Genomic DNA, 57671 nt, shown 5'->3' with positions numbered 1-57671 from the left:
GTGGGCGCTCGTGGTAGCAGCTATGGCGGATACACTTCGCATGACTGGCGCCCCAAGGATGGTGATATACGCATTCGTGGCATACACGGCAGCCGTTCCCGTGGTGGGTGACTATGCCATAGCCCTAGTTAAAGATTCTCCGTTTTCGATAGCTATCGCAGCAATAACCGTTTTGCTGTTTCGTGTCTGGGTAAGTAAGGGAAGTGCAGTAGGTAGTAGAGGCTTCCAGATCGCATTGTTCTTCTCAGCGCTCGCGGTAACTGCAATGCGTAACAACGGGATTGCGCTTACCGTGATCATGGTGCCACTGTTGTTTTTCATCTGCGATAGCAATAGGAAACTTGCAATTGGGATCGTAGTTGCAGCTATAGTGGCTGGGTCCATACCGGGACAGATCTCGAAGATTTACGTGGGCCCTCATAAATATGTAGAGTCAGTCAGCATGCCCCTTCAGATGATCGGGTATGGCATCTGGGCGCAACCACAGTGCATTCCGAGGGCGCAGCGCACCTACTTCTCTAAGATCATGCCAATTGCACAGTGGGCGCAGGCATATTCGCCGCTTTCAGTAGATGCTACTAAAGATAATGGTCAGTTCGATCGAGACTACCTGCAACGAACGAAGGGTGAGTTTGCGCGGCACTTTGTGGCCTATAGTTTTTCCTGTCCTGTGTCCGCTGCGAAAGGGTATCTGCTGCACACCAGGAACTACTGGTCGCCCCAGACCCGTCCCATTGGCAGAACCAGTCAATCCATCTTTCACTCTTTAGTGTCGAATGATTCAGCTAGCAGCACTGCGTGGCGGCAGGAGCTAGGAAAGCGGGGGATAAGCAACCACTCGCTGCTGCCAGATGGGCTCACCTCCGCAGTGATGGCCTGGTTCCGGACTGGCACTGCCCATTTTCCCGGTGCTGGTACGTGGGCGTGGGCCCTATTGGTAGCGGTAGGTGGCTTTCTGTACCGGCGTAGATATGCAGGATTAGCACTGGCATTTCCCTCAGCGCTAATCTATGCCACTCTTTTGGTGGCTTCTCCTGTGTCCTATCCCTTTAGATACGTAGCATTCTTGGCTTTGGTGGCCCCTTTTTCTCTAGCCATCCTGTTAGTAGGCGAGCCGGCTAAGCAGACGATAAATGTGGGCACCACTACAAAAACACCTGTGAATAAAAGCTGGTGGTGAGTGTGTTTTTGATGGAGGAATCTTTATAATTCGGGAGGTAAGAGCAATAAGGCTGCAATCGGGTGCGGTATTGCGAAGATAATTTTGTGTTTGTTGGCCAGAAGGGCTAAATGTGAAAAAGCGTGACCATGTAGCGGTGATTATCCCTTGTTATAACGAAGAAGCCGCCATCGGCCGAGTAGTCTCGGACCTGAAGCAAACTCTTCCGCAGGCAACTATCTACGTATACGACAACAATTCCACAGATAACACTGCCAGTGAGGCAAAAGCCGCTGGGGCAGTGGTGCGCTTCGAAGGTCGTAAGGGAAAAGGCAACGTGGTTAGGCGGGCCTTTGCCGACGTTGATGCTGACGCCTATGTGATGATCGATGGCGACGATACGTACGAGGCAGCGGCAGCGTCGAAAATGGTTGCGAAGCTGTTTTCGGAAGGGTTGGATCACGTCCTCGGATGCCGGATGGATAATCCGGAATCCACCGCATACCGTCCTGGGCATGCGCAGGGCAACAGGTTGTTTAATCGGCTAGTGTCAGGCCTATTTGGAATGCCGGTGACGGATATGCTTTCCGGCTACAGGGTTTTCTCTAGAAGGTTCGTGAAATCCTTCCCCGCCCTCTCTAAAGAATTTGAAATCGAAACAGAACTCACGGTGCATACGATGCGGTTGGGAGTGCCCCAGGCCGAATATCAGGTGGGGTTCAAAGATCGCCCAGAGGGGTCGGATTCGAAGCTGCGGACATTCCGCGACGGTTTCAAGATCCTGGGCACGATCGCGCGCCTGCTAGCGCACGAGCGGCCCTTTGCAACCTTCGGGATAATTAGCCTAATTGCGGCCATCTTCTCGTTGCTCATCGGCGCACCGGTGGTGTGGGATTACATTCAAACAGGGCTGGTGCCCCGCCTTCCATCGGCAGTTCTAGCATCCGGACTTGCAGTGATCAGCGCGCTGTCTTTGACGGTAGGAATGACGCTAAGTGGGGTGTTGCGTGCTCGCCAAGAAATCGCCCGCCTGGCATACCTGCAATATGAGGCACCAGCTGATGGGGAATAAGTGGTTGAAGCCATCGCTAGTGAAGTACCTATTCGTTGGAGTGGGTACTTCATTGATGGACTTTCTTCTATTTTTGTTTTTCTCGTCTGTAATAGGCCTGCCCGAAGTGGTAGCGAATATTTTCTCCACCGCAATCACTATCGTCGCATCCTACTTCGTTAACAATTTCTTTGTGTTCGAATCGAAACGCATTTCCTGGGCATCATTTGTTTCGTTTGCTGGACTTACCCTATTCACAGGAATGGTCCTTCAGTCCGGTGTTATCTGGGCAGTGATGCATATTTCAGGATTTATTTGGCATGGTCCTATTGTTGCTGCTCGGGCGGCTTCTAAAATAGCTGCTATGGCGGTAGGGGCGACCTGCAATTATTTGGGTTATGCCGCCCTCTTCACGAAGAAGAACTAGGAATATCCTCGCGCAGCTGAAAGGTTAGGGCTTCTATGCGAGCATCTCTTAGCAAGGTTTGGGACTTCCGTTATATCGGCTTTGTCCTAGTCGGAGGATTAGCGTTCGCGGTAGTGAACATTGTGGGCCAAATAGTGGCTCACCAGCTCAACCCGGCTGTTCCTGTTGCTAGCCCGTACCGGTTCATAAAGTATTTTTTGCTTGGCGCAATTGCCAGTGCATTTTTAGCATGGGGTGGACGCACTAACTGGGCGGCGCGTAGGCGCATTTTGCCTCGCCTCCAACTGAACCTCAGTGCTTTCGCTATCTTCGTAGCTGCATGGCTAATACCGCTCGTACGTTTTTGGCCAGCAGTGGCAATGAACGATTCTTGGGCAGTTTTCGAAGGGCCATTAGAAGTCTCGAATCAGCACCCCCTCGGATTCGGAATCTATCTGACCGGGCTGACGGCTGTGGGAGAATATCTGTTCGGTAGTCAGGCAGGAGGAATTGCTTTTGCCTCTGTAGTCCAGGTGCTTCTGTGGGCCGCCGGGCTGGTGTATGTGGTAGACGCTCTGAACGTAATGCGCGTGCGCACCCCCCTTGTTGTGGGCTTTATTATTTATGCGGCGTTTTTCCCTGTGGTGAGTGACTACGCAATAGCCCTGGTAAAAGATTCCCCATTCATGCTGGGAATTGCCATGCTCAGTGTCATGCTGGTGAGGATCTTCAATAGTAGGGGGAAGCCTTTCACCCGCCCCGCGTTTGTCGCCCTCTTCGTGGTGGTACTGGTCGTAATAAGTGCCAGTCGAAACAACGGAACATTGCTTGTTCTAATTGCGCTAGTGTGTGCCGTTGGCTGGGCAAAAGGACGTAGAAAAGTTGCGGCCTTGGCGGGTATTGCTGCGTTGGTTATAGGCTCTATCCCAGCAGTCATATCCTCCCACTATGCAGGTCCCCATAAATATGCGGAATCAGTTGGGGTTCCGCTTCAGATGATTGGGTACACGATTAAGGTAAATAGAGGTTGTTTGCCGCCGGATGATCTGGCCTTCTACAGTAAAATTTTCCCGCTCGATCTGTGGGCACATGTCTATGATCCTGTGACTATCGATTCGGTAAAATACAACCCGAAGTTCCAGTGGGGCTACATACAGGAGCACAAGGAGGAATTTCCAAAGCATTTCCTCAGTTCCGCTTTATCTTGCCCGCGTAATTTTGCGCGCGCCTACATAAACCACACCTACCCATACTGGACTGCGTCAGGGAATGAAATCGGAAGTACTACCCAGTCCACTTTTACCCAGTTAGTTAGCAACGAGACCAACTACCAATATGGCTACACTGCAACTTTGCGCAAGCACGGCGTGGTCAATCAATCTCAATTGCCGCAGAAAGCGGACGAGGTGTTTAACGCGAGTTGGCTGCCTGTGCTGAAGAAGACTCGCGGCACAGGAGCATGGATGTGGGGACTAGTGCTAATTTGTGTAGCAGCGCTGCGATATGGCAGAAGGGACGTTCTAGTGTCCCTATTGCCGTCTGCAGTTATCATGGGGACGCTATTTCTTGCCTCTCCTCACTCGCTAGTGTTCAGGTACTCGGCATTCCTTACCCTCACAGTTCCACTAGCGTTGCTTCTGCTGTTCTCTGCTAAAGAGCGGCGCAAAGTCGCGACCCCCAATTAGGGGTTGGGCGTGAAAACCAGGTATTTGTACAGGAAATACCGGGTGATAGTTCCAAATGCCAGCCCCACAACATTTGCTGAAATTGTATCTGCGAAAGCCGATGTGAAGCCCAGTAGATAGTGGCTAATGCAGAGGCATATAAGAGGGGGAATCATGCCGATCACATTGGCTAGAGCGAACTCGAAGGCTTCTTTCACAAGGTTGGCACTGTTGGGCATTTTGAAAGCCCAATTCCTATTTATTGACCAGGAAAAAGCGGTAGCGACGCACACAGCAATAACCTTGCTGAGGAGCGGGAAGAGCCCTAGATAGAGCAATAAATCCAAAACCCCTGTGTCGACGATCCAGGCTAAACCTCCACACACCCCGAAACGCCAGAGCTGACCCCAGTTAGGGCTCATGATTTTTGAAATATATTGCACGTACCCACCTTATGCGAAGGTGTTTCGCCCTCCCAAAGATAGAATCCAAGTGTGAGTGCACCAATTATTGCAGTAGTCGGAGGCGGGCAGCTAGCCCGCATGATGCAAGAAGCCGCCAACGCGTTGGGAATCCATCTGCGGGTTTTAGTCGAATCGACTGAAGCCTCTACAGCGCAGGTGGTTCCAGATTCGCCCGTTGGGCAGGCAGATGATGAAAAGGCAGTCGAAGAGTTGGTAACCGGCGCCCAGGTTCTAACCTTTGAACACGAGCACGTGCCGAACGCCTTCCTTGAAACTTTGCCGGTACCAGTAAGGCCCGCACCTGCCGCGTTGGTCTATGCGCAAAATAAGTTGCGGATGAGGCAGGTAATGGACAAGATTGGGGCTCCAAATCCGCAGTGGGCCGAAGTCGCAAGCAGGGGAGAACTTGCCGACTTCGCAAGCCGGGTAGGTCTTCCTCTAATATTGAAGACTCCTACCGGAGGTTATGACGGTAAGGGAGTCTTGAAGATTCAAGATCTAGCTGAGGCACAGGACTGGCTCGATCGCTTGGAGGACGGGCAAACCCTCCTGGCGGAAGAAGCCGTTCCATTTGATAAAGAATTAGCGGTGCTCCTCGCCCGCCGTCCGTCCGGAGAAGTAAGATGCTGGCCGGTGGTCCAGACGATCCAGGAAAACGGGGTCTGCTCGGTCGTGTTAGCTCCGGCACCCGACCTGTCCGACCAAATTGACCAACAGGCACGGGAACTGGGCGAACGCATAGCTACTGAACTAGATGTAACTGGTGTTCTGGCAGTAGAAATGTTCGCAGTAGGGGACGGCGCAGACACCAAGCTGTACGTGAACGAGCTGGCTATGCGCCCGCACAATAGTGGGCATTGGACCATCGAGGGCTCGATAACTTCACAATTCGAGCAACACCTGCGCGCAGTACTGGATCTGCCCTTAGGAGACACGGCCCCAGTTAGTGATGGTGCGGCTATGGTGAACCTGCTGGGATCCGAACTTGAAGAGCCACGCGAAGCCTACCCCCGTGCGCTCGCGGAAGTTCCCGAAGCCAAGGTGCACTACTACGGCAAAGGGGTCCGCCCGGGACGTAAACTAGGTCACGTTACGGTAGTTGGCGCCGATGCGAGCGAATGCGCTCGGAAAGCTCGTAGGGTTGTCGATATTTTGCAGGGGAAGGAAAAATGAAGGTTGCAATTGTAATGGGTTCAGACTCCGACTGGCCCACCATGAAGGCTGCCGCGCAGGAGCTGACTGCGCTCGGTATCGACTATGACGCAAAAGTTGTTTCCGCTCATCGGATGCCTGCGGACATGATCGCGTTCGGAGCACAGGCAGAAGAGGCCGGTTACAGCGTGATTATTGCGGGAGCCGGCGGAGCGGCACATTTGCCGGGCATGCTTGCAGCAGTAACTCCGCTCCCAGTCATCGGTGTGCCTGTGCCGCTCAAATATCTTGACGGCATGGATTCGTTGCTTTCTATTGTGCAGATGCCCGGGGGAGTACCGGTAGCTACCGTTTCCGTAGGCGGAGCAAAGAACGCTGGTTTGCTTGCGGCCCGAATCTTGGGCGCCGGAGAAGGAGAAGGGGCTCGCAAGATTCGCGAGGCCATGAAGAAATATCAACAGTCGCTGCGCGAAGTAGCCATTGAAAAAGGCAAGCGGCTTGATGCAGAGCTAGAACAGATTAGAGGGGAATAAATGAGTATTTTAGTTGCTGGAGGCGCCGGCTACATCGGCGCGCACGTGGTTCGACTCCTGGCCGACAGGGGCGAGGACGTAGTGGTGGTCGATGACCTCTCTTATGGCAAAGCTGACCGCATCGGCGATGCGAAGCTTGTCGAACTGGACATTGCAAGCGCCCAGGCGCCGGAGAAGCTGGCGCAGACTATGCGTGAAGAGAATGTTAGCGCTGTGATCCATTTTGCTGCGCGGAAGCAGGTTGGCGAATCCGTAGAAAAACCGACGTGGTATTACCAGCAGAACATTGGTGGCCTAGCAAATATGCTTCAGGCTATGCAGGAAGCTGATGTCAAGCAGATGATCTTTAGCTCTTCGGCAGCCGTCTATGGCATGCCTCCCGTAGAGGTAGTCAACGAAGACATAGAGAAGCACCCGATCAATCCATACGGCGAAACGAAACTTATCGGCGAATGGATGATGGCCGACTGCCAGAGGGCGTGGGGACTCCGGTGGATCGGATTGCGCTACTTCAACGTCGCCGGTGCCGGTTGGGATGACTTGGAAGATCCCGCAACGCTAAACCTCGTTCCCATGCTGCTTGACCGCCTGGCAAACGGGGACAACCCGAAGATCTTCGGCACAGACTATGACACTCCTGACGGTACCTGTATTCGCGACTACATCCACATACTGGATTTGGCTGACGCGCATCTTTCCGCCCTCGACTATGTGGCTTCCGGAAAGGAAATGAACTACCACACCTTCAACGTGGGAACCGGCAAGGGCACCTCGGTGCGGCAGATTGTAGATGGGCTCCGCGAAGTCACGGGACTGAAGTTCACTGCAGACGAGCTCGACCGCCGTGCGGGGGATCCGCCGCAGCTAATTGGTAACGCGTCCCGGATTACCGAAGAGCTCGGTTGGAAGGCAAAATACGACGTCTCGGATATCTTGAAATCTGCATGGAAGGCATGGCAGGCGCACGACCGCGCCATCGATGTTGAGGCCTTCAACGCGGACAAGTAGATAGAAAAAGGTGGTTGGGAGAGTCCCCCAACCACCTTTTTTATACCCTTTATTCGTCTACAGACTGGAAATCGGCTTTAGTAAGAGTGCCCTGCTTTACCTTGGAAAAGAACTCCGGCGCCCTCTCTTCGTCTAGGAGTACGGTGGAGCCGGCGCCCTCGACATAGTAGTCGGTGGTCCCAATGGGGGGAATACCGGTAAGTCCGGCAGAAGAAGCGTTCTTATAGGCCAGTCCAAGTTTGGCCAGCGAAATAATCCCAGTGTCCGGGTCAGTAGTTAGCGACTCGGCTACCGCGCCCCCAAGTGCTACGTGCCTGAACGGATTGATAATGGAGGCGGGGGAGAGCCCCTTCTTCAGCACCTGATTTACAACCTGTCGTTGCCTGTCAGCTCTACCCAGATCACCGCGTGGATCGAACTTCCTCATCCTAGAAAAGGCAAGTGCAGTCTTCCCGTCGGCATCATGGCAACCGGCTTTCCAGTCTAATTTAGCCTCCGGATCCTGAACTGTTAGATCCATACAGAGGTTGACGCCACCTACCGCATCAACCATCTGTTCAACTCCGCCCATTCCTATTTGCACGAAATGGTCAACTCTTATTCCAGTCAGTTTTTCAACCGATGTAACTAGGAGCGGCGCGCCGCCATAAGCGTAGGCAGCGTTCAGTTTGTTATAGCCCCAGTCTGGGATATCTACCAGAGTGTCCCTGGGCAAGGAGATAGCTACCGACTGTCCATTGGCGGCCTTGTGGATGAGCATGATTGAATCGGCCCGGTGCCCCTCGGTACCGTCTGGGCCAATGCCGCTCTTCCCCTCGGAGGTATTGCGTTCGTCCGAGCCGGCCAGCAAATAGGTTTGTCCCGACTGCTCGCCTACGTTATCTAAAGCTTCGGTGTGGCCAAGCTTGGAGTTGGCCCATAGCAAGAGGCCTAGCGGCCAACAGATCAGCATCGCGACAAGCGCCAGCACGATCGGTTTAGCAGTGAAGTGGTATCGCCACCTGGGCGCCCGTTTGCGCAAATTGGACAGCCCGTTTGGATTTTTTGGTCGGGGCCGTACCTGCGGGGGAGTGCCTTGCACCGGTCGCCTTTGCGTGCCAGGTGCGAATGACTGCGGGGAACTAGTAGTCCTTCTTGCACGCGATGGCGCGTACGAGGGCGGGACCGTTGCGGAGGAGGGAGAATATCGGTCTTGGCGAGGGGCACCTTCGGTCGCGGAGTTTGGTCGATACGTATTCCGCGGAGCAGGTCTGCCGCTAGAGCCTGCAGCAGAGCTAGTGGTAGGACGCCGCCGCTTCTTCGGTTGGAAGGAAGGTGGTGTACTCACGGTTCGCATTTCTCCTGTGCGGCTTTGTTGGAGTCTTCTACAGCTGCTCCCACGGGGGAGGAAGTCTCTGTTGTCGGCGTTTCGCTCGGGGTGGACTCGGATTCAGTTGGCTCTGGCTCGGACGATGAAGGAGCCGGCTCCGGCTTGGCTGACTCTTCCTTCTTCGGAGTCTGCTTGGGCGCGGGAGGTTGAATCACGTAAGTCTTCGAATTTCCATCGCGAACCGACAAGCCGGTAGGTAGGTCAGTATCTTTAATGAGCGCTTCCCACACCTGCTGGGCCTGGTCAGAGAAAATGACTCGATCCGGATCTAGCGGGTAGGGCTCGTTGGGAGCCGTGGCAAAGCGAACATTAGCGGGATCGATCGACCTCAGAGAATTGCCGAACCCGCCCAGCGCTGCGAGCGATGAAAAGCCGGAGGAAACTGTAAGCGAAGAGAGCCCCGCCTTAGTGAACCCGTACAGCGAAGATAGGTCTGTCAAAAGATTCTTCTTTAGGGCCGTGCGGATCATAATCCCTAGGAGGCGCTGCTGGCGTTGGATCCTCGAGAGATCTGAACCATCGCCAATGTAGCGCAATCTGGCGTAACCAACCGACGCCTTGCCATTCAGGTGGTTGCAGCCCTTCTTTAGATCAATGTGGGCCTGCTCGTCGCTTATATCCTCATCAAGCCAGAGCTTTAGGCCGCCAAGTGAATCGACCATCGAGGAGAAGCCATTGAAATCGGCAAGCACATATTCGTCGATCCGAACGCCCGTGTTGGCCTCTACAGTTTTCTTGGCACATTCGATGCCCGCTACGGTATCCGAGTTGCCAGCTGCCTCACTGAATGCGCTGTTAACTTGGCCAAAGCTTTCCTCTGTTTCGCCGCCGCCCTCGGTTTTACAAGACGGCAGATCAACCATTGTGTCGCGAGGGATAGATATGACGGAAACAGATTTCCTGTCCTTGGCAATGTGGGCGATCATCATGGTGTCTGAGCGCATGCCCTCGACTCCGGTGTCTTCGCCCTCGCCGGATTTGCCGGAGCGAGTGTCCGAGCCTAAAACAAGCACGTTTACTGCCCGTCCCGCGTAGTGATCGTAGGGAAGGAAGCCCCCGCGACCGCCCGCAACGTTAAGCGAATTGTTCAAATCCTGGTAGAACAGTATGCCTGCTGTAACGAGGAATACTGCAAATGCCAAGATCGCGATCCCAATCCGCGTTGGCCAGCTGCGCCCTCTGGGTAGCTTTGATGCATGCGTTGGGTGGTCACGATACAATGCGTGCCTATTAGTCATCGCTCTATACTATTGCTCGATTCAGGTTTTTGGGCGTTCATGATAGCTAGTTCACGTGCTAGTTTTGTGATTTTGCGCTGCTGAAAGTGCGACCGTTTCGACTGGTAAGCCAGCGAGGCGAAGAACGCGATAACAAGCAGGTATAGCAACAGGTCGGCGCCACGCTGAACCCCAACCATGGCTGCCACCTTCGAGGTGATGGATGGCCACAAAATGGCAATAACTGCGAGTAGTGCGAATATCGAGATGGAAAGGCGCCGCAGGGCGAGTTTCTTGTCTGAACCTTCGCGGGAGCGGATCAGTAGTACGGCTACGGCAAGGATTCCGACGATAAGAATTACTTTAATCAGCATGGTTTCCTCAGTGAAGCAGAAGGTCAGTGACGATATTGATGGAATTCAGCAGGGACTGTCCCTTCGCCCGTGAATAGTCCGTGTAACGAATGTGAACCGGCAACTCGGACCAGGGGAGTTTGGTGGCGGCAAGTTTGCTCACAATCTCGCTTGCGTGAGCCATCCGGTTTTGGTTCAGATAAATTCGCTCCACAGCGTCGCGGCGCAAAGCGCGTAGACCATTGTGCGCGTCGGTGAGCTTCAGACCGGTCTCAATGCGAGTGACGAATGCGGCGGTCTTCAGCACTAGCTGCTTGATCTTCCCGGCCTCGATATTGCCGCCTAAGAAACGGGAGCCAAAAATTATGGCCTTGTCGTTTTCTTCGGCGTACTGGACCATCGCTAGGGCATCGGAAGTTTGATGCTGTCCGTCGGCATCAAATGTCACAACATACTTGCCGTTAGTTTTGCGAAGAAAATACGAAAACCCGGTCTGAAGGGCTGCCCCCTGCCCCATATTGATAGGGTGGGTGAGCACTGTAGCGCCAGCTCTTAATGCTTCCTGACCAGAGTCGTCTGTGGAGCCATCATCTACACAAATAATGTTGGGAAACACTTTTAGGGTGTCCCGAATGACCTGGCCAATTACTTCGGCCTCGTTATAAAGAGGCATAACCAGGTACGTATTGGTAGTGAGAGAAGACATGGTAACAGTGTTGCACAAGTTCCGTTAAAACTGCTTGACAAAGAGGGCGTGCCCCTGGTGAAAAGTGTCATGCTGACATGCCCCTTGCCAGGTGAAGGCTGATCTAATGTGGCCTCTAGGCGGTTTGTCATAGTCGTATTTAACGAAAATAAGCTAACGTGTTTGTGTAAATAGTAAGGCCCAAGGGGAGGCTCATGGTTCGGATAGTTGACACTGCAGACGTGTCTGATGAGGCAAAGATTGGCGAAGGCTCTTCGATCTGGCATCTAGCCCAGGTACGTGAACATGCAGTCCTAGGTGAAAATTGCGTCGTCGGCCGTGGGGCTTATATCGGCGAGGGCGTGCAGCTAGGAAATAACTGCAAGGTGCAAAACTACGCGCTGGTATACGAGCCCGCCAAGATTGCAGATGGCGTGTTTATCGGTCCAGCTGTCGTACTTACGAACGATCACTATCCACGGGCGGTCAATCCAGATGGCTCGCTCAAATCTGCTTCTGATTGGGAGCAGGTAGGAGTAACTATCGGACAGGGCGCTGCAATTGGGGCTCGTTCGGTATGTGTAGCTCCAGTGAAGATCGGGCCGTGGGCACTGGTTGCCGCAGGCTCAGTAGTAGTAAAAGATGTACCTGCTCACGCGTTAGTTGCGGGAGTTCCTGCCAAACAGATCGGTTGGGTAGGAAAAGCAGGGGTTAAGCTTGAAAGTGTTTCAGAAGGATACCGCTGCCCGCAGACAGGTATGCTTTACAAGGAAGAAAACGGCGAACTGACGGAGGTTTGCGAATAAATGTCTAAGGAATTCATTCCTGCAGCCAAGCCACTAATTGGCAAGGAAGAAGAAGAAGCTGTCCAGCGGGTGCTGGAATCCGGGATGGTCGCACAGGGCCCTCAGGTCGCAGCTTTTGAAGAGGAGTTCTCGGCCCAGATGGCCAAGGGAGCTTCCTCCTGTGCAGTCAACTCGGGTACCTCGGCATTGCACGTTGGTTTGCTGGCTGCCGGGATTGGTCCTGGCGACGAAGTTATTGTTCCTTCGTTTACGTTTGCGGCTACCGCTAACTCGGTAGCAATGACCGGCGCCAAGCCGGTATTTGCTGATATCGAGGCCGACTACTTCAACCTCGATCCGAAGCATGTAGAAGAGCAGATTACCGAGCACACTAAGGCCATCATGCCGGTGCACCTTTATGGACATCCGGCCAAGATGGAGCAGATTGTAAAGATTGCTCAGGAACACAACCTCTTCGTCTTTGAAGACTGTGCTCAGGCGCATGGAGCCACCTTGAATGGCAAGCAGGTTGGTACCTTCGGTGCGTTTGGTGCCTTCAGCTTCTACCCGACCAAGAACATGACGGCCGGTGAAGGCGGCATGATCACTACCTCCGATCCAGAGGTGTTGCGTCGTGCCAAGATGATCCGTAACCAGGGCATGGAAAAGCGTTACGCGAATGAACTGGTTGGCGTCAACAACCGTATGACCGACATTAACGCTGCGATCGGCCGCGAACAGCTCAAGAAGGTTGGCGCCTGGACCGAGACTCGCCAGCAGAACGCGAAGTACCTCTCTGACCACATCGAGGGCGTGATTACTCCTAAGGTCATGGAAGGGGCAACTCACGTCTACCACCAGTACACGATCCGTGTTGAGTCCGATCGCGATGGCTTCCAGCAGGCTCTGAAGGACGAGTACCAGATCGGTTCCGGTGTCTACTACCCGATTCCGAACCACAAGCTTCCTTCTTTGGCCGAGTACGCGCCGAATTTGGAGCTGCCTGTCACGCAGCAGGTGGCGGAGCAGTGCCTGTCGCTGCCGGTACACCCGTCCTTGGATCAGGAAGATCTGGAGCGGATCGTCGAGGCAGTCAATAAGCTCGCTCAGGCAGGTGCATAGTGGCTAACCTGCGTTACGGCCTGATCGGCCTTGGCTCCATGGGGCGCCACCACGCCCGCAATATCCGTGCCCTAGAGGGCGTGGACCTGGTAGCCGTGGCGGATCCGTATGGCGATAAGTTTGGAGTTGCCGGAGACCTGCCGGTGTTGCCAGACGTCGAGGCTTTGATTGAGCAGAACCTAGACGCAGCCATGGTTGCTGTGCCTACCGCTTTCCATGCCGAGACCGCATTGAAGTTGGCAGCTGCTGGCGTTCACACGATGGTAGAAAAGCCGCTTGCCTCTTCGATCGAAGATGGCGAGGCCATGGTAAAGGCATTTGAAGAGGCGAATCTGGTTGGCGCTGTAGGTTACGTTGAGCGCTGCAACCCTGCCTTGCTCGAAATGCGTAAGCGCATCACTGAGGGCCAGCTAGGGAAGGTTTACCAGATCTCCACTAGGCGGCAGTCGCCGTTCCCGGCGCGTATCTCGGATGTCGGAGTTGTGAAAGACTTGGCAACCCACGATGTCGATCTGACCGCATGGGTAGCCGATTCTGCCTACGAGACCATTTCTGCGCAGACCACCTATAGGGCAGGGCGCGAATTTGAAGACATGGTTATTGCTTCTGGCAAACTGAAGAACGGTATTCTGGTCAACCATACTGTCAATTGGTTGAGCCCCTTCAAGGATCGCACCACTGTTGTTCTAGGAGAGAAGGGTGCCCTGGTAGCCGAGACCGTCATGGGAGATCTGACCTTCTACGAGAATGGCAAGGCACCTCTTGGCTGGGATCAAATCCGGAATTTCCGCGGCGTATCCGAAGGTGAAGTTACTCGTTACGCCCTGCAGAAGCGGGAACCGCTCGCAGTCGAACACGAGCATTTCCGGGACGCCATCCTAGGTAAGGCCGAAGAACACGTCACCATGCGGGAAGCATTGACGACGATGAAGGTCATTCAGGGGATTTTGGACTCTGCCGAATCCGGCAAGGCTGTCTCCTTCTAAGCTGCCAGAAGAGGGAAATATTGCACTCTAGAGGATCTATGAAGTCGATCAAGCTAGTATCGCGCATATTCTCTCCGGAGGTTGCAGCTGCTACATTGCGCCTCGATGCAGTGGTGGAAGCACTACTGCATCGAGGCTGCGCTGTTAACGTCCTGACAACTACGTATGAGCGCACCGGCAGTGAATCGAAAGGTGCCCTTCGGATAAGTAGATGGCCAGCATTGCGTGATTCCGAGGGCTACCTGCGGGGCTACGTGCAGTACGCATCTTTCGATGTCCCGCTGCTAGCGCGGCTGCTCTTTTCTAGGTCTGCCAGTGCCGTGTTAGTAGAACCTCCTCCAACAACGGGAGTGATGGTTCGCATTGCAAGTTTTCTGAAACGTGTGCCCTACGTCTACTACGCTGCTGATATTTGGTCTCGCGCAGCGGACGGAACGGTTCCTTCAATCGTGTCGAACACGTTGAGGGCGATCGAAAAATTCGCGATTCGAGGCGCGGCAAAGGTCGTAGCGGTTAACGAAGATGTCGCTTCCATTTGTCGGCAAATGGGCGCTAGTGACGTACGAGTCGTGCCGCAGGGCGTAGATACGACAGTTTTTTCCAGTTCGGGTGAGGTTCCCACGCCGGCGCAGAAAGCAGCCATCGGACTGGGGGAGCGGCCATATCTGCTTTACGGAGGTAACGCTAGCGAGGTTCACGGAGCCGAGATCTTTTTGGGCGCCTTTGAGCAAATAGTCGACCAAGTAGATTTCGATTTGGTGTTCTTCGGTAGGGGCACTAGCTGGCAAGCGTTCGCGGAACGCTCCAATACGGGGAAGCTACGAGGACGAGTCCACGTAAATGGCCTTATCGCGCCCGGTGAACTAGCAAAGTGGTTACGAGGAGCGAAGGCTTCCTTGGCCTCTATTCACCCCGATAGTGGCTACGAACTGGCATACACTACGAAAGCACTGTCGTCCTTTTCTTGCGGGACGCCGTTGCTCTACGTAGGGCAGGGGCCAACGGCGCAAGATATCCGCGATGCCCATCTTGGGATAGTAGCCGGCTATGACGCTGGCCAAGTAGCTAAGGCGATGATTACGGTAGCCGCCGAGCAATGGCCGCGTCAGCAGATTCGCAAATGGGCCGAAGAAAATAAGTCGATCTCTAGCTCTGGCATGCAGGTAGCACAGATTCTGCTAGAGGCATCTAAAGAAGGTTAGTAATGAAGAACATCCTGGTGATCACCTTTTCGGATATTCCGAAGGACGCCCGCGTATTGCGTCAACTATCGGTTGTGCGCGAGTTCGGCCATGTCACGACACTTGCCTATGGAGAAAAGGCCGAATTTGCAGATGAGCATCTGCGGATTGATTCTTCTTTGCCGTCTCTGCCGCAGACTCCTGCGGGGGTGGCTGCCTTGGCAGCACATAGATTCCGTACAGCGGAACGGCTTATTCCTGCAGCTAAGCAGGGATTGAAGTTGGTGGGCAATCGCAAGTTTGACGCAATAATTGCTAACGATGCAAGAGCGCTTCCCCTTGGCATGGCTATTGCCGGGGACGATACGCCAGTGTGGGCTGATTTGCACGAATGGGCTCCGGAGGAACGCACCCAGCTGCTGTCCTGGAGGTTGCTCGTCGCTCCCTTGATGCGGGATATTTGTAAAACTTATCTACCATCTACCGCAGCACAGACGACTGTCGCTGGGCACATCGCCCAGCTTTACCAGAAGCACTTTGGAGTTACTCCCTCAGTGATGCGCAATGCGCCCGCTTGGCAGGATCTGGAACCGAGTCCTGTAAGTGACGACAAGATTCGCCTGGTCCACTCTGGCAGTGCGGTTCCGGGCCGGTCTATTGACAAGATGATCGAAGCGGTCAAAACGCTGGACGATCGCTTCAGCCTAGACTTCTATCTGACTACTGCCGGCGATGGCGGCAAGTATCTACAGACTTTGAAAGATGTAGCGGGCGGTGACCCGAGAATTAGGTTCAATGATCCGGTAAAGCCTGCCGAGCTTCCCGCCACATTGAATTCATACGATGTAGGCATCTTCTGGATCCCTCCCACCAATACGAATGCGCGCCTTTCGCTGCCGAATAAATTCTTCGACTTTGTACAGGCACGCTTGGCAGTTGCTGTAGGTCCGTCGATCGAGATGGCTGAACTGGTTCGAAAGCATTCACTGGGAGTTGTTTCGGAAAGATTTGAAGTCTCCAGCATTACACAGACTCTATCCAGCTTGGATTCGCAAAAAGTGAGGTCTTTCAAAGCACAAGCTCACACCCACTCCAAAGAACTTTCTTTTGACAATGAGGCTAAGGTAGCAAGAGGAATACTTAAACGTATGTTGTCGCTATGAGTTAGGAACCTAAATGCAGAAGAAGCTGCTGGTACTGCTTACCTCCGTCTTCCCCTATGACAGCGGAGAAGAGTTCTTAGAGGTTGAGCTCCCGTATCTGGCAGCTTCTTTTACTAGGGTCATAATTCTGCCCGTACATCAACTAAATCCCAAGAAACTCACCAGAAAGCTGCCGCAGAATGTTGAGGCACGCAGCCTGCGCAGCTGCGTGCCGGCATGCAAGAGCGCTGGGATTGGGCTAAAAGCTGTTAGCGGCTGGGTACGTTCGCCCCTGCTGTCGCCGATCCCAGCTGCTTTGCAAATGCGCGCGCTGACCTCGGGTAGGTATCGTTTCGAACTGGCAAAAAATGCGCTGGCAGACGTGGATTTTTCGCGCTATGACCAGGCGGTGTTCTACGGGTATTGGATGGCCAAGCCAGCAATGATTGCCTATTGGCTTTCCGAGTGGGCAAAAGATTTTACCGAAACCAAGTGTGCCTCGCGGGCGCACCGCTTCGATGTATATCAGGACCAGGCTCCGTTCGGATATCTACCTGCAAGGTCATTCTTAGGTAAACATTTGGATGCGGCCTTTCCCATTTCAAAGAATGCGAAAGATGTGCTCTCCAGGGACATGGGAGATTCGATGCGTGCCGCAATGAGCATCCAACGGCTAGGAACTCGCCCTCTGCCCGAAGTGCACCGGGAAAAGACTGGGAGGCTAAATATTGTCTCCCTCTCCTCTTTGGCGCCAGTGAAGCGGTTGGATCTAGGCGCGCGGGGTATAGCGCAAGCGCTTCGCCGTGGCGTTGACTTGCACTGGTACCACATCGGAGGCGCGAAGGCGGAACAGGTAGAAGATCTCAAAGGGCTGTTGGACGAGCTCCAGATAAGCGAATCTGTAACTCTGATCGGCCAACTGCCCCACGAAGAGGCGCTAAATTTCCTGGCGGACCCGAAGCTGACCGTGTTCATGAATACTTCCTCTTCCGAGGGCGTGCCTGTTTCGATCATGGAGGCGTTGGGATGCTCGCTCCCGACTGTCTGCACAGATGTCGGCGGAAGTGGCGAACTGGTAGAAGAGGGCGTTAACGGTTCGCTGCTAGCGGCGGATATACAACCGAATGATTTAGCAGAGATCCTTGATCGCTGGTACCGGATGGGACAGGACGAGTACGCACGTTTTAGCAAGAATGCGCGGAATACCTGGGAAGAAAAGTGCGACGCTCGTAATGTGTACCCGAAGCTGATTGCAGAAATGGAACAGATGTGAGTTCCCCCTTCGACAAGATAAAAGGGGTTTTCACCGCTAGGCCTACCCTGAAGCACGTCTCTACTCTTGTGGGCGGAACCCTGGCGGGACAGGTCCTGGCCGTTGTCACGGCCCCGATAATCTCGCGAATGTATTCGCCGGAAGAGATGGGGCAGTACACCTTATTCATCTCCGTCTTCATGACCGTTGTTGCTGTTGCGGGACTGCGTTACGACATGGCGATCGTGCTACCGAAGAGCCACGCGAATGCGCGGGTGCTGCGCAATACCGTGTCAGTGATCATCGGGATTGTCTCGCTGGCGTGCACAATAGTGTTTTTCATCTGCGGGAATGCTTTAGCTAAATCGATGGGCCAACCCGGACTCGGCCCGTGGCTAGCACTTGCGGGAATCGCCATTTTCACGCTGGCGCAAGTGAATTCCTATAACTATTGGTTCACTAGGACGCTGCAATACAAGGCAATTTCTATAAACAAAGTGCAAATGAGTGGTTCAACCGCGATTTTGCAGATTGTCTTCGCGCTTGTGTCTTTCGGAGGCATCGCCGGGCTTATTGTTGGACATCTGCTGGGGCAGGGTGGGGCAATGGCCACCCTAATGTATAAGGGCCGGGCGAAGGCGGAAAATGAAGGCGAGCCAAGCGCCAGCGCCATACAGCTGTTGCGCCGCTATAAGAAGATGCCGCTGCTCAATGCTCCGAACGGGCTGGTAGATTCGATCCGGCTGAACGGTATCAACATGCTAATTGGTGCCCTCTATTCTGCTAATACGGTTGGTCAATTCGGGCAGGCGTGGAGGTTGATGCAGGCTCCCGTAACGCTTATCACCGGGGCTATTTCGCAAGTATTTTTCCAGCGCTTTTCGGTTACAGAGCCAGGAAAGATGGAAGCGGCGGTGAAGCAGTCGGTGAAATACTCTTTACTGCTGGGAATTATTCCATTCCTTCTAATGGCTCTTCTTGCACCTTGGATTTTCCCCTGGTTTTTAGGCAGTGGCTGGGAGCAATCCGGTCTGATCGGCAGGGCGCTGGTGCCATGGTTATTTCTGAATGTTGCCACTTCGCCAATTTCGACCGTCTTCGTTGTTACTGAAAGGCAGCAGGAGATGCTTGGCTTTGCCGTGGTATACATGTCTACGGGGCTGGGGTCTGTGTGGGGCTTTGCCAAACTGGGAGCGGGAATTGTCGCAACTGTTTGGGGACTGTCGCTGTTTATGTCCCTCGCCCTGGTGGGAATGATTCTTCTAACGATCAGAGCCGCAAGGATTTACGACCGAGAGGGAACTACAAAATAGTATGGCGTGGCTAGGATGCATCCCGTTACTTGCGGGATTGCTAGGTATTGTTTTTATTCCGGGTGCATCCATTTGTTTGCTTGCTGGAATGCGTCCGCGTTACGTGGTGGCTCTTGCGCCCCTTATCTCTATGTCGCTAGTGAGTCTCCTTCCCGTATTGTTCGCTAAATTCGGGATGCGTTGGTCTATAGGTTCCTTTGCCGGAACCTTTGTGGTTTTCTGCCTTGCGGTCGCTCTGATTTGTCGAGGGCGAGCACGCTGGCCGCAACGGGTGGCTTTGCCCTCTGCCTTGTGGATAGGAGGCGTTGTCGCTTGGCTCGGTCACGTACTACCGGCGGTGATTGGGCGTTCTCCGCGCACCCCTATCCAGCAAATTGATCCCACCTACCACATGAATTTGGTGTGGTTCATGGCGAATACTGGGAATGGTTCTTCCATTAGCGCACCGACAAGAATGTTCGGGCTTGAAACCTCTGAGACTGCCGCCCCTTCCGGGTGGCATGACCTGGTTGCTCTTATGGGTACGGGTCGGGTTGTGGAAGCGACGAATACGATGGCTATAGTACTGCCGACGCTTTGGGTTGTCGGTATTAGTTTGCTTGCATATGTAGCTTTTTCTGCGAATACGAAGTTGGTGGTGTGGACCCAGCTAGCAAGTCTCGTATTCAGTGAGTTTCCCACTATCTTGCAAAGTAGCTATCCGGTGTGGCCAAATGCGTTAGCTATTGCTTTGCTTCCATTTGCTTGTGCGGCAATGTGGATGGCGATAAGAGACTGGCGGGCGCAGAAACACTCTGCTCTTGGGTATGTAGGAGTAGGGGCCGCAGCGATTTTGATTACTTGCGGAATTGCGCTCGTCCACCCGTCATTTGTCTTCAACATGGCCTCTCTCAGCGTATTTCCCCTGCTTTATCTGTTAATTCGCGGGATATGGCGTTCCCCCAGTCAGCGCAGAAGGAAGTCTCTGCTGTGGCTAGGTGGCGTAGTACTCGTAGTAGTGGGAGCGAGTCTGGCTATGTTCACTATTCCGTATGTCAGCGCTGTTGCTGCGCGTATGATGAGCTCATACGGCGGGGAACCGGCAATTGGCATCGAGGCGATACTGAAGATTGTTTCCGGAGCCACCGCGCATAAGGAAGGAACGGTAGTTCCAGTAAAGATGTCGCAGGCTCTTATGAACGTCTGTGGCATGGTCCTGTTTATAGGGGCCGTTCTAATGTGCTGGCGTAGGCGTGACAAGATCGTGTGGCTTTCGTGGCTGGGAACCGCATTCATAGCGCTAATTGTCTATTGGCGAGTACCCGGAGTCCTCGGGATGATTGGCGGATTCTGGTACATGAACGCACATAGGGTAATAGCACCGCTTGAAGTGCCGGCGACGTTATTATTTGGGTTGGGACTAGCCCAGTGGAGTTACCTGCTTTCACTTCTTTTGAAGACGGTTTTTCGCGCAAAGAACGCTGCTGGCCTGTCACGAGCGATCACACTGGGTGTTGTGTTAGTAGCAGGATTTAGCGCCGGAATTATTACTAAGAATGCCTTCTATCAGGTTGTCTACAATCCGAAATCAGATTTTGTGACGATACATATGTCGAGCCCTGAAATAGCTATGATCGAGCGGGCACAAAAGAAGATTAAGGGGCCGGTGCGAGTAATCGGCGATCCAACCAACGGCAGTGCCATGATGCAGGCTCTGGGAGGCGTGGAAGTGGTATTTCCGCAGATGTACTACAGGCCTTCGAATACTAACGAGGCCTACCTGCTATCGAATTTCGACAAGTTGGGTACGGAGCCGAAGGTTTGCGATCTAGTTCGTAAGTACAACATTAGGTACTTCTACTATGACAGTGACAAGGAAACCTTCGGCAAGACGGGGCAGGTAAAGGACGACGGAATCCAAGTGCCGCCCTCACCGAAGGAGGCCGAACTGGTAGATAGGGGAGGAACCGCCAGGCTGTACAAGATCACCGCCTGCAGGAGCTCCTGAAATTGCCTAACGTCCCCGCTAGAGACGAGAGTGAGCGCACATATTTGCTGCAGGCAACGGGTAAGTGCGCGGGGAGCCAGGACTTTATTTACAATACGTATGAGACTCAAATTTTGGAGGATATATGCAGATTGCAGTAGTGGCAATGGGAAAGATTGGTCTTCCTCTGGCAGTACAGTTTGCCGATATGGGACACCAAGTAGTTGGTGTTGACGTAAACCAGAAAACCGTTGACCTAGTAAACGCCGGTAAGGAGCCGTTCCCCGGCGAGGCTCATCTGCAGGAAAAACTGGATGAGCTCATTCCTGCTGGCAAGCTGCGCGCAACTACCGACTACGCGGAAGCTATTCCACAGGCTGATGCGGTTGTACTGGTTGTACCCCTGTTTGTAAACGATCAGACGTGGGAGCCAGTTTTCGGGTGGATGGATGCCGCCACCAAGTCCTTGGCAGCGAATCTGAAGCCGAACACTCTGATCTCTTACGAAACTACTTTGCCGGTAGGAACTACTCGGGGCCGCTGGAAGCCCATGATTGAAGAAATCTCGGGTCTGAAGGAAGGCGAAGATTTCCACCTCGTATTCTCTCCGGAGCGTGTACTCACCGGCCGTGTATTCGACGATCTGCAGAAGTACCCGAAGCTTGTCGGTGGTCTGAACGAAGAAGGCACGAAGGCCGGCATTGATTTCTACAAGCAGGTGCTCACTTTCCGCGATAGGGAAGACCTGCCTCGCCAGAATGGCGTGTGGGACATGGGGAGCGCTGAGGCAGCTGAAATGGCGAAGCTAGCCGAAACCACCTACCGCGATGTGAACATCGGACTGGCCAACCAGTTCGCAGTGTACGCAGACAAGGTTGGCATCGACGTAGAGAAGGTTATTGATGCCTGCAACTCTCAGCCATACAGTCACATTCACCGCCCTGGCATTGCGGTGGGCGGACACTGCATCCCGGTTTACCCCAGGCTCTACCTGTCGACTGACCCTGACGCAACGGTGGTCCGTACTGCCCGTAAGTACAATGCGGCAATGCCTGACTACGTGGTTAGCAGGGTAGAAGAAGTACTGGGTGACCTGAAGGGCCAAAAGGCTGTGGTGCTGGGTGCTTCCTACCGTGGTGGCGTGAAGGAAACCGCATTCTCGGGCGTGTTCCGTACTGTCGAAGCCTTGGAAGAAAAGGGCGCGGACGTGTTCGTGCACGATCCGATGTTCAGTGATGACGAATTGGCCGGATTCGGCTGGAAGGCTTACCACTTCGGCGAGTCCGCTGATGTAGCCATCGTGCAGGCCGACCACAAGGAATACCGGACTATCTCTGCTTCTGATATCCCTGGTATCAAGCTGCTCTTCGACGGGCGTCGCGTGACTGATCCGCAAACCTGGGCTGGTACGCCTCGCATGGTTATTGGCGACAAATAGTCATTAGTTACAATGGGCACGTGTCTTAGCCATCTTGGCTAAAACATGTGCCCATTTTGCATCCCCTGGAGGGTCTATGTTGTTCCCAGCTTCCACAGAGCTGAGTCATTTTTATAGTTGGGGTGGATTCTTAGTCTGCCTAGGAGTAACTACCCTGGTAGTTTTCCTCCCGGGGCTTGTTGTGGGTATTGCAGCGGGATTTAGAAGGTCCACGCTTGCAGCCTTTGCACCGGCTGCCTCAGTTGGCATCAGTGCGGTAAGCGGGATAATGGCCCGGGAGGTCGGCTGGGGCTGGAACGCGCTGATGCTACTGCCGCTAACTGCGGTCATCTCAGTGATCTTGGTTTTGTATAGGGCAGTGGCGCGCCCGTACAAGAATATTTCTAGGGCGGGAAGTAAGTCTTTCCTTGCGCCCGTCATCTGTATTCTTTTATTCGCTGCTTTTACAGTGCGTTTTGCGTTGGCAATCCAATCGCCGGGGACATTCAGCCAGACATGGGACACTGTCTTTCACCTGAACACAACCGAGCTCATCCTGTCTACAGATAGTGCCTCTTCCCTTCACGTGGATCTTACCGGGGATGGAAAAGAACACTTCTATCCGGCCGCTTGGCACGGCATCGTCGCGCTGGTTACGCAGCTTACGGGAACACTTACACCAGTTGCTACTAACGCTGCGGCTGCCGTCGTGTCATTCTTGGTGTGGCCCGTCGGCATCTACGCACTAGTCGGAAGAGTAACGTCTTCGACAGGTACCAAAACATGTGCAATGGTCCTGGCCCTGCTATTTCCCCAGTTTCCTCTGGCGTTCTTGTGGTGGGGAAACCTGTACCCGAACCTACTTGGGTATGCGCTGTTGCCTATTGGGATGACTCTCTTTGACAGGGTGCTTGAACGGTTCAGCAAAGTAACTCCTATCTACCTGGTTGCCCTGTTGGTGACTGCTGCCGGAATGGCTCTGGCGCAGCCTGTTTCGGTAATTACTTTTGCGATCATGGCGATTGCCTGGCTAATTGTGAAGTTCTGGAGCCAAACTAGGCGGAAACTTCGTACAGTCCCTGTTGCCCTGGGGGCCGCAGTGGTCTTGTATGCCGCACTGAACTTTTGCATAGATTCTGTAAACCAGCTTTCGACTATGAGGACTGGAACAACCACGTGGTATCGCCAAGGACATGCGTTGCGGGGGCTATTCCAGCTGGTCGTCTTCACAGGGGGAAAGCCCCAGGGGAACTGGGACGTTTATACGCTGCCCCAGATGATAGTTCCCGCCTTGGCGATCTTGGCGGGAGTATTGGTGGCTATAAGCATGAAGAGGGCGTGGCCGCTGCTAGGTGCGCATTTCATGGCAGCAGTACTATTCGTCTGTGCCTTTTGCCTTGACGGTGACACCCGCTTGTATTGGACGGGGCTTTGGTACTGCGACGTTCCCAGGGTGTTTGCGCCACTATGTGTCGGTGCACCGATTTTTGCCGCCTTGGCATTGCAGGCAGGGTGCCACCTTTTCAGACGGCGAGCTACTTCGGGCGTTTCTACCGCTGCTGCGCTTGTGGTGCTGCTTGCCGCAACGCTGTTCTCTCCAGCGATCACCTCTGCTTTTACTGCAATAAGCCACACCAATTCGCTGCGGGGTATTTATTCCCAGGGCGGCCTGTTGGACAGCGATGAGTTGCAGCTGTTCTCCAGACTGGACAAACACGTACCACCAGGACAGAAGATCCTGGCTAATCCATGGGAGGGAGGCTCGCTCACGTGGCCATACGGCAAGCGAATGCCTTTCTTCCCTAGGATTACTGGTGGTCTTACCGACACTTACAAGTTGCTGGTCAATGATCTAGATAAGGCAGATCAGATACCAGAGGTGTGTTCGCTGCTGAAGCGGGAGAATATCCACTACGCCTTGCAGCTGCGAGACGTGTACTTGTGGGGAGGCTCCGGTTGGAATATCGAGAAGAATTTCTCCTCGCTTGATCATCTGGAAGACATTCCAGGTGCCAAAGTGGTAGATCAGCAGGGGGAAGCGAAGCTGGTAAAGCTCCCGGACTGCACTATTCAGTGACCCCTGTTCTTCAGGCGCGATGCCAGCGCACCTACCCGCGCGATCTTCTTCAACTGGCGGTAGCTAAAACGGCCTACGCGTGCCCCCGGATCCTGTACGAGCTCGGCCTCGCGACAGTACAGGTACCCGATTCGTGCCTGTTGTGTTTCCACCTGCTCACTTAGTAGCCTCTTTTCAGCTTGAAGGGCGTGAATCTGCCTCTCGTAAGATTCCAACAGCTGCCAGGCTCTAGCAAGATATTCATGGTCGGCGGTTGCATCTTCCATGAGCTGCAACTGCCCTAAATAACGCGTGTGAAGCTTAGCGAGAATTTCGGGGGCCGCCAGCGTGGGCGAGGCCGTGGAAACGAAAGAGGAGGCGTCTGCCTTGTTGTTGGTGCACATAGCAATCACCTGCTGCCACCAGCGTTTTGTATCGGTGTGCAACTTTGGCATCCGAGACTGCAGATGCGAACTGATCTGGTTCGCCAGTGCCACGAACTGGTCTATTGCCTGGTAGCTTTCGACTGCATCCAGTGCTGCTTCCGGTAGAACCCAGTTAGGATCCAGCCCGAGGTTTGCCAGCAGATCCGCCATTCTAAGATTGGCGTACAGGTTAGGTGCAAGCAATAGAGTCGGAATAGCCGAAGTCATGGCAAAGACTGCTTGATGGAACCTGTTTGTAACAGAGAGACTAGCTCCTTCTAGAGCGGCGACTAACTGGCTTGGGTGGGCAGGGTTGAAGACCTCCACCGGCGTAGACATGCGCTGGGCTATGGCTTCGTGGAAAGCAACATCTTGGTCCTGCTTTGCTGAGTCTGCCATATGCGAGATCAGCTTCGTAGTAAGCCCGGTGGCTTTACTGAGTCGATCTAAAGTAGCAGCGATAAGCGCTGCCGACGTCGAGGTAGGGAAAGCAGCATGGGCATCGTTGAAGCAGCCCGCTATAAAATCCCCGCCGCGCAGGTTTTCTACCCCGCTGAAGCAGATGGCATCATCGTGGGCCACATAAATCTCTTTGGACGTGTACTTTTGGGCTTCCTTCTTAGAGAAAGGACCGCGTACGCCAATCAGATCGGCCGAATCAAAAAGCCGGCGTACCGCCTGTTCTTCGTGTCCTAATAGAAGGGGGCCAACCGACTGCCCAGAAATTGCCACTGGCAGACCGATGTGTTTGGCGTATTGGGCAAACAGGGAACGCTCAAGAAGGAGCCTAGAAAAGTAGGAATTTATTGACCCGCCCCCACCAATTATCAGAGCGTCCAAGTGGTGCACCTGCGCCAGTCCATCCGCTACGGGGTTACGCCTAAAATCTGAAAAATCTTGTGCGCTAAGGAAAAACTCTTCCCGTTCTAGCGGCAGCTCTGGAAATTCAATCGAGCGGAGGAAATTGGCGCCGGGAACAAGTTGTTGGCTACGAGTGGCGTCATGGGTAAACAGATATGGGGTATGGCCGGCTTCTTTTATCTGTTTAAAGGAGGAAAGCGCAATGGCGTCGTCGCCAACGTGCCAAGAGGGGTTGCCAATGTCTGTCAAGATGCCAATGTTTGCCATAGGTTCCCATTCGAGATGTAGCATGCGAAAGAACGTGGCTTAACTATATATGTTTGCTTTCCCAGTGGCGTAGCCTGCGAGGCGGCGAACTAGCGGGTTGTATGATGGGCGGATGAAAAAGGTCCACGGAGCGGCAAGGTCGATGGTATGCGAAAAGTAGCTGCGGTTGTTGTTGCTTACAATCGCGAAGTCTTGTTAGGTAAATGCCTCGCTGCACTGCAGAAGCAAACTGTTCCATTGCAGCACATAGTGGTAGTAGACAACGCCAGCACAGACAATTCGCTGCAAGTAGCTAAAGCTAGTGGGGCAGAAGTAGTTTCCTTACAAGAGAACACCGGCGGTGCCGGAGGGTTCACCGCAGGCATTGCATCGGCAATGGGCCATGATGTCGATTTTCTATGGCTCATGGATGATGACACCATCCCGTTTTCGAACGCCCTCGAAGAACTATTGCAGACAGCCGACGCCTACCCTGGTGCACCAGCATTCCTCTGCTCTAAAGCAGAGTGGTTCGACGGGCAGGTGCACCCGATGAATACTCACCGCAGGCGCCCCTTTGTGCCATCAGAACAGATTGATCACGCCAAGAAAGTAGGAGCCATTCCGGTTCGATCTGCATCTTTCGTGTCCGTTCTGATAGATACAAGGGCTGTTCGCGAAGAAGGACTTCCTATCGCGGACTACTTTATTTGGAATGACGATTTAGAATATCTGAGTCGCATAGGCAAGAATCGCGTCGGACTGTACGTGCCGTCCTCGCGCGTTCTCCATGCCACCAAGAAGCTTGCGGGAGTGAATGAAGACCCTCGCGATAGATTCTTCTACGAAGTGCGCAACAAAATCTGGTTCTTGAGGCTCAGCACCGGTCTGCATCTGATGGATCGCGTGCTCTACGGGGCATCTTGTATCAGACGGTGGGCGAAGATGTTCAGCGCCTCAGCTGATAGGCCGGCTATGGTCAAAGTAGGTTGGAGTGGCTTAAAAGCAGGAATGCGCGCCCCCCGTTCCAACCGCGAGGTATTTGCGTCCTCTGCAGAAGTGGGCCCCGCGATCGCGAAGATGGAGCATAGATGAACCAGTTGAAGGTTTTATTCGTGGGCTCGTCTGGGGGCCACCTCGCGCAGATGATTTCAATGCGCCCCTGGTATAAGAACCATCAGCGCATCTGGGTCACTTTCAACACTCCGGACGCTATCAGTGCCTTGGAAAACGAAAAGGTGTTCTGGATGAAACACTCCCCGGAACGTAAGCCCTGGGACTTACTGAAGACCCTGTGGGCAGGCATTAGGCTGGTACCTAAGCTGAAGCCGGACGTGGTTGTGTCCACCGGAGCATCGCTAGGGACTATCTTCATTGCGATTGCCCGCCTACTAGGGATTGCCACGGTCTACGTGGAGGTCTTCGATCGCATCGAATTGAAATCGATGTCCGGCAGAATCTGCTACCACATAGCTGACAAATTTGGGGTGCAGTGGGAAGAGCAACTGAAGCTATACCCGAACGCTACGGTGGTGGGGCCGCTGCTATGAACCTGCAAAACTATTCGGTAGTAGTCATGGTTGGCACCCATCACTGTCCGTTTGACCGACTAATAGACTGGGCCGACAAGCTTGCCGCAACAGGCATCGAAGTTCTGGTGCAATATGGCAACTCGAAGGCACCATCTATTGCAGACGGGATAGTCTCGCTCACCCAGCAAGAGATGCTCAGCCTGCGGCAAAGCGCGAAGATCCTGATCTGCCACGGAGGCCCATCGATAATGGTCGAGTGGCTCAGGGCCGGGTTTAGGCCTGTAGTGGTACCCCGAGACCCCGCTCTCGGAGAGCACCTAGACGAACACCAGATGCTCTTTACAGACTTTATGGCCCACCGTGGGTGGGTTGATGTAGCCGCCTCAGCTGACGACCTAATTGCGCTGGTACGAAACGGTCTCGAAGGCGTTTCCTGTCCCCAGGATCTAGCCGATCTTGACTCCGTTGCAGCTGCGCACAATGTTGGTCGCCTTGTGGCAGATGCGCTACGAGCCAGGCGGGACAGATAATCCGGAAACTGACTTTCTGGCGGGGCAAATCCTGGTCCAACACTCCTTTTACGCTAGTGTGAGTGGGTAGGCCCCGCCCGAAAACAAATAGGAGTAGGTAAATGAACGTTGACTTGGTTGTGGTTGGCTCAGGTCTTTTTGGGCTAACAGTAGCCGAACGGGCTGCTACCCAGCTGGGCCTGAAAGTAGTAGTCATTGATAAGCGCGACCATATTGGCGGCAATGCTTATTCAGAGATCGAACCTACTACGGGAATTGAGGTCCACAAGTACGGGGCCCATCTATTCCACACTTCCAATAAGCGGGTGTGGGATTACGTAAACGAGTTCACCAGCTTCACTGACTACGTGCACCACGTGTACACGACAGTTGACGGTGAAGTGTACCCAATGCCCGTCAACCTTGGCACAATCAACCAGTTCTTCCGCGCAGCCTACGGGCCAGAAGAAGCGAAGGCATTGATTGCCGAGCAGGCACAGGAAGTTGCTGGCAAAGACGTGAACGATTTCCAGTCGAAGGGCATCTCGCTGGTTGGCCGTCCTCTGTTCGAAGCATTCTTCCAGGGCTACACCGCCAAGCAATGGCAGACAGATCCTAAGAATCTGCCCGCGTCTATCATTTCGCGCCTACCTGTGCGATACACCTACAACAATCGCTACTTCAAAGATACTTGGGAGGGTCTGCCGACAGATGGTTACGCGGCATGGCTGAACCGCATGGCAGACCACCCCAATATCGAGGTGCGCCTGAACACTGACTTCTTCGACGAATCTCAGCCGTATAACAAGAAGGCCTGTGTTGGAAACGTTCCCGTGGTTTACACCGGCCCGGTGGATAAATACTTTGATTACGTCGAGGGCGACCTTTCGTGGCGCACGATTGACCTAGAACTGGAAGTGCTTAATGTGGGCGACTTTCAGGGGACATCCGTAATGAACTACGGCGACTTGGATGTGCCTTACACCCGTATTCATGAATTCAGGCATTTCCATCCCGAACGCGACTACCCGAAGGATAAGACCGTAATCGCTCGGGAATACTCGCGCTTTGCTGAACGCGGCGACGAACCGTACTATCCCATCAACACGGCCGAGGATCGAACCCGACTGTTGGCGTACAGAGAGGCCGCGAAGGGTGAAAAGCACGTTCTTTTCGGTGGACGTCTGGGCACGTATAAGTACCTCGACATGCACATGGCGATTGGATCGGCTTTATCGCGAGTTGATAATCTACTGAAGCCCTTCTTCGAGGGCGATCAGAAAGTCGAGTGGGAAAGCGGAGAATAATGACCGCTAAAACTACTGATGGGTTCACCATTCCCGGTCGGTCGAAAGGGCTCATTGAAGCTCTTCACGAACGGTATTTGCTGAACCTAATCGTTCATAAAGAACTGCGGGTACGCTACCGCGGTTCCGTACTCGGGATGCTTTGGTCTTACGCCAAACCCGCAACCCAGTTCTTGGTCTTCTTCATTGCGATAGGCCAGTTCATGGGTATGAACAGGGCCATTACTAACTACGTGGTGTACATGTTCGCCGGGGTAGTAGTAGTGAACTACTTCAGCGAGATCTTTGGCAATGCTACCCGTTCCATAGTGCAGAACACCCCGCTGGTGAAGAAGATCTATCTGCCCCGTGAGCTGTTCCCACTGTCGTCAGTGTGGGTAGCCATGGTTCACCTGTTTCCACAGGTACTGATTTTGGTAGTGGGCGCACTGATCTACGGGTGGCGCCCGGGAATCCTGAATATTGCGGCGGCTTTCGCAGGTTTTGCGATCATTACCATCTTCGCCCTCGGACTGGGACTCTTTGCCGGTGCACTGAACGTTATGTACCGCGACGCGGAAAATTTTGTAGACCTGTTGCTGATGGTTGCTACTTGGGCTTCCCCGGTGCTGTATCGGTGGGAAATGGTGGCCAAAGTCTTTGAAGGACCGCTGCACTGGGTTTGGTACCTGTACCAGATGAACCCCATAACTCCAGTAGTTGAACTATTCCACTATGCCTTTTGGCTTCCTACCGCGGGGGTTACAGATCCGATGCCACCGCAAATGGGAATCTGGACCGTCGTCTCGCTAGTCGTGTCACTATTGTTCTTAGCCTTAGGAGAGGCGACTTTTAGGCGCTTTGACGGAAGGTTTGCTCAGGAACTGTAATGAATAATCAAGACGTAGTAATTCGAGTACAGGACGTAGTCCAAGACTTTACCTTGCGGCATGCGCATACTTTAAAAGAAATCCTAGTTTGGTCGCTGACCGGTCGCAAAGGCGATGTCCGGGATAACTTCAGAGCCTTAGACCACGTGTCTTTTGATATTTACAAGGGCGAAACTGTAGGCCTTATGGGCTTCAACGGTTCTGGCAAGTCAACCATGCTGAAGCTAATCAGCGGGGTTATGCGCCAGACTTCAGGATTTGTGGGCCACAAGGGCAGGATTGCCGGACTGATCGAGGTCGGGGCTGGATTCCATCCAGATCTAACGGGGCGGGAAAACATCTACCTCAACGGTGCCATTTTGGGCATGAGCAAGAAACAGATAGATGCCGCTTTCGACGACATTGTTGCCTTTAGCGAGATTGAAAAATTTATCGACACCGAAGTGAAGTTCTATTCTTCGGGGATGTTCTTGCGTCTGGCATTTTCGGTGTGTGTTTACACTGATCCGGACATTTTCCTGATTGACGAGATCTTGGCAGTAGGCGATGAACCTTTCCAGAAGAAATGTCTTGCCCGTATCAAAGATTTACAAGCACAGGGGAAGACTCTTGTTATAGTCAGCCACGATCTGGATATGATGTCCAAGTTGTGCGACCGAGGAATTCTGCTCGATCACGGTAAAGTGAAAATAGATGGAACGGCTACACAGTGCGTCGAAAGTATGAGGGGCTAAAAATGGCTACATATGCAGGTACTATGCGCGTTGCCGCGGTGGTTGTAACCTATAACCGCGTTGAGCTGCTAAAGAAAACATTGACTGCGCTAGAAGCACAGGAGTATCCAGTTTCTAAGATCGTAGTGGTGGATAATGCGTCTACCGATGCTACGCAGCAGATGCTCAAAGAACGCAAGAATAAGCTCCCTATTGAGGTGCACAGGCTCAAGAAGAACACCGGTGGAGCCGGCGGATTCTTCTTCTCGATGGATGTTGCTTATGATGGCGGTTACGACGCCTTCTGGATGATGGATGACGACACGAAGCCTCGCCCTGAATCTCTGGGTAAGCTCGTTCGCGGCCTCGAAGAAGCCGCCGAGTTTCGAGGCGGCCAAATGCCCTCTTATGCCGCTTCTATGGTGGTTTGGAAAGATGGGCGCGCATGCGACATGAATATTCCTACCCCTAGGTGGGATTGGACTCGGCCAATTGCCGAAGGAAAGAACTGGATCGATGTCGACTGCGCCTCCTTCGTATCGTGCTTGGTAACACGCGAAGCTGTAGAGGCGTGTGGATTGCCGCATCCCGAATATTTCATCTGGTTCGACGACGCAGAATACACCTACCGGCTAGCCAAATGGCGTCCCGGTATCTTTGTGCCTGATTCGGTAGTAGACCACTTGATGCCCGCCAATTCCGCTGTGTTCTGGGGCGAAGCTACCGAGAAGAACCTCTGGAAGTTTGGTAGAGGAGCGCGAAACCAAGTCGCCGCTGCGATCTCGCTGCGCAAGGCGCGAATCTTGGCTGATCTATTCCAGAACCTGATATCGCAGCTCAAGGGGTCTTCGGTGCCGTGGAAAGTACGCGCAAAGCTTGTTCGCTTCGCCCTTGACGGATTCTTCTTGCGGCCAAAGGTTCGCTATCCCAGGGCTATGAAAAAGGACTAGCTTTTAGGGGAGCCAACCTTAGCAGGTTACTGAAAGGTTCGATTGCCACCTTGGCAATTAAAAGTATATGGGCGGGCAGCTTTGCTGCCCGCCCACTTATTAGCTACCGCTTGTTAGATTTGATCCTGTAGATAAACGCTGCCATTGCATTGCGGTCTATGTAGTTGACAGGTCGGAAAGTGCCATCGGGCCAACCGGTGGTGATACCAGAATCCGCTAGCCAGCCAATTTCTTTGTGGAAGGCCGCGACACTTAGGTTGCCCCGTCTCTTGTAACGAACGTCCCTAAAGATGTCCTTCATAGGTTGCACGTAGTTATTTGTAGCTACTGCAGGCGAGCACTTGTCGGCGTGTTTAGAGCAGAAGCGGTACAGGAAAGCAGCCATTGCGCCGCGTTCTACTGGTTGATAAGGCCGATAGGTTCTGTCGTCCCACCCTGTGGAGATACCTGTTTCGCCCATCCACGAGATTTCTTTGTAGAAGGCGTTCGACTTCTTTAGATCTTTAAACAGGGGGTATTTGGGTGGAGTATAAGCAGGTGAACCGGCCATTCGGTACAAGAAAGTAGCCATTGCGTCGCGATTAATCTTATTCCATGGTCTGAAAGTGCCGTCCGGCCAACCTGTCGTAGTTTTTGTGTCTTTCATCCACGAGATTTCGCCCGCGAAAGCAGAAGAAGGAGAAACGTCCCTAAACGGCGCCTTGCTCGGCGTGCCGGCCCTTGCCACAGTAGTCTTCTTCACGTTCCACTTGGCAAATAAGACAGTATCATCTGCCAGGGTAAAAGAATTTCCGACCGGCTTGGTGAAGCCTTGGTCAAAGTACCAGCCTTGGAATTGCGCGCGAGGATCAGACAGAGAAGGAAGGTTAGTAATTACGGAGCCAATAGGTTGGTTCTGCAAGGCCGCTGGAGCCTTTCCGTACCCTTCGGTCTGATACTTCACGTATGCCCGATTCTGGCCTTCCTGCTGTTCCTTAGTTTGATAGACGCGGAAATGGTCTATTTGGAAAGTACGAGACCAATCAGTGGTGGAGTTGGGCCGTGATGCCCAACCTCCCATGGCTAGGTTGGCAATTACGTAGAACTTCTTGTCGAATGGTTCTGGCATTGGCCCGGAATAATGGGACCCGTCTGGTCTAACCCACTGGTTTTGCCAGGTAGAACGGCGCGAGTATTCCTTCCCATCGACGTAGAAGATGAATCCGCTCGGACTCCAATCCATAGTCCAGGTGTGATAGGAGCCGGGAAGATCAACTGGGCCTATGTTCTTGGAGTCTGCGTCTGTTGCGTGATCGTCGTTGCTGCGGTGGGTATTCCAGGGAACAGTGGAGGCATGAATAGAAGTGAAGTTAGTGTTTCGTGCCCAAGAATCGCCTAGATTCTCAAACCAATCGAGCTCTCCGTCTTTTGGCCAACCGTAAGGATTTTGTTTAGGCATTAGCCAAAAAGCCGGCCAGGTTCCCCGTTGTCCTGGGGTGCGCAGCCGGACTTCAAAGCGGCCATATTTCCAAGCCGCATGATTGCGTGTTGAGATAGAACCGGAGTTGGCTAGGACCCCAATGCCTCGATCGTTCTTGCCGGTAGCCGGGTGTGCCCGAATATTTAATGCGCCTGCTTCGACGAATAGATTAGAGCTGGGGTCAGTTTTTGGGGCCTCGATATTGGTGTACTTAAATGGACCATTTTCTGGTTCTCCATGACGATTCCATTTGTTAGCCCAGTTAATTCCACTGCCACAAAACTCGTCATTCCATACGAGGTCATATGTGCGCCCTTCCGCGGTCACGGTTCGCGGGACGGCTTCGGTGGTAGTGGATCCATTAGTGTTAGCTACGCATGCTTGAGGCTCAATGTTGCCCTCATCTGCCTGGGCAATGCTTAGTGGCGTAATGGTAAGCGCAAGTGAAGATACTAAAGGTATAGCAAGTAAAATGCATTTTCGCATAAGCACTCCTGTGGTCAAGGTGTAAGTCGATTAGATGGTAGCTAATTAAATTGTGAAAATGAGAATAGTGTGATCAATTGCAGTGTGCTGACCAGGTAGGATGAGAATGTCTAATCTGCAGTTTAATGCTCTGAGGTTTGAATATGAAAAGACGTACCCTAATTCCTGTAGTCGTCGCGACTTCTGCTATGGCAACAGGGATAGTAATTCCATCTGCTATAGCAGATGATCAGGCTACCTCCGAAGTGCCACAAACTATTACTTCGCAAGGTAAAACATACAATCTGGTTTGGAATGACGAATTTAATGGTTCGCAATTAGATGCAGGATGGGGGGATATAAACAAGTCGAAGCCTTGGTCGAACGGAGCTATGGAGTATGTGAATAAGTTCGATCCGTCTGACCCTGATGGCTCCAATCTGGTTTTGAAAGATGGCATCTTGCGTTTGCAGGCCACTCGATTGCCAGGAGTGTGGGGGAAAGATGCTTCCGCAGGCATTCAGACTGCAGGAGTAAAGGCGTGGAAATTTGGTCACTTTGAGGCCCGCGTAAAGTTCTACTCGGCACCTGGGACGTGGCCAGCGCTATGGATGATGCCAGAACAGAGCCCGTACGGTTGGCCTAGGGATGGAGAGATCGACTGGATTGAATATCCGCGATCTGCCACTCCTAAGCAGAACCAGACAGTACTGCATACTTCAGGATCTACTTCTACTCGTGACGACGGCGATAGCGCCGCGATTGCTTTCTCACCTGCGCGAGGAGATTTGGCAGGTAGTTGGCATGTGTGGGCAATGGACTGGACTCCGGACGGCTTCGTCTTCTATATGGATGGCAAGGAATACGCGCGCAAGGATACGCGCTCTGCTGAGCCGCCAGTTCATGAAAAGGCAAAGGGAAATACCTATGGGAATAGGCGGTGGGACTCTTCTTGGATAAATAAGGAAAACGGCACCGTACACAAGGACTCTCCAGCGCTTGCACCATTCGACAAGAAATTCTACTTGATCTTGAACATGGGCCTGAAGGCGCCAGGCATATGGGCCGGAAGGCCTAGTGGAACTGAGCTCGACTACAAGAATGCCAAAATCGATGTTGACTACGTTCGCGTCTACCAGACCGCTGAACAACAAAGGGAACAAAGCAAGGTATTTCTAAAGTTCGACACCAAGGGCGAGGCCATCGCGCCGAAACAGCGAGACCTAACCGTAGGTCAGAAGCTAGGGGAACTGCCTGAGATAGGTAGGGAAGATGGGAAGGTTTCCATCCAATGGTGCCGCGAGCGCAATTGTGCGCCCGGTACTGAAGTGGATGCGCAAACAGTAATTGACCAGGACTGGACCCTATTTCCGAAGTGGGGAGATCCCACTGAAAAGCCGAAGCCGACACCGGCTCCCGCTGAAAAGCCGAAGCCGGCACCGGCTGCCCAACTGTCGAAGCCGGAAGGTAAGGTCTTTGTAGATGTCTGGGCGGACAGCCCATTTGCTGCAGAAATCAAGTGGCTAAGGGATCGGGGAGTAACTACCGGCTGGCCTGATGGGACGTACCGTCCGTTCAACAAGATCAACCGCGATGCTATGGCGGCTTACCTATATAGGTTGGCTGGTTCGCCCGCATATACTCCGAAAAAGAAAGTGTTCACCGATGTAACCCCCAAGAATGCATTCTACAAAGAGATTTCCTGGGCAGCTGAGCGGGGGATAACTACAGGCTGGAAGGTGCGCGGTCATAAGGAATTCCGTCCGTGGCAACCTATCGACCGCAATGCTATGGCAGCCTTCTTACGTCGCTTTGTACAGACGCCAGAGTTTAGAGCCAAATATCCGGACTCTAGAGCGCTTGCGATGATAGCTGATACAGCGGACCGGCACGGGCTGCGTGACGTGAAGAAGGGAATGGCTTTTGCAGACGACATTTTCTGGGCCTACAACAGTGGGGTAACTACTGGCTGGAAAGAAGACAAGACGTTCCGTCCCTGGGAGCGAATTGATCGTAATGCGATGGCTGCATTCGTCTACCGCATGACCGTATCCAAGTAACAAGCATGTGGGGCCACTCCAATATTGGAGTGGCCCCACAGTGTGGTTTGTCTATTTCCTGCCTCTACGGTCTTGGATGAAGTTCTTTACTTTCCACTTTGCCCATCCGAAGGCAGTCTCCTGGCTGCCCCGTAACTGATTAAACATTGCCGCTTGCCATAGCAGTGCGCCAACTCCGTTCTTCTCGGCGTATTCGCGCAAGTACTCATCCCGCACTTTCAGATCGAAATAGTGGTGCTTTTCTGCGCCTGCAAACACGGAATTACCCAATACACCAGCTTGGGATCGGCGCTGATGCCAGAAGGCCAACGGCTGCCCATCGATGAAGCCCACATCGTACTTTGCTGCTAGGCGCAGATGAAATTCCCAATCTCCGACGACCGGTAGATCGTCACGGAAACCGCCCAATTCGTCGATGACCGAGCGGGGGTACATGCACGATATTGGTACCGCAATGTTGGAACTCATTAGTCTAGACAGCGAGAACTGTTTTACATCGGGCCAGGCAATTTCGCGGCCCAACTCAGTTACAGTCTGTCCTTCGATTTTTTCCAGGACGATTTCCGTTCGAACGGCTACGCCGCCGTAGCCGGGGTGCTCGTCTAGGAAGTTGGATGCACGTTCTAGGAACAGGGGCGACCAGGTGTCGTCGTCGTCATGGATACAGATGTAGCGGCCGGTAGAGGACTCTATCGCTATGTTTGAGGCTCGTTCCATGCCTTGGGAAGTCTCATTGTGAATGACGCGTGCCCGTCCCTGCAAGAGGCTTGCATGCTTTTCGAGGAGCGCGTCTACAGGAGCTGGATCGCCGCCGTCGTTTACTACGATGAGCTCGAAATCGCGCATGGTCTGCTTGGCGCAGTCTTTGAGTGCGCGATCAAGGAGGACGGTGCGGTCCTTCGTCCTCGTAACAATAGAAACCAATGGCCTTGTCGCCATGCCCTCTCCCTCCTGTGGAAACGCCTCAATACATTCTGCAGAGGCCACTACACCCTGTAGCTTACTTGGGTAAAGCTAATTTTGGCGCCTCGCACGCGAATAGTGGTCCCATGGATTTAGCGTATTGTGCCTTTAAATGGTTCTGGTCAAGATAAACGTAGATGTTACCAATAATCATTGGGCAAGCCCCAGACGGGCAGATCCACGGCGATGGGTCTAGGTAGGACACCGGCTCTCTCTGCTTCTTTAAAAAGGCAATATAGGCTTTCGAAGGGGCAGGCGTGGGGTGTATACCTGTGGCCTTAAACGCCATCTCCTGGGCACGTTCTATGTTCACGTTCGGATCCGTCGAGAATCGGGGAGCATCTCTCAGGGCCAATACAGCACTTCCACCCTGCAAATACCTCCTTATAGCTTCCTGGACGCCGGGTTGAACTATTTCCTCATTATTGCTGTCCTTAGGTTTGAAGGAGGAAGTCAATATCACCAAATCGGGCTTCATAGTCAGGGTGAAAGCCAATGCGTCCTTACTCCATCTTGCACACTGGGCTGACTCCTGGCTCGCCGCCTTTGAGGCCCGCCCCATGGGCACACTCACCTTGATACAGTGCGGTAAGCGACCAATCATTCTTTAGTTCGGTGAGCGGGGAAGCAGGCCAAGTATTTTTTCGCAGATTGGGATGCAAAAGAACTCGGGCTCCCCGATTATTGCGCGCTGCTAGCCTGTCTGTTGCTTGAACCATTCTATCTAGGTGAATGTTCGCAACGGTGAGCGGCACTAGTGCTGCTGCTAGGGCTACTACAATGACCGCCGCTGAGCGGCGCCGTTTCTGGGTTAGCCAGTTTGAGTAGCGTATTGGCGCATCCACAAACCGTGTGAGTAGCCCAGCAATTATTACGCTCCCGAATAGAACCGCAAGTTTGCGAAGCCAACCACGCTTTCCGCCCTCGGCAGTGATAGTAAGGGTGATGAGGAGCGGCCAGTGTACAGGTAGAGGGCGTAATAAATGTCCCCCAAATGTTGGAACGGTCTTGTAGAAAGGAGCGAGGCTACCGACCAGGGAAGGTGAGCGCGTCCCTATGCAATAACTAATAGTGCGGCTACAGTGGGCCATAATGCCGTGAAACCAGGAAATCCTCCTTGCACGTCCCAGATAATCCCGCACAGCAAAATGGCTATGAATGCGACCTATACGACGGTTGCCCGCACCAGCCGATTGGGAAGTGAAGGAGTTCCCCGAAAGTTTGGTCCAAAGCCAAACTGCTGCTCCACTAAGGGCAGGGCGAGGGCGAACGGCGCGCCTATTGCGAATTCCCACAGGCGGGTGAAAGTAGAAAAAGTAAGAGTAGGTCTGATCTGCGTTAGTTATGTATATAAACCAGGTCAGGGATGCGACAAAGATTATTCCATAAACAGTCCACAGCCCGCTCCTAGCGCACACCCCGATCTTGCGGTCTATCCACACAGTCAAAGAAATAAGGGCGGGCCAGGCCAGGAATATCTGCCCCTGAATAGAAAGGGACCAAAAATGTTGAAACGGGCTAACCCGGTCTTTATTGGCGTAATAGTCGGCGGAAGACCTTCAGGCAGTACTGGACAACATTGAGCGGGCCATTTCTATCTATGCGTCGTAAGAACATCTGCATCAGCAAATAGCTGGAGATGAGTAGGAAGATGTCAATTCCGCCGCTGACTCTTCCAATTCCAAGTGTGGTACACGACCACCATCAATATTGATGCGGCTCTAAGTCCGTGTAGCTCAGAACGAAACTTTCCCGCGGAAGTAACCCTTGGATGTGTCTTTGCCTATTTCATCAACACGGACCAGACCAATATGGGCGAATGTATATGCGGTAGTGGTGGCAGATGGGCAGATAAGGCATACCCCAAGGGTTTGCGCGGGCATAATGGGACCTACGACTAGCCTAGAAAAAATGTGTGCGAGACAATAGTTAGCAGCGGCGCGCAGCGCCACCCAACTACGAGTAGGAGACAAGTCAATGGCTGACGAATTCCGCATTGAACATGACACGATGGGCGAAGTAAAGGTGCCAAAGGAGGCTCTCTATGCCGCACAGACCCAGCGTGCAGTACAAAACTTCCCGATATCTGGAAAGGGACTATCGGATCACCACATTGCCGCTCTTGGGCAAGTAAAGCGCGCGGCAGCAATTGCCAACCTAGAATTGGGCGTAATTGACGAGGCCACCTCGAAGGCGATCCAGCAGGCTGCGGAAGAAGTCATCGAAAACAAGCACGACAAGGAATTCCCGATCGATATCTTCCAGACGGGATCCGGCACTTCTTCGAATATGAACACAAACGAAGTGGTTGCCACCTTGGCAAGTCGGATCAAGGGCGACACCGTACACCCCAACGATCATGTGAACGCTTCCCAGTCCTCAAATGACGTGTTCCCGACCTCTATCCACATTGCTTCCGTGCAAGCGGTCAACGAAGTGTTGCTTCCAGGACTCAAGACCTTGGCGCAGTCACTGGAGAAGAAGTCTGAGGAATTCGCCGACGTTGTGAAGTCTGGCCGAACCCATCTAATGGACGCTACCCCGATCATGCTGGGGCAGGAGTTCTCCGGTTACGCTATGCAGATCCGCAACGGCATCAAGCGGATCGAGGGCGCACTGCCGCGGCTATGCGAGTTGCCGCTTGGTGGCACTGCGGTTGGCACCGGAATCAATACTCCTGCCGGATTCAGCCAGCGTGTTATCGAATTGATTGCCCAGAACACGGGCCTGCCTTTCACCGAGGCGCCCAACCACTTCGAGGCGCAGGCGGCCCAGGATTCTCTAGTTGAAATGTCCGGGGCTATTCGCACCGTGGCCGTCTCGCTAGTGAAGATCTGTAACGATCTGCGCTGGATGGGATCGGGCCCGCGTACCGGTATTGGCGAACTGGCACTGCCCGACTTGCAGCCGGGCTCTTCGATCATGCCAGGCAAGGTCAACCCAGTTGTTCCTGAAGCCACCGTCCAGGTCGCAGCCCAGGTGATAGGCAATGACGCGACCATCGCCTTTGCGGGAGCTCAAGGCAATTTTGACCTGCTTGTTATGCTGCCCGTCATGGCTTCCAACCTGCTCGAATCAATCAACATCGTGGGTAACGCCGCCAAGGTTCTTGCCGAGAAGACAGTTGATGGCCTAAAGGCAAACGTTGACCGCTGTAAGGAACTGGCTGAATCTTCGCCCTCGATCGTCACCCCGCTGAACCGGGTGATCGGGTATGAGGCAGCGTCTAAGATCGCCAAGCACGCGGTCAAGGAAGGTATTACAATCCGCGAATCCACCATTGACTTGGGCTTTGTGGAACGTGGCGAAATTAGCGAAGAGGATCTGGACAAGGCCCTTGACGTGGCCTCTATGACTCATCCGAAAGAAAAATAGTAGGTAATCACTTTAGCGGGGGCGGCTCTGGTGCGCCCCCGCTATTGTTTAACCATGATCTACGGAGCAATGGGGCTGGGCGGCCCATGGGACTCGCCGCGTGTTGGCGAGGCAGAAGCGTCTCAAGCGCTCGCGGCTTTGCGGGCTGCTAAAGAGGTTGGGATCGACACGATCGATACGGCAGACATCTATAAGGACGGGTATGCCGATAAGGCAATTTCTGCGGCTTTCCAGGCCGATCCTTCGCTTCGCGACCATTTCAAAATCCAGACTAAATTTGGGATCCACCTAAAGGGAGTGCCCAGGTACGAACAGACGCCGGATAGATTGAAGGAATCTTTGGAGGGGTCGCTGGACCGCCTCGGCGCCGACCACATCGACGTCCTCCTTATACATAGGCCCGATCCGTTGGCCGACAAGGCAGCCGTTGGTAAGGCACTCATGGATTTGCTGGCACAGAAGGTAATCGGGGCAGTGGGGGTCTCGAATATGCATTCGGCGCAGTTGCGAGCCTGGGCTCAGTACGTTCCACTAGCCGCAAATCAACTCCAGCTTTCGCTGGGACATCACGCCTTTGTGGACGCAGAAGTAGACTTCAACACTGCTGGCCAGCCCAGCTTTGACGAGCAAACGATCGAATGGTGTCTAAATAGGGGCGTGCAAATTCAAGCTTGGAGCCCCTTAGACGGTGGTCTTTACACCGCGGATGTGCCCGCAGCCGATCCGAACGTGGAACAGACCCGGAAACTTGTGCATCAGTTGGCCCAGAATATGTCGGTGCCGCCAGAGGCCATAGTATTGGCATGGTTAGAGAAGCATCCGGCAGCCATAGTGCCAGTCATAGGTACTACCAAGCCGGAACGGATTTGGGCTTGTGCGCGTGCCCGGGAAGTCCACCTAGAGCGGAGTCAGTGGTACGACCTCTACCAGCACGCGCGGGGAAGGAATATTCCTTAGATGTTGTTGCTCGAGGGCGCTAAGCAACCCTACGCGTGGGGCTCACGAAATGCACTGCCAGCCTTACTACGCGAGCCTGCCGACTCTACACCGGTAGCCGAAATTTGGTACGGATCCCACCCGATAGCACCAACCAAAATAGTGGGCGGGGGAACGCTGGAAGAGCATATTTGTTCTGATCCGTTGTCCGCACTCGGACAGGACACCGTCGACAGGTTTGGGCAGTCTCTGCCATTTTTGATGAAATACGTGGCGCCTGCCAGGCCCCTTTCTCTGCAGGTGCATCCCTCAAAAGAGATCGCGGTCAAGGGATACGCGCGCGAGGAAGAACAGGGGATTGATCGTTCCTCGCCCTCGCGCTCCTACAAGGATTCCAACCACAAGCCAGAGATGCTGATGGCGCTCACCGATTTTGAGGCGGTGGTCGGTTTTAGGGCGCCCCGCAAAGCCCGCGAGATCTTACGCGACTTAGCCGCACCGCTAGCTCGCTCCCTCTTCGATATTCTGGACCACCAAACTAATGCGCTCGGAATGCGCACCATTGCGACCCAACTGATGGATCCTGACACGTGCCCGGATGAGGCAGCCGTCAACGAAGTGGTGGTGGCTTGCCGAGACCGCATCGACCGGGGCACCACGCCATCGAAGCGAGCCGATACCATTGCGTGCGAGCTTGGGGAGGAATATCCCGGAGACGCAGGAGCAGTGCTTTCGCTCCTGCTAAACCCTGTCACCTTGCGCAGAGGCGAGACCCTGTTCATTCCCTGCGGGCATATCCATGCCTACATGTCGGGCTTGGGGCTAGAACTGATGGCAGCTTCCGACAACGTCTTGCGAGCCGGGTTAACCGAGAAATACGTGGATGCGCGCGAGGCACTGCGATGCACAGATTTTTCTGCAGCCCCACCGATGCGTATAGCCCCAGAGTGGGTCAACAACTGGACCGCCGTCTACTACGCCCCTGTTGACGATTTTGAACTCTCGTTAGCGCAGCTGGGAGCCGAGTGGCGTCCTCTGCCGGGGAGGGGGCCTAGGATCTTGACTTGCCTCGATGGGCAAGCAGTGATCGCTACAAAATCGAATGAGCTTTCTTTACAGCGGGGCCATGGGGCGTTTATCGACGCCTCTGACGGTACCGTGCGAGTGCGCGGGCACGGGCACCTAGCGCAGGTGGACGTCCCCTAAGGTAGCGCCCTCGACCTGCAGGATGCGCTCCAACTCTTGGTCATCCAAATCAGCTGGGATCAACACCGCGCTGCCGCCGGCCGCCCATAGCCGAACACACTGCAGGCTAACCGCGAAGAGGTCGCCACTAATAGCGAATCTTCCGGCAGGAACGGGCGCAATGGAAGTTACTTCGGCAAAAGCGGGTCCGCCCTCGTAAAGAGGAAGGTCTTCATCCGGCGAGGGAGCCCACACTAGAGAGTCGGCGTTCGCCATCATGTCAGAGGCGATGTCGACGGTTCCCTCCGGAAGCGGATGGGGGTAAGTGAGGTGATGGAAAGGTAAAGATAGTAGCCCAACCGAGTCGGCCCTATCTTCTTTTACCCAGGTCTTAGCGGTGTCTACCTGGTCTGTCACTGCAAGGACGGGGGCAGACGTGTTGAGGGGGAGTGAAGCATGCCAGGTGCCAATAGTCCAGCAAATTGAGCGCCAGTGCAGCGGCAGGTCCAGGGTCACTGCCGCCTCGGTGTCACCATCTGAAAGATCCACTAGTAAATTGGCGATCTTAGAAAACCAATTGGCAAGCACGTGGCCGGTTAGCTCTACCCGCTCGCCTCCAACATAGGAAGTAAGGGCGGGGCTTACGCGTTTATCCAGGTCTCGAACAAGTGATACAAGATTCATAACCTAATAATAGAGTCCTTTGCGAGCAAGGTTTGGCGCGAAATAGCAACAAAGACACAAGCGATGGAAATCATCGGGCGGAAAAATGGGGCTCGCTATCATGTATGCTCTTGACATAGACTAATGACACGCATGTAATTTAGATTCGCAACAACGAGGGGGAGCGCTGTGTGGAACATACTTGGCGAAGGTGACCTTGACCTAACCCAAGCCTTCGGTTCCGAGTATGCCGACATGGACGTACTTGAAGGGCCACTTGCCTGGCAAGAGCGCGCCCTCTGTGCCCAGACCGACCCGGAGGCATTTTTCCCGGAAAAAGGTGGCTCCACCCGCGAGGCAAAAAACGTTTGTGCGGCATGCGAAGTTCGCCAAGAATGCCTAGAGTACGCTCTTGAAAACGATGAGCGCTTTGGGATCTGGGGCGGCCTATCTGAACGTGAGCGGCGGCGTCTACGTCGCAAAGCGGTTTGAACCGCGAACTTTCCTCCGCCCGCGCCTTCAAGCCCGTGCGGGCCTTGGTTGTCACTCCCGGAGACAGCCAGTACCTCGACGCCACTTTAGAAGCTATTCTTTCCTCTACTGTTCTCCCCGACAGGGTTAGCGTGGTAGATACCAGTGCTGATTTTCTTTTGGCGGAAGTGAAATCTGACTGGTTGGACGTCATTTCTGTCCCAGGAGCTACCTCACTGGGGCAAGTAATAGCCCAGATTGATAGTATTGAGGAACCTCTTCTGTGGCTGCTACACGACGATTCGGCTCCCGCTCCAAACTGTTTGGAACTACTTGCTTTAGAGATGGAAAAAGGGCGGACCATCGCAGCATGCGGTCCGTCGCAACTTGATTTTGAAGGGGTAAAACTCCTGAGCGCAGGCATAGAGGCCACGCGTACAGGATGGCGGATGCCCCTAAATGACGACATCGACCAGGGCCAGTGTGACGACCGTTCGGATGTCTTAGCTCTTGGCACTGCGGGATTGCTCCTGGATTGGCAGAAAGTTCGCGCAGCCGGGGGGCTAGACCCATCAGCCGGTAGGTACGGTGAAGGACTTGAACTTGGCCGGAGACTACACCTGGCAGGGCACAGAGTCGTACTAGTAGCAAAAGCGCGGGTGAGGCACGCTCAGGAATCGTTCCGTGGAGAGCGGGCCAACCCGGCAGAACTACGCCGTTCGCGCTACTACAACGCGGCCTTGGCAGTGTACTGGTTTGCCGTGCCGTTCATCGCCCTGTGGGCGTTGGGGAGCGGGCTTACTCGGTGGCTCGGCCACACGGTCCGCGGCCAGCGAGCACAGGCGAGGGCGCAGCTTCACGCAGCCATCGCCTTTCTGACCCGTCCCGGGAAAGTAGTAGCAGGACGCAGTCGCATTCGCCGAGCCAGAATAATGGCAAGAGCAAGGCTTGCCCCGTTGGAGCTGACCAGAGCTGAAGTGCGAGCCGAACGGAAGATTGCCAAGAAGATCGAACTTGATGCGGCCCGCCCCGCGCCTTTGGAACCGGTCGCTGCTGCGGCGGTAGTAGCAAGACGAGGACGCGAGAAAGCCGCATTAGCAGCATCTTTAGTGGTGGCTGGCATTCTGAATCTTTTCCTCACCCGCGGTGTTTGGGCACACCCGTACGGCGGTGCTTGGCTGGACCTTCCCTCTAGATGGCGCGACCTGGCCGAAGCGGCCTTCTCTAATTGGATCCCGTCGGGGCTAGGGGAAGCCGGCATGGCAGACCCGATTCTAGCGATTCTCTGCATGTTTACAGGACCCTTCGCTGCAGTGGGAATATCTCCGTCTAAAGCGATGGCGTTCCTTTTCGCATTCTTGCCACTAATCTCCTTTGCCACAGCCTGGGCTGGTACGGGGGTCGTGACCCGCGCTCCGTGGGCTAGAACCGTCGGAGCTTTCGGATGGATGTGTGCTCCCTTCTTCCTAATCGGAATGCACCAGGGCCGTTTTGCGCCCTCCCTGGCCCACGCCCTCTTCCCACTTATTGTGTGGGCGGTCGCGGGCTTGGTCAGAGCCCACGCCCCGCACCTAGGCTTTGGGGTGAATGGAAAAGGAGTTGCCGGTGAACTTGGGCGTCCTCACACGCGTGCCTTTGTCGGCATCCTAGCGCTGCTGGTGGTAGGCGCCGCCTCCCCGATCCTCGGATTGAGCGGAGCCCTGGTATACCTGGTCGCTGGTATTTATCTGCTTCTAACCCACCGGCCTGGCGGACTCATCGGGGTACTGGCAGGCGTTCCCATGTTAGTTGCAATATCGCCCTCGCTTGCGGATGCCCTAGGAAAGGGACACCTACCGACCGTGCTTCTTTCAACTGCTGGCATGCCGGTGCAGACCCCGAATGTTCCTACCTGGGCGTTACTTGCAGGAGTACCCCTAGCTGGTAAAGAGCTACTGGCCCTACTGGGGGCGGCACTGGCTGTCCTGGCAGTAATCGCCCTCGCTCTTCCGGAACGCGTAGTTGCTGCCCGCATCTCCTGGCTCTGCTTGCTGGCAGGGGCGGCAATCGCGGTCCTGTCTGTCTCTGTTCAGGCAGGCATAGACGAAAACTACAACATGGTTTCTACTTGGCCCGGACCCGGGCTGACACTGGCCTGGGTAGGACTAATCGGAGCGGCAATTTCTACTCTGGACTATCTGCGCAGACCCTGGAGGAAAAAGCCGATCCTGGTGCTAGGAGTAGCTCTGTCGCTGGTGCTTCTAATTGGCGGGTTGGGCAGTGGTACTTACTTCGCAATTTCACCCACCCCAGATAGCTTCCAGGCAGCGCCAAACCGACAGGTACCCGCAACCCAACAAGGAGTGCAAGATTCCGGCACGCGCTCCAAGGTCGCTACCCTGCGTCCCACAAGCGGCGCAATAGAAGTGTCCCTGCTGCGCACAAATACCGCCTCATTGACCGGGCGGAACGTGCTCTCTAGCTTGCAGGCGCCGGGTGAGGGGGCCGCGGCGAAACTGCGTTCCGCAGTAGCAAACCTAGCCTCTAACTCGGGGACTGATGTTGCTAACGAACTAGCGGATCTGGGGGTAGGCGAAGTCATAATCCCGCGCTCTGTACTAGGAAGCGACGAGGTAGCTTCGCCCTCTACTGAACAAGCGCTCGCCCGGAATCTCGCCGAAAAAATCGACGCTGCGAAGGGAATAACCCGGATAGGCTCTAACGACCTAGGAATACTGTGGCGTGTGCGCCCTCAAAGCGCCCGCCTAAAGGTTGGCGACCAGGTAGTACCCTCCGGCTATCTGAGCGCTCGGGCAAAAATCAGCGCAAGTCCGTCCGTACGTACCCTAAAACTTGCGGAGCGGGCAGACTCCGGCTGGAAAGCCTCACTCGGTGGCAAGGCCTTAGAGGCAACCAGTGCGGCAGGATTGCAGAGCTTTGAAGTGCCAGCTAATCTGGGCGGCACCCTTCGGCTGAGTATCAATCCGATCTGGATATGGCCGTGGCGGCTAGCCTACGGAGCGCTAGTGCTAGGAGCCCTGGCAGCTGCGATCTGGCCCGAACGGAAGGAGGTCGTAACGTGGAAGCTAGGAAAATAATTGCGCCCCTCTCGGCCCTCGCGCTTATCGGTGGACTTGGCGGCATTGTTGCCTACGGGACTCATCCGCTTGGGACTAAGGCCGTTGCGTACTCTTACGTCACGCCTCAACGAGGCCCTACATTTACCGCATGCGCTCCAACAGGGGGAAAAGGAAAGGCAGCCATTGCCGGGATCACCCAACAAGGCACGCCTGCACGCGTGCTTGTTGACGGCAAGGAAATAGGGGCCGAGGCTCCTGCCGGGGCGATACTGCAGGCGCCGCCCTCAAACGGGAAAGCTGCCGTGGCTGTGGGGCTTCAGAGCAACACCCCAAAAGCCTTTTCCACCTGCGAAAGTCCGCGCACTTCAATGTGGTTACTTGGAGGAGCCACCACCACCGGGACAGATTCCACCTTGCTACTGGCTAATCCCAGCGAGGAAGATTCTACCGTTACGATCGAAGCATTCTCGAAGACTGGGCCTGTCGATTTGGTGAGCTCGCGTGTGAGTCTGCCAGCAGGCCATACGGTAACGGTTCCATTAGCAGGGCTAGCCCCTGAAGAAGAACGCGTGAGCCTACACCTGACTGCGACTGGTGCGGGAGTAAGCGCCTGGCTACAACAGTCGATGACTAAAGGCCTAAACGACCTAGGCACAGAAGTAACAGAGGCTGCCGAAGGCCCCGAAATGACCAACTTGATTCCTGGGGTAGGCTTTGCCGATGCCCAGTTGCAGATTACTAATCCCGCAAATAAGGCCATCCACGCTCAGGTGTATAAGGCCGAGGGCGATGAACGAATCCCCGTTCCCGGCGGGAAAGTTACGGTAGAACCCGGAGCCGTTGCCGAGATCTCCTTAGCTGGTCTTGGACAGGGACGCGGCACAGTGCAGGTGCTATCTGATAAGCCAGTTCTGGCTGCAGTCCGCGAACGACAGGGTAAAGACTTCACGTGGACGACTGCAAGAGCTGAGGCAAAGGACGGGATTTTGATCGTTCCCAAGGGAGCCCAGATCTATGCCAGTGCAAATGCCGATGGCGTAGTGGAATTCCGCGGCGCGGGGCAAACCCCGAAGAAGCTAAAGGTGCCCGCCCTAAAGAGTGCTTCAGTTGCGCTGCCTGAAGGCACATGGCAATGGAAGTCCGACGGGCCGGTTGCGATCACCGGAGTGGTAAGCAAGTCCGCAATCTCAACTTTTACCAGTTCAAGATCAGCCCGCGAACTCACAGCAATAGGCATTAAAATCCGTTAGGGTCATACCCCGGATCTACATCAGTGGGGGCAATTCCCAGTGCCGAGGCGATCTGGTCTACTAGCGCCAGCCGGATAATTTTTGCCAGGTCGCGGCGGTTGCTCGCCCTCACAGAAAGTGGAATACGGTAGAGCACCACCCTAGGCTTCAGTCCTGACCCAGCGCGCCCGGTAAACGTTCGTGCTAAGACCGGCGCCTGTCGTTCCCAGGGGGCAGGATCAGACGGAGGTACATCCTCGACAGCGAATTCCCAATCTGCCACACTAGGGAATCCCTTTCTAATGGATCGGGCATTAGCGATCACAAGCATGTCAAAGAACTGGGACCGAGTGAGCGAACCGGGCAAGGTGGGCGGCATTAATACGCCGCGTCTTCCTCTACCGTGTCGATCCCTGCAGATGCTCATACGTAGACTCTAGTTCCGATTTACCTAGCTAGCGAGGCATGTCCGCCGGGAGTTTTTGTCTTCAGGCTCAACCCGCCCATCAATACTGCAACTGCGAGCGCGGTTGTGGCGATTGAAAAATAACTGTAGCGGTAATCCGAGACCGGAACTATCGGAATTTGACTTACTAGCCAGAACAAAGATGCTGCAGAGAGCCAGAATGCAAATGAATGATGTTCTTCTGAGAGCTGGCCTTTTCGTCTTTGTAGGAAGCAAATAGTAGCTAGATTGATCAGAAGATAGGTAGCGGGGCAGAACAGAAATGGGGCCCACCTGGAACTTACAGAATCTGTGTAGCTTGATGTTGAGGTAAATGCGGCGGAAAACCTTGGAGAGAAATGTCCTTTGATCTTTCCTAGATTGGCAGGCCAGGTATCGAAAATAAAATGGGAGAACACTTCCATTCTGTACCCAACATATTTAAACGGGTGCTGTGGAATGACCGCGAACCAGGCCTTCATAAACTCTGGGTGGAAGCGATGGATGCTAGAAAAAACTGTGGTTCCATCTTCAATGGTAATCCGTTGGCCATCTGCGCAGGAATACCACATCAGGTTCTGTTTATGCCCTTCGGCCGAGCAGCGAGTAATGGCAGAGGACAAGAATTTCTTGAAGTCGCCAGATAGTGGCAAATCCATCACCTCCGTAGGGGAGGAAGTATTTATGAGGTCGTCCAAAAATAGCTGGTCTATCTGATGAGTCTTCGTCGGCTGCGCAGCGATCTTCACAGTGGCATTCAAGCCTGCGGTGGCAACAATCAGAGCTAGGCAGGCACAGCCGATGGCAATAACGGTTCTGCTACGAAAGAGTCTCTTGGTCTTGCCCTGACCTGACTGCAGATGTGGAAGTAAGGCGCGGATCTTCCTCCCGGCTAGCGGGAGCAAGAAAACTACTGCAAAGAAGCCGTTCGCGCGTAGCAAGATGGCCGCGGCTGCGAACATAAAGAACAAGGCTAAAGACCAGCACTGGCCGCGTTTTTTGCCGCCTATCCAAAGGCTTGCAATTGCCGTAAGAAGGCAAAATGTTAGGAACTGGTCCTTCCACAACCTTCCCGACTGGATAAGGAGAGGGGCGTAAAGGGGGAGGAGGGTAATCAGGCAGGCCCAGAGCAAATCGAGCTTTCCCCTTCGATATCCCGACAAGGCAAAAACCAGGAGTGAGCCCACAAAGAGAGTTATTTCGAAGATGAATAGACACGACGGTTTGGAAGTTAGCCACATTCCCCATTTCCATATGAGTGCCATAAGGGGCGGGTGCCAGTCGTTGAAAGGAATTTGACCGGAGGCCTGCGCAAACTGCTCTTCAAGGTCAGGTCCGTATAGGATCCCTGGGTAGAAACTGAGGAGCATGACTAAATACGAGGTGGCGGCGCTAGCGCAAATAGTTAGTAACTTGGACGGCCTCAACTGTCTCAATTTCGTTTCCCTTGGATAATAGATAAGCAATTAGTTTCTTGGAACACTAATGCATGCTAAAAGCTGTGGCAGAGGCATTTCTTTTGAAACGACAAATTAGTGTAGTTGCATATTATTCTATTTGTGTCTTTGTGGGTAGATGAATCAGCTGTTCAGTTAGATCTATGAGGAGTTGGTGTTGCCCGGCCCTGCCAACCGGGGAACGCGCCCTCCGGCGGGTAGTCTGCACATGTGAGACCTATTCGCACCTGTTTTAAGACCACTTGTTCGCGCCCGGCTGTGGCAACTTTGACTTTTGACTACGACGAATCGACCGCTGTGTTGGGCCCTCTATCCACCGAGGCGGAACCGCAGGCGTATGATCTCTGCGCGGACCACGCAAATCGATTGACTGTTCCCAATGGCTGGGAAGTAATCAGGTTGGAAACAAAATTCGAAGAGCGGGACCCAACCGATGACGATCTGATGGCTCTCGCGAATGAAGTGCGAAAGGCTAGCGAGCCCAAGTCACATCCGATAGTCAAACCGGAGCCAAAGAGTGAACTTGACGCGTCAGTTTCGCGTCATCCGGCAGCGAGGACGCAGGTAGGAAGAAAACGGGGGTATTTACGCGTAATATCGGGACAAGAAACTTCCCCCCAACAGTAAAAGGAGCTAGGTATGCGCGACTGGGTGAAGGATATTCTCGTGTCACCTTCCAGCGGCAACAAGCTTGAAGAGCAGGACGGATACTTGGTAGATGTTGCCTCCGGTGAGGCATACCCAATTCGTGACGAAGTCCCTCTTTTGCTGATAAGTGAACAGAATAACGTTGGCGGTCGCCAGTGAGTAACGAGGGTGGAACGAAGGCAATCTTTGCTGCCGCTGCGGCAAATGTTTCAATTGCGATCGCAAAGATAGCGGCGTGGCTACTGACCGGGTCTTCAGCAATGCTCGCCGAAGGAATCCACTCCTTTGCGGATACCGGTAACCAGGGCTTGCTACTGGCGGGTTCCAAGAGGGCGCAAAAGGAGCCTGATTCGCAACATAACTTTGGTTATGCTCGCGCCCGTTACCTGGCCGCATTCATCGTCTCTATTGTGCTGTTCTTGGCAGGTGCGTGTTTCGCCCTCTACGAGGCCTACCACAAGTTTGTCGATCCACAGCCTATTACCTCATGGCATTGGGTGCCCGTAGCCGTACTGCTGATTTCAATCATTGCCGAGGCCACTTCGCTTAGGACCGCCCTGAAGGAGGCGGGTAAAGCTAAAGGGAATCAGAGTATCTTTGGCTACATTCGCTCTGCTAGAGCACCTGAAATTCCAGTAGTGATGTTGGAAGACATTGCTGCACTTACCGGTCTGGTGTTCGCGTTGTGTGGGGTGGGAGCAACCTTAGCTACTGGCAATGGCAGATGGGATGCTCTAGGATCTGGTGCCATCGGTATCCTGCTGATAGTGGTAGCGGCGTTCCTTGCCTCTGAGACGGCGTCATTGCTATTAGGAGAGTAGGTTACCCCAAACGTCGCCAGGCGGCTGCGGGAAGGGTTTAGGAAAGCTGATCTCCACATCATCCACTTGCAGACTCTGCATTTAGGACCGGAGCAAGTGCTGGTGGCTGCCAAGATTGCTGTGGCGGCGAATTCTTCTGGCAAGCAGATAGCGGACCACATCAACGAGGCTGAAGCTGCCATCCGCGGCTCATTGCCGGAACTAGATCTGACAATATTCATCGAGCCCGATCTTTCGAAGTAAAACTGAAATCTTTCAAAGTAAGATTAAGAGGCGAACAACAGAGAAGGAGCCTTATGAGCGCGCGTATTTTGGTTGTAGACGACGACGAGGCATTGGCCGAGATGATCGGCATTGTAGTAGGTGCCGAGGGCTTCGAGGCGACCTTCTGCGCAGACGGTGATAAGGCCCTAGAAGCATTCGAACGCGATCAGCCTGACCTTGTACTTCTAGACGTGATGCTACCGGGGTTGAGCGGCATCGAGATCTGCAGGCGGATTCGCTCAATTTCTGGCGTACCGATCGTAATGCTCACTGCAAAAACCGACACCACTGACGTGGTGCGGGGACTAGAAGCCGGGGCTGACGACTACATTCCGAAGCCCTTCAAGCCGAAAGAATTGGTGGCGCGGGTGCGCGCTCGCCTGCGTCATGTAGATAATTCCGAGACGGAACGGGTCCGAATTGGCGATCTCGAGATCGATGTTGCTGGCCACGAAGTGACTAGGGATGGCAAGGATCTGGGACTAACCCCGCTCGAGTTTGATCTGCTGGTTACCCTCGCCCGGAAGCCGTGGAAAGTATTCACCAGGGAAGAGCTACTCGAAGAGGTATGGGGCTACCGCCATGCTTCCGATACTCGTTTGGTGAACGTGCATATCCAGCGGCTTCGGTCGAAGATCGAGGCTGATCCAGAACATCCCGTCATCGTTCTTACTGTGCGTGGGGTTGGCTACCGCGCTGGTGGCGACAAAGCGTGAGTTTTGCTGGACGCATCCTCTCTTTACGCCCAGTAAAGTGGTTTCAGGATCGATACCTAGTTAAAGCAATTCGCCAGAACCTAGGTGTGTTTATCACCGTGGTGCTGGTTGCCTCTACAGCGGTGATGATGCTGTTGCTTTCGGTTTTCGTCTCCTCGCACATTCGTGACGGCTTGTTTCAATCGAGATTGGATCAGATTATTTCTGACGCGTCCGTGCGTCGTGCTGCCGTGCAGACGGTGCTCGACCAGTCCAATGTAACGGACGGCGGTGAGCTGCAGGACGTGGCTTACCAGCTTATGCAGGATCAACGTGAAGGCGCGGCTGGTGCCGGTGCGGTTGGGGTCATGTTGCTGCGCAGTCCACAAGAAGCCTCCAGCGTAAGAATCAACGAGGTAGTAGATACCTCCCTGCAAGGAGTACTGACTCCGCAGATGCGCGCCGAGGTAGCGGCGGATTCAACTGCTCAGTGGCAATCGGTGAAGCTGAACGTGGGCGGAAAAGAAGTCCCCGGCATAGTTGTAGGCCAGTCGGTGCTGTTGCCTATGGCAGGTGCTCACGAGTTTTACATCGTCTATTCGCTTGCGCCTGAACAGGGAACCATCGACATGATCATCCAGGTGCTAGCGGTGGGAACGCTGATCATTTTGATCTTGCTTACGGTCACCATTATTGGTGTCTCATACCAGCTAATTACGCCTGTGCGAAGGGCCGCGGTGGCTGCTTCCAGATTTGGCGAGGGCGACTTGTCTGCCCGCCTGGAGGTAGAAGGCGACAACGAGCTATCGATCCTGGCTTCTAACTTCAATAAGATGGCTCATTCGCTGCAGGAACAGATTGCAAATTACGAGACGCTAGCAGATCTACAACGCCGTTTCGTCTCGGACGTTTCCCATGAGCTTCGTACGCCGCTGACCACTATCCGAATGGCAGCTGAAGTGTTGCACGATTCCAAAGAGGACATGGGACCGGTGGAATCGCGTTCGGCGGTGATTCTTTACGAACAAGTAGAGCGCTTTGAACGGATGCTCGCTGATCTACTTGAAATAAGCCGGATTGATGCCAACACTGCGCTTTCCACGCGTGAAGACATAGATATTAGTCAGATTGCGGCCAGGGTGATTTCTGATTCTGAGGCTTTGGCGCAGGCTAACGGGGTGGAAACTATTTTCGAGACTGCCGGTCCGGCGATCGCAGCTATTGACTCGATTCGCATAGAAAGGATCATTCGGAACCTGTACACAAATGCTTTGGAACACGCCGAAGCCCGTCCTGTGAAGGTTTCGGTAGCGTGTTCGAAGACTGCTGTGGCGGTGCGCGTTCGCGATTGGGGCGTCGGAATGACCGACCAAGTTGCTGCGCATGTGTTCGATCGTTTCTATCGTGCCGACCCCGCCCGAGCCCGCACAACCGGAGGAACCGGCTTGGGGTTGGCAATTGCGGCAGAGGATGCCCATATCCACAACGGTTTACTTACGGTGATTGGGTGTCCACAGGCAGGATCAGCGTTCATGCTGGTGGTTCCCGTAAAGGCAGATGTGCCCATTTCCGAACTGCCGCTGCAAATATCCGATCCGGAATTGGACAGAGCCCGCGCCGAGTGGTCTAGGACCCACCCCGAGGACATTACTCTGGGTTCGGTTGCTGCCGATAATGGAGAGCAGACAGTGGAGCTTCTATCTGCCGATGGGACGCCTTCTATGTACGAGGCAGATCCGGAAAATGTCAGCGAAGGCGACTATCCAGAGGAGCAGGAGGAACGTCGTGAAGATTCGTAAACTAGCTTTGCTAGGCGCAGCCCTGTCCCTCCTTTGTTCTTGCGCGTCGTTACCTACCTCGGGGCCGGTCACTCCGGCCAAACCCGAGCAGGGGGTACAAGATCCATTGGCGCAGCTGGCAGCTCCACCCACAAAAGGGGCCAGTCCTCAGCGACTTACTGAGGATTTTTTGCGTGCTGCGGCTGCCGGTACTTATGACGATTTTGCTACCGCGCGCGAATACTTGACCAAGGAAGCAGCCCGGATTTGGGATCCCAAGCGCGAAATTACGGTTACTCAGGATTCTATTCGGATTACCTACGACCAGGACGGACAAGCGTCTAAGCTCAGCGGTATCCGCAGATTGCGCGTTGATCAGAACGGCATTGGTGATTCCTCCCAGATAGGCACGCGAGCAGGCGCTGAAATAACTTTCGGCAAGGTAGATGGGCAGTGGCGCATCACCTCTTTGCCACAGGGGATCATGATCCCCCTGGATTCTTTTAACACTGCCTACACGAAGCGAAACCTGTACTTTGTTTCTACTGACGCCAAAGTGTACGTAGCCGACCCTAGGTGGCTGCCGAAGCAAGGCATGTCCACTAACCTCATCAAGCTGTTGCTGAAGGGCCCCTCGGGTGCCATTAGCCCAGCCGTGCGCACTTTTATTCCCGCAAACACTAAATTAGATGACACTGTAAAAACGGACGGATCACAGCTGTCCGTGAAGCTATCTGGGAGGGTACGTACCCTTTCCTCTAAAGACCTAGGATGGGCTCGCGGCCAGATCGAACGGACATTGTCTGGGCTGTCCAGTTCTTCCACGCTAAACGTGATTTCTGGCGGCTCCGCCTTGCCCGCAGGAACCCAGCCAGAGGAACAGAAATACGACGCGGATTATCTCTTGGGTATTCGCTCTGGGACCGTAGTAAGTGACCTGAATTCCCATTCTCGGCAGCTAGTATCCGCGCAGAAAACTCAGAGCTACCAGTTGACAGATCCGGCTATTTCCCCCGTAAGTAGCTCGCCACTGGTAGCCAATGCAGAAGATTCCGGATTGGTACTCTTTGGCCAATCGACTCCGATAGTCGCTTACCCCGGGAAGGCATTGCGCCCTCCGGCAGTGGATAGACGAGGATGGATTTGGACAGGCGATTCTTCCTCGGCGACGGTAGTGGTCATGAATGAAGCTGGCCAGCTCAAGGAAGTGTCGGCAAAATGGCTGTCCGGTAGGGCAGTAACTCGCCTGGTCCTTACGCTGGATGGGGCGCGGGCGATGCTCCTGGTATCCGAGAAGAACGGAACTGAGGAGGCCTACGTGTGTGTGGTCCACCGCGACGAGCACGGGAGCCCGGTGGCATTGGTGAACCCCACGCAGGTTGCCACCTCTATCCAGAAGATTCGCGATGTTGGGTGGGTGGATTCGACAACGGTTGCGGTATTAGCGAAGGCGGATGGGCAATCCGCCCCCGATATTGAGACAGAAGAGATCGGATCGACGTCGACCAACTTGGTTGGCCCGGTGGGGGCAACACGGGTGCTGCGGGGCGGACCTTCGCAGTCGGTGCGTGTAGCTGACTCAAACGGTCGGCTATTCATAAAGTCTGGAGCCGGGTGGAAGTCTGTAGAGACGAAGGCTACCTCGCTAAATTATCCCGGGTAAGCGTGCACAGGAGTCAATCCACAACCTAGGTTTTTTGCGGGTGATTCGTTTTCAGATCCTCGAAACAATTACTGCCATGGGAGCTCTACTCGACCTCGTTGTACCTGTCCAATGCATGGGTTGTGGCGCCTGGGATACGCCACTTTGCCAAGAATGCAGCGGCATCTTTGATGAATCTCCATTCGACGTGTCTGCATATTTGCGGGTATACCTCTCTAACGTATGGTGTCTCGACTGGTATGAGGGGGCCCTGCGCAATCTTGTGCTTGCTCTCAAACATGACCAGCGGGTAGATCCCTACCCCTATTTACTTCGCCTCGGGCATGCCTTGGCAAAGGCGCCATTTCTAAGCAAGGCCGACGACCTTGCTATCGTTCCGGCGCCGCCATCCTGGAAGCGTCGACTCTTCGGAAACAAGATCGGTCGTCCTCTTGCATTAGGAATAGCTGCGTATCTGGCAAAGCAAGGCCAGCAAGTGAAGATTCAAGATGTGTTATATCTACCGCTACGTGCTCACCAAGCAGGCAGATCAGGCAAAGGCAGAACTGAGCGCTTGAAAGAGGGAGTGAAGTGCGTAGGGAAGGTAGGCTCAAAGGTGCTGTTAGTGGACGATGTAGCAACGACTGGCGCAACTTTGAAGGCTTGTGCAAGAGCCGTTGAAGAACATGGGGGACAGGTAGTCGGAGCCGTGGTAATAGCCGCTGCTAAGCCACCTGTCCAAATAGAAGATACGAGCCCGCATATGTGATGTGCAATACGTGAATAGACGGTAAAGTTAAAGGAAATCAGGCATGAGCCTGAACTTCCAAGGGGAGGGGTGGTAGCTACACACAAGACCGCCGCAGTTGGTGCGGTTGGTACCCACAAACTGGCTTCGGCCAACGGAGTGCCCCGGAGGACACAATGGATATTATCGTCAATGCTAGAAATGCCGAGATTCACCCTAACTTCCGCGAATACGTAGAAGAGAAGGTATCGAAAGTAACCCAGTTCTATCCCCGCGCCCAGCGCGTGAACGTTGAACTAAACCACGAACGTAATCCGCGTCAGGCAGACACTGCCGAGCGTATTGAACTTACCGTTCACGGCAAGGGGCCGGTTATTAGGGCGGAGGCATCCTCGTCTGACCGCTACGCTGCCGTAGATATTGCGGCAGGGAAGCTGTACGAGCGTCTGCGCAGAGCTAGGGATCGGGCGAAAGACCATCGCAAGGGAGTAACTCATCAGGAAACTGAAAAGCCCTTAGATATTGAGGCGCTGAAGTTTGAACTGGCTGTTGAAGATGCCCCCAAGGCGGTACACGAGGAGACCAAGTCTGTCGCCGATATGAAGGCTGGCGAGGAGCGCGAAGAGCAACTTGGCGACTCCCCAGTGATCGTTCGACAAAAACTACATGAGCCAGATCGAATGACCGTATCTGAGGCCCTGTACCAGATGGAGCTTGTGGGACACCCGTTCTATCTGTTTGTAGATACCGAGACATCTCAGCCGTGTGTGGTTTACAGGCGGCACGGATGGACCTATGGCGTTCTCAGGCTAGACGCGAAGGTCGAACAGTAATCTGCTAAGTGTATTGGCCCGGTTCTCAGTGGTGAGGACCGGGCCATCTTTTCACCTATCGGTAAATGTGACGGACTCCAGTTGTAACGCCGTATGCTTTGGCCGTTAGACTAGGCATGTTGTGTGCGATCAACTGAAGGAGCTCACGTGTCGATTCTCGACAGGATTCTGCGTATTGGCGAAGGCCGAACGCTACGCCGCTTAGAAAAGCTGGCAGGGGAAGTACTTGCGAAGGAAGACGAGTACAAGGCCCTAACCGACCAAGAGTTGCAGGGCAAGACCGCCGAGTTTAAGGCGCTCCTGGAGGACGGCGCGACACTCGATGAGCTACTGGTGGACGCATTCGCGACTGTGCGTGAAGCCGCTGACCGCGTATTGAAATTGCGCCCGTACAAGGTACAGATCATGGGCGGTATCGCTCTTCATGAAGGCAACATTGCCGAAATGAAGACCGGTGAAGGCAAGACGCTGGTTGCGACCATGCCCTCCTACCTTAGGGCACTGGCAGGTAAGGGCGTTCACGTAATTACTGTGAACGATTACTTGGCTTCCTACCAGAGTGAGCTGATGGGCCGCGTGTATCGGTTCCTAGGGCTCACTGTTGGCTGCATCGTTGCGAACCAGAGCCCTGATGAGCGCCGAAAGCAGTACAACGCCGACATTACTTACGGTACGAACAACGAGTTCGGTTTCGACTACCTACGTGACAACATGGCTCAGTCAGTCGAATCCTTGGTACAGCGTGATCACTACTTCGTCATTGTCGACGAGGTTGACTCCAT

Annotated in this window: 53 protein-coding genes (2 of these 53 cut by a window edge); 41 read left to right on the top strand and 12 right to left on the bottom strand. The window is 54.0% G+C overall.

Annotation, left to right across the window (positions count from 1 at the left end; translation table 11 throughout):
- The 4 genes from QP400_RS00890 to QP400_RS00875 all read left to right on the top strand — a co-directional run.
- Positions 1–1180: the 3' portion of a DUF6020 family protein gene (locus QP400_RS00890; RefSeq protein WP_004805940.1), read on the top strand. It extends 494 nt beyond the left edge of the window; only the last 1180 of its 1674 coding nucleotides appear in the window; its start codon lies beyond the left edge, outside the window; its stop codon occupies positions 1178–1180.
- 112 nt (positions 1181–1292) lie between these two features.
- Positions 1293–2231, top strand: coding sequence for a glycosyltransferase (locus QP400_RS00885; protein ID WP_004805941.1), 939 nt, complete (start codon positions 1293–1295; stop codon positions 2229–2231).
- A complete protein-coding gene (locus tag QP400_RS00880; protein WP_004805944.1) occupies positions 2221–2637 on the top strand; it encodes a GtrA family protein in 417 nt (138 codons plus the stop codon). The genes QP400_RS00885 and QP400_RS00880 overlap by 11 nt, the downstream gene beginning before the upstream one ends.
- Positions 2638–2672: 35 nt before the next feature.
- A complete protein-coding gene (locus tag QP400_RS00875) occupies positions 2673–4301 on the top strand; it encodes a DUF6020 family protein (protein ID WP_004805947.1) in 1629 nt (542 codons plus the stop codon).
- Here QP400_RS00875 and QP400_RS00870 read toward each other — a convergent pair.
- Entirely contained in the window at positions 4298–4723 is a 426-nt protein-coding gene (locus QP400_RS00870) for a GtrA family protein (RefSeq protein WP_004805949.1), read from the bottom strand. The two genes, QP400_RS00875 and QP400_RS00870, sit on opposite strands and share 4 nt — an antisense overlap.
- Positions 4724–4774: 51 nt before the next feature.
- Between QP400_RS00870 and QP400_RS00865 the strand changes: the two genes are divergently transcribed.
- The 3 genes from QP400_RS00865 to galE are packed head-to-tail and all read left to right on the top strand — an operon-like array spanning position 4775 to position 7437.
- Positions 4775–5917, top strand: a complete 1143-nt coding sequence (locus tag QP400_RS00865) for a 5-(carboxyamino)imidazole ribonucleotide synthase (RefSeq protein WP_004805951.1) — start codon at positions 4775–4777, stop codon at positions 5915–5917.
- Positions 5914–6429, top strand: coding sequence for a 5-(carboxyamino)imidazole ribonucleotide mutase (gene purE / locus QP400_RS00860; RefSeq protein ID WP_004805953.1), 516 nt, complete (start codon positions 5914–5916; stop codon positions 6427–6429). Before QP400_RS00865 ends, purE begins: the two co-directional genes overlap by 4 nt.
- Positions 6430–7437: a UDP-glucose 4-epimerase GalE gene (gene galE, locus QP400_RS00855; RefSeq protein ID WP_004805955.1), complete on the top strand. Its 1008-nt coding sequence runs from the start codon at positions 6430–6432 to the stop codon at positions 7435–7437.
- Between the two features lie 49 nt (positions 7438–7486).
- Here the strand turns inward: galE and QP400_RS00850 are convergent, their stop codons facing one another.
- From QP400_RS00850 to QP400_RS00835, 4 genes are all read right to left on the bottom strand, one after another.
- Complete coding sequence (locus QP400_RS00850; protein WP_004805956.1) at positions 7487–8518, bottom strand: LCP family protein; 1032 nt, start codon at positions 8516–8518, stop codon at positions 7487–7489.
- Between the two features lie 242 nt (positions 8519–8760).
- Positions 8761–10044: an LCP family protein gene (locus QP400_RS00845; protein ID WP_004805958.1), complete on the bottom strand. Its 1284-nt coding sequence runs from the start codon at positions 10042–10044 to the stop codon at positions 8761–8763.
- Positions 10041–10397, bottom strand: coding sequence for a DUF2304 domain-containing protein (locus QP400_RS00840; protein ID WP_004805959.1), 357 nt, complete (start codon positions 10395–10397; stop codon positions 10041–10043). The genes QP400_RS00845 and QP400_RS00840 overlap by 4 nt, the downstream gene beginning before the upstream one ends.
- Positions 10398–10404: 7 nt before the next feature.
- Complete coding sequence (locus QP400_RS00835; protein ID WP_004805962.1) at positions 10405–11082, bottom strand: glycosyltransferase family 2 protein; 678 nt, start codon at positions 11080–11082, stop codon at positions 10405–10407.
- Positions 11083–11276: 194 nt separating this feature from the next.
- On the opposite strand from QP400_RS00835, the gene QP400_RS00830 reads away from it, so the two are divergent.
- The 10 genes from QP400_RS00830 to QP400_RS00785 all read left to right on the top strand — a co-directional run bounded on the left by QP400_RS00830 (position 11277) and on the right by QP400_RS00785 (position 24302).
- Entirely contained in the window at positions 11277–11867 is a 591-nt protein-coding gene (locus tag QP400_RS00830; protein ID WP_004805964.1) for an acyltransferase, read from the top strand.
- The gene (locus QP400_RS00825; protein ID WP_004805965.1) at positions 11868–12968 is read left to right on the top strand and encodes a DegT/DnrJ/EryC1/StrS family aminotransferase; all 1101 of its coding nucleotides are present in this window, start codon (positions 11868–11870) and stop codon (positions 12966–12968) included. It begins immediately after the preceding gene.
- Positions 12968–13954 carry a Gfo/Idh/MocA family protein gene (locus QP400_RS00820; protein ID WP_004805967.1) on the top strand — a complete coding sequence of 329 codons (987 nt, stop codon included), beginning with the start codon at positions 12968–12970 and terminating at the stop codon, positions 13952–13954. The genes QP400_RS00825 and QP400_RS00820 overlap by 1 nt, the downstream gene beginning before the upstream one ends.
- A 38-nt stretch (positions 13955–13992) precedes the next feature.
- Positions 13993–15156, top strand: a complete 1164-nt coding sequence (locus QP400_RS00815) for a glycosyltransferase (RefSeq protein WP_004805970.1) — start codon at positions 13993–13995, stop codon at positions 15154–15156.
- Between the two features lie 2 nt (positions 15157–15158).
- Entirely contained in the window at positions 15159–16298 is a 1140-nt protein-coding gene (locus QP400_RS00810) for a glycosyltransferase family protein (RefSeq protein WP_004805972.1), read from the top strand.
- Positions 16299–16311: 13 nt separating this feature from the next.
- A complete protein-coding gene (locus QP400_RS00805; RefSeq protein WP_004805975.1) occupies positions 16312–17550 on the top strand; it encodes a glycosyltransferase in 1239 nt (412 codons plus the stop codon).
- The gene (locus tag QP400_RS00800) at positions 17547–18842 is read left to right on the top strand and encodes a lipopolysaccharide biosynthesis protein (protein ID WP_004805976.1); all 1296 of its coding nucleotides are present in this window, start codon (positions 17547–17549) and stop codon (positions 18840–18842) included. Before QP400_RS00805 ends, QP400_RS00800 begins: the two co-directional genes overlap by 4 nt.
- 1 nt (position 18843) lies before the next feature.
- The gene (locus QP400_RS00795; RefSeq protein ID WP_004805978.1) at positions 18844–20829 is read left to right on the top strand and encodes a DUF6541 family protein; all 1986 of its coding nucleotides are present in this window, start codon (positions 18844–18846) and stop codon (positions 20827–20829) included.
- 124 nt (positions 20830–20953) lie between these two features.
- Positions 20954–22246 carry a nucleotide sugar dehydrogenase gene (locus tag QP400_RS00790; RefSeq protein WP_004805980.1) on the top strand — a complete coding sequence of 431 codons (1293 nt, stop codon included), beginning with the start codon at positions 20954–20956 and terminating at the stop codon, positions 22244–22246.
- Between the two features lie 76 nt (positions 22247–22322).
- Positions 22323–24302 (top strand): DUF6541 family protein, encoded by a 1980-nt coding sequence (locus QP400_RS00785; protein WP_048707228.1) that lies wholly within the window; start codon positions 22323–22325, stop codon positions 24300–24302.
- On the opposite strand, the gene QP400_RS00780 is transcribed toward QP400_RS00785, so the two are convergent.
- On the bottom strand, positions 24296–25834 hold the full coding sequence (locus QP400_RS00780) for a polysaccharide pyruvyl transferase family protein (protein WP_004805983.1): 1539 nt from the start codon (positions 25832–25834) through the stop codon (positions 24296–24298). The genes QP400_RS00785 and QP400_RS00780 overlap by 7 nt on opposite strands.
- Before the next feature lie 147 nt (positions 25835–25981).
- Between QP400_RS00780 and QP400_RS00775 the strand changes: the two genes are divergently transcribed.
- From QP400_RS00775 to QP400_RS00745, 7 genes are all read left to right on the top strand, one after another.
- A complete protein-coding gene (locus QP400_RS00775; protein WP_004805986.1) occupies positions 25982–26908 on the top strand; it encodes a glycosyltransferase in 927 nt (308 codons plus the stop codon).
- Positions 26905–27363, top strand: a complete 459-nt coding sequence (gene pssD / locus QP400_RS00770; protein ID WP_004805987.1) for a PssD/Cps14F family polysaccharide biosynthesis glycosyltransferase — start codon at positions 26905–26907, stop codon at positions 27361–27363. Before QP400_RS00775 ends, pssD begins: the two co-directional genes overlap by 4 nt.
- Positions 27306–27875: a glycosyltransferase gene (locus tag QP400_RS00765; protein WP_143484504.1), complete on the top strand. Its 570-nt coding sequence runs from the start codon at positions 27306–27308 to the stop codon at positions 27873–27875. Before pssD ends, QP400_RS00765 begins: the two co-directional genes overlap by 58 nt.
- Before the next feature lie 101 nt (positions 27876–27976).
- Positions 27977–29161 carry a UDP-galactopyranose mutase gene (gene glf, locus QP400_RS00760; protein WP_004805990.1) on the top strand — a complete coding sequence of 395 codons (1185 nt, stop codon included), beginning with the start codon at positions 27977–27979 and terminating at the stop codon, positions 29159–29161.
- Positions 29161–30030, top strand: a complete 870-nt coding sequence (locus QP400_RS00755) for an ABC transporter permease (RefSeq protein WP_004805993.1) — start codon at positions 29161–29163, stop codon at positions 30028–30030. The genes glf and QP400_RS00755 overlap by 1 nt, the downstream gene beginning before the upstream one ends.
- Positions 30030–30764 carry an ABC transporter ATP-binding protein gene (locus QP400_RS00750; RefSeq protein ID WP_004805996.1) on the top strand — a complete coding sequence of 245 codons (735 nt, stop codon included), beginning with the start codon at positions 30030–30032 and terminating at the stop codon, positions 30762–30764. The genes QP400_RS00755 and QP400_RS00750 overlap by 1 nt, the downstream gene beginning before the upstream one ends.
- Before the next feature lie 2 nt (positions 30765–30766).
- Positions 30767–31693 carry a glycosyltransferase family 2 protein gene (locus tag QP400_RS00745; protein WP_004805997.1) on the top strand — a complete coding sequence of 309 codons (927 nt, stop codon included), beginning with the start codon at positions 30767–30769 and terminating at the stop codon, positions 31691–31693.
- Positions 31694–31796: 103 nt separating this feature from the next.
- Here the strand turns inward: QP400_RS00745 and QP400_RS00740 are convergent, their stop codons facing one another.
- Complete coding sequence (locus tag QP400_RS00740) at positions 31797–33638, bottom strand: S-layer homology domain-containing protein (protein WP_285462435.1); 1842 nt, start codon at positions 33636–33638, stop codon at positions 31797–31799.
- A 143-nt stretch (positions 33639–33781) separates the two neighbouring features.
- On the opposite strand from QP400_RS00740, the gene QP400_RS00735 reads away from it, so the two are divergent.
- The gene (locus tag QP400_RS00735) at positions 33782–35677 is read left to right on the top strand and encodes an S-layer homology domain-containing protein (protein ID WP_004806001.1); all 1896 of its coding nucleotides are present in this window, start codon (positions 33782–33784) and stop codon (positions 35675–35677) included.
- A 51-nt stretch (positions 35678–35728) separates the two neighbouring features.
- On the opposite strand, the gene QP400_RS00730 is transcribed toward QP400_RS00735, so the two are convergent.
- The gene (locus QP400_RS00730) at positions 35729–36616 is read right to left on the bottom strand and encodes a glycosyltransferase family 2 protein (RefSeq protein ID WP_004806004.1); all 888 of its coding nucleotides are present in this window, start codon (positions 36614–36616) and stop codon (positions 35729–35731) included.
- Between the two features lie 61 nt (positions 36617–36677).
- Positions 36678–37202 carry an SGNH hydrolase domain-containing protein gene (locus tag QP400_RS00725; protein WP_004806005.1) on the bottom strand — a complete coding sequence of 175 codons (525 nt, stop codon included), beginning with the start codon at positions 37200–37202 and terminating at the stop codon, positions 36678–36680.
- A 1415-nt stretch (positions 37203–38617) separates the two neighbouring features.
- Between QP400_RS00725 and QP400_RS00720 the strand changes: the two genes are divergently transcribed.
- From QP400_RS00720 to manA, 3 genes are read left to right on the top strand one after another with little or no spacing between them, the layout of a single operon-like run.
- Positions 38618–40015: a class II fumarate hydratase gene (locus QP400_RS00720; protein ID WP_004806008.1), complete on the top strand. Its 1398-nt coding sequence runs from the start codon at positions 38618–38620 to the stop codon at positions 40013–40015.
- A 54-nt stretch (positions 40016–40069) separates the two neighbouring features.
- The gene (locus QP400_RS00715; protein WP_065420875.1) at positions 40070–40972 is read left to right on the top strand and encodes an aldo/keto reductase; all 903 of its coding nucleotides are present in this window, start codon (positions 40070–40072) and stop codon (positions 40970–40972) included.
- Positions 40973–42157 carry a mannose-6-phosphate isomerase, class I gene (manA, locus tag QP400_RS00710; RefSeq protein WP_004806011.1) on the top strand — a complete coding sequence of 395 codons (1185 nt, stop codon included), beginning with the start codon at positions 40973–40975 and terminating at the stop codon, positions 42155–42157.
- On the opposite strand, the gene QP400_RS00705 is transcribed toward manA, so the two are convergent.
- A complete protein-coding gene (locus QP400_RS00705) occupies positions 42134–42820 on the bottom strand; it encodes a TIGR03089 family protein (RefSeq protein WP_004806014.1) in 687 nt (228 codons plus the stop codon). The genes manA and QP400_RS00705 overlap by 24 nt on opposite strands.
- 234 nt (positions 42821–43054) lie before the next feature.
- Here QP400_RS00705 and QP400_RS00700 point away from each other — a divergent pair, with 234 nt between their 5' ends.
- The 3 genes from QP400_RS00700 to QP400_RS00690 are packed head-to-tail and all read left to right on the top strand — an operon-like array spanning position 43055 to position 47579.
- Positions 43055–43291, top strand: a complete 237-nt coding sequence (locus QP400_RS00700; RefSeq protein WP_176744646.1) for a WhiB family transcriptional regulator — start codon at positions 43055–43057, stop codon at positions 43289–43291.
- Positions 43288–46347 (top strand): glycosyltransferase family 2 protein, encoded by a 3060-nt coding sequence (locus QP400_RS00695; RefSeq protein WP_004806018.1) that lies wholly within the window; start codon positions 43288–43290, stop codon positions 46345–46347. Before QP400_RS00700 ends, QP400_RS00695 begins: the two co-directional genes overlap by 4 nt.
- Positions 46329–47579, top strand: coding sequence for a DUF5719 family protein (locus tag QP400_RS00690; RefSeq protein ID WP_004806019.1), 1251 nt, complete (start codon positions 46329–46331; stop codon positions 47577–47579). The genes QP400_RS00695 and QP400_RS00690 overlap by 19 nt, the downstream gene beginning before the upstream one ends.
- Here the strand turns inward: QP400_RS00690 and QP400_RS00685 are convergent.
- Positions 47566–47841, bottom strand: coding sequence for a metallopeptidase family protein (locus QP400_RS00685; protein ID WP_180803532.1), 276 nt, complete (start codon positions 47839–47841; stop codon positions 47566–47568). The genes QP400_RS00690 and QP400_RS00685 overlap by 14 nt on opposite strands.
- A gap of 164 nt (positions 47842–48005) precedes the next feature.
- Positions 48006–49373, bottom strand: a complete 1368-nt coding sequence (locus tag QP400_RS00680; protein ID WP_141740529.1) for a hypothetical protein — start codon at positions 49371–49373, stop codon at positions 48006–48008.
- Positions 49374–49718: 345 nt separating this feature from the next.
- Between QP400_RS00680 and QP400_RS00675 the strand changes: the two genes are divergently transcribed.
- The 10 genes from QP400_RS00675 to secA all read left to right on the top strand — a co-directional run.
- On the top strand, positions 49719–50087 hold the full coding sequence (locus QP400_RS00675) for a DUF3499 domain-containing protein (protein ID WP_434739020.1): 369 nt from the start codon (positions 49719–49721) through the stop codon (positions 50085–50087).
- 12 nt (positions 50088–50099) lie between these two features.
- The gene (locus tag QP400_RS00670; protein WP_004806025.1) at positions 50100–50267 is read left to right on the top strand and encodes a Trm112 family protein; all 168 of its coding nucleotides are present in this window, start codon (positions 50100–50102) and stop codon (positions 50265–50267) included.
- Positions 50264–50929 (top strand): cation diffusion facilitator family transporter, encoded by a 666-nt coding sequence (locus QP400_RS00665; RefSeq protein ID WP_004806027.1) that lies wholly within the window; start codon positions 50264–50266, stop codon positions 50927–50929. The genes QP400_RS00670 and QP400_RS00665 overlap by 4 nt, the downstream gene beginning before the upstream one ends.
- Positions 50930–50995: 66 nt before the next feature.
- A complete protein-coding gene (locus QP400_RS00660; RefSeq protein WP_196793450.1) occupies positions 50996–51172 on the top strand; it encodes a hypothetical protein in 177 nt (58 codons plus the stop codon).
- 53 nt (positions 51173–51225) lie between these two features.
- On the top strand, positions 51226–51909 hold the full coding sequence (mtrA, locus tag QP400_RS00655; protein ID WP_004806030.1) for an MtrAB system response regulator MtrA: 684 nt from the start codon (positions 51226–51228) through the stop codon (positions 51907–51909).
- The gene (gene mtrB / locus QP400_RS00650; protein WP_004806032.1) at positions 51906–53687 is read left to right on the top strand and encodes an MtrAB system histidine kinase MtrB; all 1782 of its coding nucleotides are present in this window, start codon (positions 51906–51908) and stop codon (positions 53685–53687) included. The genes mtrA and mtrB overlap by 4 nt, the downstream gene beginning before the upstream one ends.
- Entirely contained in the window at positions 53674–55329 is a 1656-nt protein-coding gene (locus QP400_RS00645) for an LpqB family beta-propeller domain-containing protein (RefSeq protein WP_004806033.1), read from the top strand. Before mtrB ends, QP400_RS00645 begins: the two co-directional genes overlap by 14 nt.
- 76 nt (positions 55330–55405) lie before the next feature.
- Positions 55406–56077, top strand: a complete 672-nt coding sequence (locus tag QP400_RS00640; RefSeq protein WP_141740528.1) for a ComF family protein — start codon at positions 55406–55408, stop codon at positions 56075–56077.
- A 155-nt stretch (positions 56078–56232) separates the two neighbouring features.
- Positions 56233–56889 carry a ribosome hibernation-promoting factor, HPF/YfiA family gene (gene hpf / locus QP400_RS00635; protein WP_004806037.1) on the top strand — a complete coding sequence of 219 codons (657 nt, stop codon included), beginning with the start codon at positions 56233–56235 and terminating at the stop codon, positions 56887–56889.
- 147 nt (positions 56890–57036) lie between these two features.
- Positions 57037–57671 carry the 5' portion of a preprotein translocase subunit SecA gene (gene secA, locus QP400_RS00630; RefSeq protein ID WP_004806038.1) on the top strand. 2110 nt of this gene lie beyond the right edge of the window, so only the first 635 of its 2745 coding nucleotides appear in the window; the start codon lies at positions 57037–57039; the stop codon falls past the right edge of the window.

This window comes from Winkia sp. UMB3158 (genome assembly GCF_030217145.1).
Taxonomy (GTDB): Bacteria; Actinomycetota; Actinomycetes; order Actinomycetales; family Actinomycetaceae; genus Winkia; species Winkia anitrata.
This window is presented reverse-complemented; position numbering and strand designations above follow the sequence as displayed.

Excerpts from the sequence above, each read along its gene's own strand:
- QP400_RS00880 (WP_004805944.1), top strand. The coding sequence starts at position 2,221 with ATGGGGAATAAGTGGTTGAAGCCATCGCTAGTGAAGTACCTATTCGTT.
- QP400_RS00875 (WP_004805947.1), top strand. The coding sequence starts at position 2,673 with ATGCGAGCATCTCTTAGCAAGGTTTGGGACTTCCGTTATATCGGCTTT.
- purE (WP_004805953.1), top strand. The coding sequence starts at position 5,914 with ATGAAGGTTGCAATTGTAATGGGTTCAGACTCCGACTGGCCCACCATG.
- galE (WP_004805955.1), top strand. The coding sequence starts at position 6,430 with ATGAGTATTTTAGTTGCTGGAGGCGCCGGCTACATCGGCGCGCACGTG.
- QP400_RS00845 (WP_004805958.1), bottom strand. The coding sequence starts at position 10,044 with ATGACTAATAGGCACGCATTGTATCGTGACCACCCAACGCATGCATCA.
- QP400_RS00840 (WP_004805959.1), bottom strand. The coding sequence starts at position 10,397 with ATGCTGATTAAAGTAATTCTTATCGTCGGAATCCTTGCCGTAGCCGTA.
- QP400_RS00835 (WP_004805962.1), bottom strand. The coding sequence starts at position 11,082 with ATGTCTTCTCTCACTACCAATACGTACCTGGTTATGCCTCTTTATAAC.
- QP400_RS00830 (WP_004805964.1), top strand. The coding sequence starts at position 11,277 with ATGGTTCGGATAGTTGACACTGCAGACGTGTCTGATGAGGCAAAGATT.
- QP400_RS00825 (WP_004805965.1), top strand. The coding sequence starts at position 11,868 with ATGTCTAAGGAATTCATTCCTGCAGCCAAGCCACTAATTGGCAAGGAA.
- QP400_RS00815 (WP_004805970.1), top strand. The coding sequence starts at position 13,993 with ATGAAGTCGATCAAGCTAGTATCGCGCATATTCTCTCCGGAGGTTGCA.
- QP400_RS00810 (WP_004805972.1), top strand. The coding sequence starts at position 15,159 with ATGAAGAACATCCTGGTGATCACCTTTTCGGATATTCCGAAGGACGCC.
- QP400_RS00805 (WP_004805975.1), top strand. The coding sequence starts at position 16,312 with ATGCAGAAGAAGCTGCTGGTACTGCTTACCTCCGTCTTCCCCTATGAC.
- QP400_RS00795 (WP_004805978.1), top strand. The coding sequence starts at position 18,844 with ATGGCGTGGCTAGGATGCATCCCGTTACTTGCGGGATTGCTAGGTATT.
- QP400_RS00790 (WP_004805980.1), top strand. The coding sequence starts at position 20,954 with ATGCAGATTGCAGTAGTGGCAATGGGAAAGATTGGTCTTCCTCTGGCA.
- QP400_RS00785 (WP_048707228.1), top strand. The coding sequence starts at position 22,323 with ATGTTGTTCCCAGCTTCCACAGAGCTGAGTCATTTTTATAGTTGGGGT.
- QP400_RS00780 (WP_004805983.1), bottom strand. The coding sequence starts at position 25,834 with ATGGCAAACATTGGCATCTTGACAGACATTGGCAACCCCTCTTGGCAC.
- QP400_RS00775 (WP_004805986.1), top strand. The coding sequence starts at position 25,982 with ATGCGAAAAGTAGCTGCGGTTGTTGTTGCTTACAATCGCGAAGTCTTG.
- pssD (WP_004805987.1), top strand. The coding sequence starts at position 26,905 with ATGAACCAGTTGAAGGTTTTATTCGTGGGCTCGTCTGGGGGCCACCTC.
- glf (WP_004805990.1), top strand. The coding sequence starts at position 27,977 with ATGAACGTTGACTTGGTTGTGGTTGGCTCAGGTCTTTTTGGGCTAACA.
- QP400_RS00755 (WP_004805993.1), top strand. The coding sequence starts at position 29,161 with ATGACCGCTAAAACTACTGATGGGTTCACCATTCCCGGTCGGTCGAAA.
- QP400_RS00750 (WP_004805996.1), top strand. The coding sequence starts at position 30,030 with ATGAATAATCAAGACGTAGTAATTCGAGTACAGGACGTAGTCCAAGAC.
- QP400_RS00745 (WP_004805997.1), top strand. The coding sequence starts at position 30,767 with ATGGCTACATATGCAGGTACTATGCGCGTTGCCGCGGTGGTTGTAACC.
- QP400_RS00740 (WP_285462435.1), bottom strand. The coding sequence starts at position 33,638 with ATGCGAAAATGCATTTTACTTGCTATACCTTTAGTATCTTCACTTGCG.
- QP400_RS00735 (WP_004806001.1), top strand. The coding sequence starts at position 33,782 with ATGAAAAGACGTACCCTAATTCCTGTAGTCGTCGCGACTTCTGCTATG.
- QP400_RS00730 (WP_004806004.1), bottom strand. The coding sequence starts at position 36,616 with ATGGCGACAAGGCCATTGGTTTCTATTGTTACGAGGACGAAGGACCGC.
- QP400_RS00725 (WP_004806005.1), bottom strand. The coding sequence starts at position 37,202 with ATGGGGCGGGCCTCAAAGGCGGCGAGCCAGGAGTCAGCCCAGTGTGCA.
- QP400_RS00720 (WP_004806008.1), top strand. The coding sequence starts at position 38,618 with ATGGCTGACGAATTCCGCATTGAACATGACACGATGGGCGAAGTAAAG.
- QP400_RS00715 (WP_065420875.1), top strand. The coding sequence starts at position 40,070 with ATGATCTACGGAGCAATGGGGCTGGGCGGCCCATGGGACTCGCCGCGT.
- manA (WP_004806011.1), top strand. The coding sequence starts at position 40,973 with ATGTTGTTGCTCGAGGGCGCTAAGCAACCCTACGCGTGGGGCTCACGA.
- QP400_RS00705 (WP_004806014.1), bottom strand. The coding sequence starts at position 42,820 with ATGAATCTTGTATCACTTGTTCGAGACCTGGATAAACGCGTAAGCCCC.
- QP400_RS00700 (WP_176744646.1), top strand. The coding sequence starts at position 43,055 with ATGGACGTACTTGAAGGGCCACTTGCCTGGCAAGAGCGCGCCCTCTGT.
- QP400_RS00680 (WP_141740529.1), bottom strand. The coding sequence starts at position 49,373 with ATGCTCCTCAGTTTCTACCCAGGGATCCTATACGGACCTGACCTTGAA.
- QP400_RS00670 (WP_004806025.1), top strand. The coding sequence starts at position 50,100 with ATGCGCGACTGGGTGAAGGATATTCTCGTGTCACCTTCCAGCGGCAAC.
- mtrA (WP_004806030.1), top strand. The coding sequence starts at position 51,226 with ATGAGCGCGCGTATTTTGGTTGTAGACGACGACGAGGCATTGGCCGAG.
- QP400_RS00640 (WP_141740528.1), top strand. The coding sequence starts at position 55,406 with ATGGGAGCTCTACTCGACCTCGTTGTACCTGTCCAATGCATGGGTTGT.
- hpf (WP_004806037.1), top strand. The coding sequence starts at position 56,233 with ATGGATATTATCGTCAATGCTAGAAATGCCGAGATTCACCCTAACTTC.